The organism is Bradyrhizobium sp. Leo78 (assembly GCF_059512425.1).
Map to the genome: position 1 here is coordinate 1 of NZ_JCAMOT010000051.1, position 47,397 is coordinate 47,397.

43 protein-coding genes are annotated in these 47,397 nt (G+C 64.8%); 20 read left to right on the top strand and 23 right to left on the bottom strand.

From position 1 onward, the window contains the following. Positions 1 to 308: 308 nt before the first annotated feature. Complete coding sequence (locus AC5ZG1_RS37705; protein WP_496135930.1) at positions 309 to 1,754, bottom strand: helix-turn-helix domain-containing protein; 1,446 nt, start codon at positions 1,752 to 1,754, stop codon at positions 309 to 311. A gap of 201 nt (positions 1,755 to 1,955) precedes the next feature. Here AC5ZG1_RS37705 and AC5ZG1_RS37710 point away from each other — a divergent pair, with 201 nt between their 5' ends. The 3 genes from AC5ZG1_RS37710 (at position 1,956) to AC5ZG1_RS37720 (ending at position 4,597) form a co-directional block, all read left to right on the top strand. Continuing rightward, entirely contained in the window at positions 1,956 to 3,593 is a 1,638-nt protein-coding gene (locus tag AC5ZG1_RS37710) for an isocitrate lyase (RefSeq protein WP_028167479.1), read from the top strand. Positions 3,594 to 3,618: 25 nt separating this feature from the next. Then, positions 3,619 to 3,828 carry a DUF4170 domain-containing protein gene (locus AC5ZG1_RS37715; protein ID WP_028167478.1) on the top strand — a complete coding sequence of 70 codons (210 nt, stop codon included), beginning with the start codon at positions 3,619 to 3,621 and terminating at the stop codon, positions 3,826 to 3,828. Between the two features lie 211 nt (positions 3,829 to 4,039). Then, the gene (locus tag AC5ZG1_RS37720) at positions 4,040 to 4,597 is read left to right on the top strand and encodes a hypothetical protein (protein WP_028167477.1); all 558 of its coding nucleotides are present in this window, start codon (positions 4,040 to 4,042) and stop codon (positions 4,595 to 4,597) included. 5 nt (positions 4,598 to 4,602) lie between these two features. On the opposite strand, the gene AC5ZG1_RS37725 is transcribed toward AC5ZG1_RS37720, so the two are convergent. Continuing rightward, positions 4,603 to 5,490 (bottom strand): metallophosphoesterase family protein, encoded by an 888-nt coding sequence (locus tag AC5ZG1_RS37725; protein ID WP_208821660.1) that lies wholly within the window; start codon positions 5,488 to 5,490, stop codon positions 4,603 to 4,605. Positions 5,491 to 5,635: 145 nt separating this feature from the next. Here AC5ZG1_RS37725 and AC5ZG1_RS37730 point away from each other — a divergent pair, with 145 nt between their 5' ends. The 4 genes from AC5ZG1_RS37730 to AC5ZG1_RS37745 are packed head-to-tail and all read left to right on the top strand — an operon-like array spanning position 5,636 to position 8,853. After that, entirely contained in the window at positions 5,636 to 6,112 is a 477-nt protein-coding gene (locus AC5ZG1_RS37730; protein ID WP_035691794.1) for an NUDIX domain-containing protein, read from the top strand. A gap of 57 nt (positions 6,113 to 6,169) precedes the next feature. Then, the gene (locus AC5ZG1_RS37735) at positions 6,170 to 7,315 is read left to right on the top strand and encodes a hypothetical protein (RefSeq protein ID WP_456646222.1); all 1,146 of its coding nucleotides are present in this window, start codon (positions 6,170 to 6,172) and stop codon (positions 7,313 to 7,315) included. Between the two features lie 17 nt (positions 7,316 to 7,332). Further along, on the top strand, positions 7,333 to 8,292 hold the full coding sequence (locus AC5ZG1_RS37740; protein ID WP_496135931.1) for a glycosyltransferase family 2 protein: 960 nt from the start codon (positions 7,333 to 7,335) through the stop codon (positions 8,290 to 8,292). Between the two features lie 48 nt (positions 8,293 to 8,340). Then, complete coding sequence (locus tag AC5ZG1_RS37745; RefSeq protein WP_028167472.1) at positions 8,341 to 8,853, top strand: GNAT family N-acetyltransferase; 513 nt, start codon at positions 8,341 to 8,343, stop codon at positions 8,851 to 8,853. Between the two features lie 58 nt (positions 8,854 to 8,911). On the opposite strand, the gene AC5ZG1_RS37750 is transcribed toward AC5ZG1_RS37745, so the two are convergent. The 6 genes from AC5ZG1_RS37750 to AC5ZG1_RS37775 form a co-directional block, all read right to left on the bottom strand. Beyond that, the gene (locus tag AC5ZG1_RS37750; RefSeq protein WP_496135932.1) at positions 8,912 to 11,293 is read right to left on the bottom strand and encodes a TonB-dependent receptor; all 2,382 of its coding nucleotides are present in this window, start codon (positions 11,291 to 11,293) and stop codon (positions 8,912 to 8,914) included. Positions 11,294 to 11,395: 102 nt separating this feature from the next. After that, positions 11,396 to 11,764: a DUF2946 family protein gene (locus tag AC5ZG1_RS37755; RefSeq protein ID WP_496135933.1), complete on the bottom strand. Its 369-nt coding sequence runs from the start codon at positions 11,762 to 11,764 to the stop codon at positions 11,396 to 11,398. A gap of 322 nt (positions 11,765 to 12,086) precedes the next feature. Further along, a complete protein-coding gene (locus tag AC5ZG1_RS37760) occupies positions 12,087 to 14,150 on the bottom strand; it encodes a hypothetical protein (RefSeq protein WP_496135934.1) in 2,064 nt (687 codons plus the stop codon). A gap of 133 nt (positions 14,151 to 14,283) precedes the next feature. Next, positions 14,284 to 17,088 carry a DUF4159 domain-containing protein gene (locus AC5ZG1_RS37765; RefSeq protein WP_496135935.1) on the bottom strand — a complete coding sequence of 935 codons (2,805 nt, stop codon included), beginning with the start codon at positions 17,086 to 17,088 and terminating at the stop codon, positions 14,284 to 14,286. Next, positions 17,085 to 18,026, bottom strand: a complete 942-nt coding sequence (locus AC5ZG1_RS37770) for a DUF58 domain-containing protein (protein ID WP_028167467.1) — start codon at positions 18,024 to 18,026, stop codon at positions 17,085 to 17,087. Before AC5ZG1_RS37770 ends, AC5ZG1_RS37765 begins: the two co-directional genes overlap by 4 nt. Beyond that, positions 18,026 to 19,021, bottom strand: coding sequence for an AAA family ATPase (locus AC5ZG1_RS37775; RefSeq protein ID WP_028167466.1), 996 nt, complete (start codon positions 19,019 to 19,021; stop codon positions 18,026 to 18,028). Before AC5ZG1_RS37775 ends, AC5ZG1_RS37770 begins: the two co-directional genes overlap by 1 nt. Before the next feature lie 234 nt (positions 19,022 to 19,255). On the opposite strand from AC5ZG1_RS37775, the gene AC5ZG1_RS37780 reads away from it, so the two are divergent. The 4 genes from AC5ZG1_RS37780 to AC5ZG1_RS37795 are packed head-to-tail and all read left to right on the top strand — an operon-like array spanning position 19,256 to position 22,051. After that, positions 19,256 to 19,870, top strand: coding sequence for a DUF1285 domain-containing protein (locus AC5ZG1_RS37780; protein ID WP_496135936.1), 615 nt, complete (start codon positions 19,256 to 19,258; stop codon positions 19,868 to 19,870). Between the two features lie 8 nt (positions 19,871 to 19,878). After that, positions 19,879 to 20,538 carry a CoA pyrophosphatase gene (locus tag AC5ZG1_RS37785; protein ID WP_496135937.1) on the top strand — a complete coding sequence of 220 codons (660 nt, stop codon included), beginning with the start codon at positions 19,879 to 19,881 and terminating at the stop codon, positions 20,536 to 20,538. Further along, a complete protein-coding gene (locus tag AC5ZG1_RS37790; protein ID WP_028167463.1) occupies positions 20,535 to 20,798 on the top strand; it encodes a DUF6111 family protein in 264 nt (87 codons plus the stop codon). The genes AC5ZG1_RS37785 and AC5ZG1_RS37790 overlap by 4 nt, the downstream gene beginning before the upstream one ends. Next, the gene (locus AC5ZG1_RS37795) at positions 20,795 to 22,051 is read left to right on the top strand and encodes a CCA tRNA nucleotidyltransferase (protein ID WP_496135938.1); all 1,257 of its coding nucleotides are present in this window, start codon (positions 20,795 to 20,797) and stop codon (positions 22,049 to 22,051) included. Before AC5ZG1_RS37790 ends, AC5ZG1_RS37795 begins: the two co-directional genes overlap by 4 nt. Before the next feature lie 190 nt (positions 22,052 to 22,241). On the opposite strand, the gene AC5ZG1_RS37800 is transcribed toward AC5ZG1_RS37795, so the two are convergent. The 6 genes from AC5ZG1_RS37800 to AC5ZG1_RS37825 all read right to left on the bottom strand — a co-directional run bounded on the left by AC5ZG1_RS37800 (position 22,242) and on the right by AC5ZG1_RS37825 (position 25,753). Continuing rightward, on the bottom strand, positions 22,242 to 22,508 hold the full coding sequence (locus tag AC5ZG1_RS37800; RefSeq protein WP_130228185.1) for a YodC family protein: 267 nt from the start codon (positions 22,506 to 22,508) through the stop codon (positions 22,242 to 22,244). 129 nt (positions 22,509 to 22,637) lie between these two features. Further along, complete coding sequence (locus tag AC5ZG1_RS37805; RefSeq protein ID WP_496135939.1) at positions 22,638 to 23,399, bottom strand: HAD family hydrolase; 762 nt, start codon at positions 23,397 to 23,399, stop codon at positions 22,638 to 22,640. Then, positions 23,383 to 24,270 carry an oxygen-dependent coproporphyrinogen oxidase gene (gene hemF / locus AC5ZG1_RS37810; protein ID WP_496135940.1) on the bottom strand — a complete coding sequence of 296 codons (888 nt, stop codon included), beginning with the start codon at positions 24,268 to 24,270 and terminating at the stop codon, positions 23,383 to 23,385. The genes AC5ZG1_RS37805 and hemF overlap by 17 nt, the downstream gene beginning before the upstream one ends. Before the next feature lie 2 nt (positions 24,271 to 24,272). Next, entirely contained in the window at positions 24,273 to 24,638 is a 366-nt protein-coding gene (locus tag AC5ZG1_RS37815; protein WP_496135941.1) for a 6-pyruvoyl trahydropterin synthase family protein, read from the bottom strand. Positions 24,639 to 24,654: 16 nt separating this feature from the next. Next, entirely contained in the window at positions 24,655 to 25,287 is a 633-nt protein-coding gene (gene queE / locus AC5ZG1_RS37820) for a 7-carboxy-7-deazaguanine synthase (RefSeq protein ID WP_208821703.1), read from the bottom strand. A 10-nt stretch (positions 25,288 to 25,297) separates the two neighbouring features. After that, positions 25,298 to 25,753, bottom strand: coding sequence for a tRNA (cytidine(34)-2'-O)-methyltransferase (locus AC5ZG1_RS37825; protein WP_496135942.1), 456 nt, complete (start codon positions 25,751 to 25,753; stop codon positions 25,298 to 25,300). 276 nt (positions 25,754 to 26,029) lie between these two features. Here AC5ZG1_RS37825 and petA point away from each other — a divergent pair, with 276 nt between their 5' ends. From petA to AC5ZG1_RS37845, 4 genes are all read left to right on the top strand, one after another. Next, positions 26,030 to 26,560: a ubiquinol-cytochrome c reductase iron-sulfur subunit gene (gene petA / locus AC5ZG1_RS37830; protein WP_028167454.1), complete on the top strand. Its 531-nt coding sequence runs from the start codon at positions 26,030 to 26,032 to the stop codon at positions 26,558 to 26,560. 61 nt (positions 26,561 to 26,621) lie between these two features. Then, a complete protein-coding gene (locus AC5ZG1_RS37835; protein ID WP_496135943.1) occupies positions 26,622 to 28,694 on the top strand; it encodes a cytochrome c1 in 2,073 nt (690 codons plus the stop codon). Between the two features lie 125 nt (positions 28,695 to 28,819). Beyond that, the gene (locus tag AC5ZG1_RS37840) at positions 28,820 to 29,494 is read left to right on the top strand and encodes a dienelactone hydrolase family protein (protein WP_456646228.1); all 675 of its coding nucleotides are present in this window, start codon (positions 28,820 to 28,822) and stop codon (positions 29,492 to 29,494) included. A gap of 89 nt (positions 29,495 to 29,583) precedes the next feature. Continuing rightward, positions 29,584 to 30,483, top strand: a complete 900-nt coding sequence (locus AC5ZG1_RS37845) for an NAD-dependent epimerase/dehydratase family protein (protein ID WP_496135944.1) — start codon at positions 29,584 to 29,586, stop codon at positions 30,481 to 30,483. Between the two features lie 21 nt (positions 30,484 to 30,504). Here AC5ZG1_RS37845 and AC5ZG1_RS37850 read toward each other — a convergent pair whose 3' ends face one another. Next, positions 30,505 to 31,509 carry a VOC family protein gene (locus tag AC5ZG1_RS37850; protein WP_496135945.1) on the bottom strand — a complete coding sequence of 335 codons (1,005 nt, stop codon included), beginning with the start codon at positions 31,507 to 31,509 and terminating at the stop codon, positions 30,505 to 30,507. Positions 31,510 to 31,832: 323 nt separating this feature from the next. On the opposite strand from AC5ZG1_RS37850, the gene AC5ZG1_RS37855 reads away from it, so the two are divergent. Together AC5ZG1_RS37855 and AC5ZG1_RS37860 are read left to right on the top strand one after the other, a co-directional pair. After that, the gene (locus tag AC5ZG1_RS37855) at positions 31,833 to 33,998 is read left to right on the top strand and encodes an anthranilate synthase component I (protein ID WP_496135946.1); all 2,166 of its coding nucleotides are present in this window, start codon (positions 31,833 to 31,835) and stop codon (positions 33,996 to 33,998) included. A gap of 117 nt (positions 33,999 to 34,115) precedes the next feature. Beyond that, complete coding sequence (locus AC5ZG1_RS37860) at positions 34,116 to 34,655, top strand: adenine phosphoribosyltransferase (protein WP_028167448.1); 540 nt, start codon at positions 34,116 to 34,118, stop codon at positions 34,653 to 34,655. A 135-nt stretch (positions 34,656 to 34,790) separates the two neighbouring features. Here AC5ZG1_RS37860 and AC5ZG1_RS37865 read toward each other — a convergent pair whose 3' ends face one another. The 8 genes from AC5ZG1_RS37865 to AC5ZG1_RS37900 form a co-directional block, all read right to left on the bottom strand. Beyond that, positions 34,791 to 35,459, bottom strand: a complete 669-nt coding sequence (locus AC5ZG1_RS37865; RefSeq protein WP_130228194.1) for a P-loop NTPase family protein — start codon at positions 35,457 to 35,459, stop codon at positions 34,791 to 34,793. Between the two features lie 60 nt (positions 35,460 to 35,519). Further along, positions 35,520 to 36,269 (bottom strand): P-loop NTPase family protein, encoded by a 750-nt coding sequence (locus AC5ZG1_RS37870; RefSeq protein WP_130228195.1) that lies wholly within the window; start codon positions 36,267 to 36,269, stop codon positions 35,520 to 35,522. A 167-nt stretch (positions 36,270 to 36,436) separates the two neighbouring features. Then, complete coding sequence (locus tag AC5ZG1_RS37875) at positions 36,437 to 37,660, bottom strand: M48 family metallopeptidase (protein ID WP_496135947.1); 1,224 nt, start codon at positions 37,658 to 37,660, stop codon at positions 36,437 to 36,439. A 149-nt stretch (positions 37,661 to 37,809) separates the two neighbouring features. Continuing rightward, positions 37,810 to 38,370: a LemA family protein gene (locus AC5ZG1_RS37880; protein ID WP_028167444.1), complete on the bottom strand. Its 561-nt coding sequence runs from the start codon at positions 38,368 to 38,370 to the stop codon at positions 37,810 to 37,812. A 110-nt stretch (positions 38,371 to 38,480) separates the two neighbouring features. After that, positions 38,481 to 39,449 (bottom strand): small ribosomal subunit Rsm22 family protein, encoded by a 969-nt coding sequence (locus AC5ZG1_RS37885; RefSeq protein WP_496135952.1) that lies wholly within the window; start codon positions 39,447 to 39,449, stop codon positions 38,481 to 38,483. Positions 39,450 to 39,559: 110 nt separating this feature from the next. After that, complete coding sequence (gene smc, locus AC5ZG1_RS37890) at positions 39,560 to 43,021, bottom strand: chromosome segregation protein SMC (RefSeq protein WP_496135948.1); 3,462 nt, start codon at positions 43,019 to 43,021, stop codon at positions 39,560 to 39,562. Positions 43,022 to 43,223: 202 nt separating this feature from the next. Next, positions 43,224 to 43,880 (bottom strand): DsbA family protein, encoded by a 657-nt coding sequence (locus AC5ZG1_RS37895; RefSeq protein ID WP_130231715.1) that lies wholly within the window; start codon positions 43,878 to 43,880, stop codon positions 43,224 to 43,226. Positions 43,881 to 43,999: 119 nt separating this feature from the next. Continuing rightward, positions 44,000 to 44,479, bottom strand: a complete 480-nt coding sequence (locus AC5ZG1_RS37900) for a DUF721 domain-containing protein (RefSeq protein ID WP_028167440.1) — start codon at positions 44,477 to 44,479, stop codon at positions 44,000 to 44,002. Positions 44,480 to 44,608: 129 nt separating this feature from the next. Between AC5ZG1_RS37900 and mutY the strand changes: the two genes are divergently transcribed. The 3 genes from mutY (at position 44,609) to AC5ZG1_RS37915 (ending at position 46,885) form a co-directional block, all read left to right on the top strand. Beyond that, positions 44,609 to 45,709, top strand: a complete 1,101-nt coding sequence (mutY, locus tag AC5ZG1_RS37905; protein ID WP_496135949.1) for an A/G-specific adenine glycosylase — start codon at positions 44,609 to 44,611, stop codon at positions 45,707 to 45,709. Positions 45,710 to 45,770: 61 nt separating this feature from the next. Further along, positions 45,771 to 46,190 carry a PaaI family thioesterase gene (locus tag AC5ZG1_RS37910; protein ID WP_496135950.1) on the top strand — a complete coding sequence of 140 codons (420 nt, stop codon included), beginning with the start codon at positions 45,771 to 45,773 and terminating at the stop codon, positions 46,188 to 46,190. A 77-nt stretch (positions 46,191 to 46,267) separates the two neighbouring features. Further along, positions 46,268 to 46,885, top strand: coding sequence for a glutathione S-transferase family protein (locus AC5ZG1_RS37915; RefSeq protein ID WP_496135951.1), 618 nt, complete (start codon positions 46,268 to 46,270; stop codon positions 46,883 to 46,885). The last annotated feature ends 512 nt before the right edge of the window (positions 46,886 to 47,397 follow it).

Genomic DNA, 47,397 nt, shown 5'->3' on the forward strand with positions numbered 1-47,397 from the left:
TGTGGTCCTACCCCCGTGCTTTTTGTTGCACGGGACCCATGGGTGCAACCAGCACCCGGCTTTCCCTGCGCCCTCTGCTATCGAGGAGGGTGGAAAGTGAAGCAAAACTCGGACGCAACGCGCCGCGAGAACGCGAACTCGCATCCCTCACGCTGTTTGACATTCAAATCCGACCCTGACGGCGGAGGAGAGCGCGCGACACAACGTGAGACCTATAGGGTGGGCAAAGCGAAGCGTGCCCACCATCCCGAGCGCGGCGCTGGATGGTGGGCACGGCGCAGGGGCGCCTTTGCCCACCCTACGGCCTCTCACAACTCCCGCGCATTCGAAAAGGCGAACGAACTCACCCGCCGCGTGTTCTCGTCCAGGATCAGCGTGCGCGTGATCGGCGGCTCGGCGCGTTGGGCGCAGTTCTCGCGCTCGCAGAGGCGGCAGTTGACGCCGATCGGCGTGCCCTCGGCCTTTTCGAGGTCCATGCCGGCGGCGTAGACGAGGCGCGAGGCGTGGCGAATCTCGCAGCCAAGGCTGATGGCAAAGCGCGGCTGCGGCAGCGGATGCGGGGCGATCGGCCGGCGCACCATCTGCGCGATCGAGAAATAGCGCGTGCCGTCGGGGAGCTCGATCACCTGCTTGAGCAGGCGGTCCGGGGTGTCGAAAGTCGAATGCACGTTCCACAGCGGGCAGGTGCCGCCGAATTTCGAGAACGGAAACGTGCCGGAGGAGAAGCGCTTGGACACGTTGCCGGCATTGTCGACGCGCAGCATGAAGAACGGGACGCCGCGCGCGTTCGGCCGCTGCAGCGTGGTGAGGCGATGGCAGATCTGCTCGAAGCCGGCGTTGAAGCGCTGCGCCAGCACATGCACGTCGTAGCTCAGCGCCTCCGCGGCGCTAAGGAAGGGCTGGTAGGGCATCATCACGGCGGCGGCGAAATAGTTCGCGAGCGTGATGCGGTAGAGCCGCCGCGCCGCATCGTCGAGCGGCCCGCCGCGACCGGCGATGGAATCGATGCTTGCTCCGCATTCGGCGAGCCCGATCTGCAGCGCGAGCTGGAAGGTGCGGCTCGGCGTATCGACCAGCTCGGAGATCAGGAGCTGCCGGCGATGGCGGTCGAAGCGCCGCAGTGTCTCGCGCATCACGTCAACAGGCATGATCCGGGTCACGATCGAATGCTTTTCGCGCAGCCGCGCCGAGAGCGCGGCGAACAGCCCGTCGGCCGCCACGTTCAGCTCGTCGCGCAGATTTTCCGCCGCGGTCTCGAGCTCTGGGAAATAGTTGCGGTTGGCCTCGATCAGGTCGCGCACGCGCTCGATCGGGTTGGCCTCGAAGCGGGCGCCTTCGTCGCGGTCGGCCATCTGGGCGGCGACCAGGGTCTCGCCCCGGCGCGCCTCGGTATAGGCGGCATAGAGCCGCTGCAGCGCGTGGGTCACGCCGGGGCAGAGTTCGGCGAGGTCACGCAGTTCCTGCTTGGGAACGTCGATCTGGCGGAACAACGGATCGGAGAAAATCTCGTTGAGCTCGGCGAAGAAGCGATCCTCGTCGGCGGTCGCAAGATCGCGCAGGTCGAGGTCGTAGGTCTCCGCCAGGCGGAGCAGGATCTGGGCTGTCACCGGGCGCTGATTGCGCTCGATCAGGTTGATGTAGCTCGGGGAAATGCCAAGCCCCTCGGCGATCTGGGTCTGCGACAGCCCCAATTGCTGCCGGATCCGGCGGAATCGGGGGCCGACAAACAGCTTTTTTCCGGACTCGGCAGGCATGGCAGTGTTCCTGGCCTAAATTTTTACAAAACTTACAAAATGACATTCCACACAAAAACAGATGTTACATCACATCACCAATAGAATGCAAGGTATCTGTACTAATTCAAGCGCTTCGCGTTTAGCTCCTGACACGCATTTCGCAATGCACTGTCACGAATGTCGATCGAAGTACGAACGGCAAAGACAAGGATCACGGACATGAACTACCAGCCACGTGGGATCAGCGACCGGGCTATCCAGGGACCGGCTTCCTATCTGAGCGAGATTGAAGCCGCCGAAGCACTCCTCAAGACCAAGGACACGTGGAACGGTGTGACCGCCGAGGCCGTGGCGCGCATGCGGCTGCAGAACCGCTTCAAGACCGGCCTCGATATCGCCCGCTACACCGCGGCGCTGATGCGCGCCGACATGGCCGCCTATGACGGCGACCCCACCAAGTACACTCAGTCGCTGGGTTGCTGGCACGGCTTCATCGCCCAGCAGAAGCTGATTTCGGTGAAGAAGCATTTCGGCACGACCGATCGCCGTTATCTGTACCTGTCCGGCTGGATGATCGCCGCGCTCCGCTCCGAGTTCGGACCGCTGCCCGACCAGTCGATGCACGAGAAGACCTCGGTGCCGGCCCTGATCGAGGAGCTCTACACCTTCCTGCGTCAAGCGGACTCCCGCGAGCTGAACGATATCTTCCGCGCGCTCGACGCCGCCCGCAAGGAAGGCGACAAGGCCAAGGAAAAGGCGCTGATCGAGAAGATCGACAACTTCCAGACCCACGTCGTGCCCGTCATCGCTGACATCGATGCCGGCTTCGGCAACGCGGAAGCGACCTACCTGCTCGCCAAGAAGATGATCGAAGCGGGCGCCTGCGCCCTGCAGATCGAAAACCAGGTCTCGGACGAGAAGCAGTGCGGCCACCAGGACGGCAAGGTCACCGTGCCGCATGAGGTGTTCCTGGCGAAGATCCGCGCCTGCCGTCACGCGTTCCTTGAGCTCGGCGTCGAAGACGGCGTCGTCGTGACCCGCACCGACTCGCTCGGCGCCGGCCTCACGCAACAGATCGCCGTGAGCCATAAGCCCGGCGATATCGGCGACCAGTACAACAGCTTCCTGGATTGCGAGGAAGTGACGGCCGCCAACGCTCGGAACGGCGATGTCATCATCAACCAGAACGGCAAGATGATGCGTCCGAAGCGGCTGCCCAGCAATCTCTATCAGTTCCGCCCCGGCACCGGCGAAGACCGCTGCGTGCTGGACTGCATCACCTCGTTGCAGAACGGCGCCGATCTGCTGTGGATCGAGACGGAGAAGCCGCATATCGAGCAGATCGCCAAGATGGTCGATCGGATCCGCAAGGTGGTCCCGAACGCGAAGCTGGCCTACAACAACTCGCCGTCGTTCAACTGGACACTCAACTTCCGTTGGCAGGTCTACGATGCAATGAAGGAAGCCGGCAAGGACGTCAGCAAGTACAACCGTGCCGAGCTGATGAAGGCGGAATACGACGACACGCCGCTGGCAATCGAAGCCGACGAGCGCATCCGCACCTTCCAGGCCGATTCAGCCAAGCGTGCCGGCATCTTCCATCATCTGATCACGTTGCCGACCTATCACACGGCAGCTCTGTCGACGGACAACCTCGCAAGGGAGTATTTCGGCGAGCAGGGTATGCTTGGCTACGTGAAGAACGTTCAGCGCCAGGAGATCCGTCAGGGTATCGCCTGCGTCAAGCATCAGAACATGGCCGGCTCGGATATCGGCGACGATCACAAGGAATATTTCGCGGGTGAAGCCGCTCTGAAGGCGGGCGGCGTCCACAACACGATGAACCAGTTCGGCTAACGGTTGAATCGATCAGGAGACTATCATGACCACAGGCAGCAATTTCTGGGTGATCGGCGGTGAGTTCGGTTCGATGAACTTCCATAAGCTCGTCGAAGGCTCGGCCCAGGTCAAAGGTCCGTTCAAGACCCGCAAGGAAGCGGAGGACTGCTGGCGCGAAGTGTCGGAAGAGAACCGCCACAAGGCCGGCGTGCGCTTCTCCATCGTGGAAGAGCCCTCCCGCGTCCCCGCCTGAGGCTGCCGACGGTCAAGCGTAGAAGAAGACGTCCAAGGACGGACGGCCCCATCCGGATTTCCGGGTGGGGCTGTCTGATTTCGGGACGCCCCTTTGAGGCCCCTTGGGGATAAGTCGCGCGATAACCCCTTGGGAACCAACGGCCTTTGCGGACGTAACGGTTACTGATAGGTTAATAGGCGTAGAACCCGTCAGGACGAGGCCGCAAGGGATGTCGGACGCCCAGAATACCGGCAATGCCGCCAGCGAGATGCGGCCGACGCTGCGCGAAGCCTTGCGCAAGGCGCGGATCGAGGCTGCGGACCGCACCGGCGTCGTCGTCGAACTGCGCGATGCCGAGGTCGCGCGGCTGGAAATCTTGAACGAGGCGCTTGATCCCTTGTTTGCGCAGGTGCCGGAAAAGGTCGATCTGTTCGACCGCGGCATCAGCCAGGGCGAGACGCCGCGGCTGTGGATCGATGTCGTTGCCCATGTCGTGATGGGACGCGACAAGCGGGTCTACCGCTTCGTGCAGGACACCCGCTTCGGCCGCATCGTACTCGCCGAATCGCACGATGTGCCTGTCATCGTCGATGCCGTCACCGACTATGTTGCCCGCCGCATGATCGAGCGCGAGCATGCGATGGTGGCGACGGCGAAGGTGGCGGAGCCCGTGCCCGCCGAGAAGCCGCGGCGCCGCCGCGGGTTCGGGATGTTCCTGCTCGGCTTCATCCTCGGCGCGCTCGCGCTGTTCGGCCTCGCCCTGTTCGCGAGCCTGGGCAATCTCTAGCAGCGTCACACCAGCCGCGTGTCGCTCAGACGCCCGACGCGCAGGTCGTCGCCGATCCCGCGCACCACTTGCTCGCAGCGCCAGGCATTGCCGTCGCGCTCGATCGAAAACAGATTATACGCCGCCGCCGGATAGTGATGGCGCGGCAGCGCCGAAGCCGAGGGCACGCCGATCGCCGGGATCTTGCCGCTGGGGCCGTCGAACCACATCGTGGAATGGATGTGGTCATGGCCGTGCAGGATCAATTCCACGCCGTATCGCTTGATGAGATCGAGCAGCTTGTGCGAGTCGGTGAGCCGCTTGACGCGCGCATCCGAATGCAGGGGATGATGAACCAGCAGCACGCGGAAGGCACCTTCGGTCGACAACTCCGCCAGCATCCGCTCGAGCGCCGCGAGCTGCGCGTGGCCGAGCCATCCGGTCGCCATCAAGGGCGGCGTCGGCACCGCGGAGGATGTCCCGATCAGGGCCACCGGACCGCGCCGGCGCAGGAACGGAAACAATGCGGCGCCATCTGCGCCATCGCCGCGCAGATAGTCGGCGAAGGTCGTGGCGAAGCGATGCCGCGTCGCCCGCACATAGGCGTCGTGATTGCCGGGAACGACGGTCACGCGATCCGGCGGGCCGACGCTCTCGAGCCAGGCGCGCGCCGGCTTGAACTCCGTCTCCAGCGCCAGATTGACGAGATCGCCGGTAATCGCAATGTGATCCGGATGTTGCCCCTGCAAGTCCGCCACCAGCGCATCCAGCACCTCGCGCCGATGGTATTTGTGCCGGTTGCGGGTCCAGTTCAGATAGCCGAAGGCGCGCTTTCCTGCGAGGTCGCGCAGCCGCGCCACCGGCAGCGGCGGCAGATGCGGATCGGACAGATGCGCCAACCGAAACGCCGCCATCATTCCGTCCCTGTTGGCCTGTCCGTGATATACAGCCGCGGCATGGTTATTCCCTGATGGTCCGCATTCTATTGGCAAGCGGGCGGCTTCCGCGCAAGGATCAAACGTCGTTGTCGTTCCAGTCGAGGTTTTCGTGACGTTTCTGATGGATTTGCGCAAGCGCTACGAGCCGCAGCTCAGGCGGGTGTTCCATCTCTATTTTCGGCTGGCACGCGGCATGACGCTCGGCGTGCGTGCGGTCGTGCTTAACCACGAGAACAAGGTGTTCCTGGTCAAGCACAGCTATGTCAGCGGCTGGTATCTGCCGGGCGGAGGCGTCGAGGTCGGCGAGACGCTGATGGAAGCGCTGCGGCGTGAGCTCGAGGAGGAGGGGCGCATCGAGCTTGTGGGCGCCCCGGTGCTGCACGGTGTCTTCCTCAACAGCCACGTCTCCCGCCGCGACCATGTCGCGGTCTACGTCATCAGGCAGTACCGCCAGGACCGCCTGCCGGAGCCGAACCATGAGATCGTGGACACCGGTTTCTTCGATCCGGCGGCATTGCCCGCCGACACCACGCCCGGTACCCGCCTGCGGATCGCCGAAGTGCTCGATGGCGGGGCGCCGATCGCCACATGGCGCTAGCGACGGCTTGTGCTAGAAGACCCAACCTTGAAGATGGAACGCCGCGACAGGGGCCGGATGAAACAATTGAAAACCGCCTTCGGCGTCGTGTTGCTGCTGATCCTGATCAGCAACATCTGGACAATCTCGAAATGGAACGAAAGCCGCGGCGTCTACGATGACATCTGCTACCTCCGCCAGGCGCATCTGTTCCAGCGGTTCGGCGCCAGCGGCCTGGACACGAACGTCGTCAGGGATGACGACGGCTACACACTGCGTAAACTCCAGGAGATCCACTTCCCGGATCCGGGCGATCCCGCGCGCTGGCCGTGCCACACCTTGACGGCGGCGTTGAACAAGGTCGTGCTGCAATATCCGCCCGGCACCGGCTTTGTGCTCGCGCTGTTTCCGTCGGGCTTCCAGGTGACTCCGCTCTATGCCGCCGCGTCGATCGCGATTTTCGCCGTCGCGCTGCTTGCCCTGGCCCGCGCTGCCACGCGTTCCGCTGTCGTGCTCGCCGGCCTGTTCGGTATCGTGGCGCTCTATTTGATGATCAACCCGACCAAGGCAAGCTATTCCGTGGCGCCGACCATGATCGTCTGCGCGCTGACTGGATTCCTGACCGCGCGGCTGTTTGCGAGTAGCGGCGCACGTCGCATCCTGCTTGCCGCGTCGGTCGGCTTGTTGATCGGCCTTTCCGTCAATTTCCGTCTGCCGAACCTGTTTCTGTCGGCAGGCTATGCGGTGTTCTTCCTTATCGCCTTCCTGCGCGCACGGAACATGAACACCTTTTGGCAAGGTCTTTCGTTCGGCATCGCGTTCCTGATCGGCATGGCACCGACAATGATTGCGAATGCGATCAATGCGGGAAGCCCGTTCTCGACCACCTATGGCGGTGTCGACGCGGTGCCGCCGGCATTGGATGCGTCCGTCCTGCTGCAATATGTGCGGGATGCGCAATTCCCGCTGCTGCTGATTGCGATCGCCTGGGTAGTGGCGCTGTGGCGGTCAGGGGGGCGCGTGGCGACACGACAGATCGTCGCCGTGGTCGCGCTTAACCTCGTCATCAATCTGATCTTCTTCACGAGCCATCCCGTCTTCACGCCCTATTACGTGATCCCGATTGTCATGCTGTCATTGTGGACGTTGTTGTTCGCTACCCTGGATCATTGGGCGCCGAAGCTCGCGGATGATTTTCGCGTGCCGCAAAAAGCGGGTGCCTGATGGTGAGCGAGGACGTCATGGCTCGGTCAGCGACGGTGGCGATGGCGGCGTCCGCATTGCGCGTCGCGGTGCTTGTGCCGTGTTTCAACGAGGAAGCGGCGATCGGCACTGTGGTTTCCGATTTCCGCAATGCGCTGCCGGAGGCGCAGATCTTCGTCTATGACAACAACTCGCGCGACCGCACCGCCGAGATCGCGCGTGCCTCGGGTGCAGAGGTCCGCAGCGAGCGGCGCCAAGGCAAAGGACATGTGGTGCGGCGGATGTTCGCAGACGTCGATGCGGACATCTATGTTCTGGTCGATGGCGATGCCACCTATGACGCGCCGAGCGCCTCGCGCATGATCGAGATGCTGGTGAACGATCATCTCGACATGGTGGTCGGCGTCCGGATCGATCAATCCGCGGCCGCCTACAGAAGAGGCCACCGCACCGGCAACCGGATGTTGACCGGCTTCCTGTCCGCCGTGTTTGGCCACGCATTCCGCGACATCCTGTCCGGCTATCGGGTGTTCTCGCGCCGCTTCGTCAAGTCCTTTCCGGTGCTGTCGGACGGTTTCGAGATCGAGACCGAGCTCAGCGTCCATGCGCTGGAATTGGCATTGCCGGTCGGCGAGATCGAGACGCCCTATTATGCCCGGCCGGAGGGATCGGTCAGCAAGCTGAACACCTGGCGCGACGGGTTTCGGATTCTCGGAACCATCCTGAGGCTCTATCGTTCGGAGAAGCCACTGCGGTTTTTCACCGGCATCGGCGTGGTCCTCGCGCTGATCTCGATCGTGCTGGCGATCCCGATCGTCATCACGTTCATCGAAGAGGGCATCGTGCCACGGCTGCCGACGGCGGTGCTGTCGACCGGCCTCATGATCGTGGCGATGCTGTCGGTCTCATCAGGGCTGGTGCTTGACACGGTGACCCGCGGCCGCCGCGAGATGAAGCTGCTCGCCTATCTGTCCCAGCCGGGTATTAACAAGAAATGACGCGGGCGATGGACCGCGCCCGATCCAGGTGCTATCCCGCGCATCACCATGAGTGATTTGTCGCTGACCATCCTGCCGGAAACGCCGAACGACGCCCAGGCGATCGAGCGCCTGCACGAACGCACGTTCGGGCCCGGCCGTTTCGTGCTTAGCGCCTATCGGCTGCGCGAACATGTCGACCATCTGCTCGATCTGTCCTTCACCGCGCGCATCGGCACGCTCCTGGTCGGTTCGGTCAGGCAACTGCCCGTCATGATCGGCGACACGCCGGCGTTGATGCTGGGCCCATTGACCGTGGAGCCGCCGTTTCGTGACCGCGGCGTCGGCCGCGCGCTGCTCGACCGCGCGCTCTCCGATGCCAAGGCCAAAGGGCACCGCCTCGTGATCCTGGTCGGCGACGAGCCTTACTACAGCCGCGTCGGCTTCAAGGTGGTCCCGAAGGGCAGGGCGACCATGCCCGGTCCGGTCGACTACAACCGCCTGCTGGTGGCCGAACTGGTGGAGGGCGCCTTCGCCGACGTCTCCGGTCCGATCGGCCCCGATTGGAGCAAGGCACGGTAGAGGAAGTCACCGTGCTCTCCCTCTTCCGCAGCAAGCGAAAGAGGGAGAAGGAACCGGCTCAGAACTTCAGGTTCGCAAAGGCCCTGACGCCAATGCCGGGCAGCAGCACCTGGTCCTTGGTATAGGAGACGGAGTTGCGGATGTTCTCGTTGAGCAGGTTGTTGCCGACGAGGCCGACCGTCATCTCGCGTGCGCCGATCCAGGACTGGTCGAGCTTGGTGTTGTAGCTGACCTCCGCCTTCAGCAGGTTGTAGCCCGCCGTCGGCGTCTCCGCGATCGGAGCGACGTCGTTCTGTGCAAACGCGTGCAGCAGGTTGACGCGCATGAACCAGTTGTCGTCGCGCCAATAGACGCCGCCACCGAGGCGCATCGGCGGAATGCGTGGCACGTTGGTGCCGTCGCTGAATGTGGCGCGGACGATGTCGAACTGGTTCTCGATGCCCCAGATGCCGCTATAGAGCGGCCCGATATCGAGCTGGCTCTGGAACTCGCCGCCGCGGAAGGTGGCGTTGCGCTGGGAATAGACCGCCTGGTTCAATTCACCGTCGGGCGCGCCGCAGGAATTGAAGTCCCCGTCACACATCACGCCGGTGAGCCGGCGAAAGATGAAATTGTCGAAATGGGTGTAGTAGGCGGTTGCCTCGAAGCGGAACGGTCCGGTCGCCTTGCGCAGACCGATCTCGATCGATTTCGCGGTCTCGATCGTCAGGTTGGGATTGCCGATATCGAAGGTGGCGGTAGCGTCATGCGGTCCGCGCGAAAACAGTTCCGCGGGCTTTGGCGCGCGCTCGACATATTGTGCGGTGATGCTGCCGACGAGATCGTAGGGCAGGTTCTGGATCAACCCGATGCTGCCGCTCTTCGGCGTAAAGGATGGATTGCGGGCGATGTTGAACTGCGGATTGCCGTCAGGCAGGAAGTCGGGTGGGAAATTCGGCGTCGAGCCGTGCAACTCGACATGCTCGATACGGCCGGCGATCTGCGCTTTGGTCGTCTCGGAGAATTTGAACTCGTTGAAGACGTAGCCGGCGATACGGTTGTTGTTGTTCGGATTCCACAGGCCGTTGAATAGCGAACCGGGATCGTCCGCGCTCGGAGCGGTCAATTCCTGGTGGCCGCCCTGCAGGCCGAACGCGGTGGTCACGTCGGCAAAGCGCGCATTGAACGGCATCAACTGCACCTCGACGCGGGCCTCCTGCTCCTTGTTGGTGAAGGTCTGACGTACGCCGTCGCTGAAGGGATTGGCTGGATCCGCCAGCCCAAGCTCGTTGTGTCTGTAGTCGGTCGCGCCGGCCCAGAGACGGATTGCGTCGATGGCCGCGGCATCCGGCCGGTATTCGCCTTTCATGGTGATCTTGGTCTGATGTGCGTCGATCCGGGTCTGATGGTCGGCGCCGTCGATACCGGGGATGTGATAAAGTGTATCGTTTTGGGTGATTGCGGCGCCGATGAAGCCGCCATTGAAGATATAGGAGCCGCCGATCGAAGCACCATCCGCCTGCATGGCCGAGTTCGGTTGGCGGTAGTTCACCGGTCTCGAGTGGTCGAACAAGTAGGGATAGCTCGGGATGTCGTAATCGCCGGCCTTGCGACCAAAGGCGTCGGCGTGAAACGCGAAATTGCCTGCGCCGGTATCGAGCAGGATGCCGCCGTCGACGCCACGGTCGGCGGAGTTAACCGCTGTTCGCGTCTCGACGTTCACGCAAGGTGACGAAGGCGCGCCGGCCAGCGGCGCTTTCGCCGGCAGGCCGTAGCTTTGGAACGGCGGGGCCGCGCATGAGGGAAGGGCGTCCGGAATGCGGTTGTTGGCCGCGCTGACGATGCCTCCGATCGAAGTCGAGCCGTAACGCATCGCCGCCGGACCACGAATGACCTCGACCTGGTTCGTGGCGAGCGGATCAACCGGCACGTAATGATCCTCACCGAGATCCGAGGCGCCGCCGGCGTTATTGCCGTTCTCGATGATTCCAACGCGATTGACGTCGAGCCCTCGGATAATCGGCCGGCTCGAAGCGCCCGGCGCAAAGGTTGAGCCGGTGATGCCCGGTTTGGAAAACAGGAGGTCACCGAGCTGTGCGGTGCCCTCGCGGCGAATTTCCTCGTTCGGCACCACGGTGACCGTTGCGAACTGATCGGTCACGACCTGCAGCACCCCTTGCTGTGGCGCTGGCGGCGCGGCCGGCGCGGGCTGCGGTTGTTGGGCTACGCGCTCGCGATTGCGGCCGGGCGTGCTGCGCGCGGCGCGAATGGGGGCGCGCGCCGGAGCAACGGCCCGGTGGCGCCGCACGATCGGACTTGGTGCCGTCACGTTGATGTCAGGCAGTTGCGTTGCCGGCGCCGCTGCGGGTGCATCCTGAGCGATCGCGCCGCTGCCGAGCGCGCATAGTACCAGCCAGCTTGCTCCACCGATGTGGAAAGCTCGTTTTTTCTTGAATCCCATTTTCCTGATCCTGCTGTCGTCGGCCGCGCCGACGGACCCGATTGCGATGTGCTTCGCATCTCGCTTGAGCAGCGGGCGTGCGAAGGCGGTTCGGTCAATCGATCAGGAGAGGGGTGGCGCGCGCGACTGGAACGCTCGATGGGCGGTGCCGAGATGGGCGAAGCCGGCTTCGGTGGTGAGCTGGAGAAGTTCGATCGCCTGCGGCAGCAACAGCACCGGAGGCGTTGCGAACAGCATGCCGTGCGCCATCGTGATGACGGCGCAGATGGCGCAGCCGTCGGCGGGCTGCTGATGGTTATCCTGGTGCGGAGATTGTTGCTGGGGCGCGGACAGGCTCGCCGCATCCGTGACCACGAGGTCCGCGGCACGAAGAAAGTCGGTCTGCGATGTCGCGGTCTGGAGCGCGGGAGCGGCCTGCGCCGGATGGAAGTGGCCGAACGACAGCACAAACTGGACGGCGAGCGCGAACAACGCCAGCCGCGCGCCAAGTTTGACGTGTTTTCGAATCCACTTCACGAATCTATGCCCACCCCGGGGGGACGGCCTACCCTGACCGGCCCGATGTTACATTATAACATCGGAAGGAGATGGCAGTGTCAACCGCGGCTCGGGCGAGCGTCGCGCGATCAGTTGAGGCTGTGTGATTGTTGCAACGGCGCGGACGATGGACCCTCATGGCGAGGAGGCGCATAGCGCCGTCTCGAACATGAGGCCCTGATCTCACTCGGAGCCCATCCCTCGAGACGCCGCTTCGCGGCTCCTCGGGATGAGGGGAGACCGTGGCCGATTTCGCCTAGCGCCCCTCGCGGAGCCACGTCGCGGCGAAGGCGCCGAGCAGCAGCAACAGGCCGATCAGCCCTGCGAACATCGGCAGCACGCCGACGCCCTTGACGACGCTGGCGTCGCGCATCCTGACGCCCATCCAGCCCTCGCCGCGGAACACGCTCGACGCACGGACCGGCACGATGCGGGGCATGTCGAGGCTGCTGCCGTCGACCACGCGGCGGGCGTCGCCGCCTGTTGCCTGCGCCAGCGGCTTCAGCATCTCGGTCGTGGAGGTCACTTCCGAGAATTCCTTCGGGTTCGTCGGACCGACATTGACCAGCGCCTTCAGCGTGCCGTCGGTCGCCTGCCACAGGCCGAGCTCGTTGGCCGGCAGCGTCGCCTTCCATTCGCCCGGCTCGCCCTGGGTCAGCGTCATCTCGCGCGTGGCGCCGCTTGGCGAGGTCACGGTGACCGGCGGGACGCTGTCGCCCATGGTCTGGCGCACCACGGAGAGATCGCGGCCCTGGAGCTGCAGCCGCAACGCTTCCTCGTCCAGATCGGGCTGCTTCATCAGCCAGTGCGACATCCGCCTGAGCAGGTCGAGATGCGGACCGCCGCCCTCATAGCCGCGCGCCCACAGCCAGATGTGGTCGGAGAGCAGTAGCGCGACGCGGCCCTCGCCGAAGCGCGACAGCAGCAGCAGAGGCTTGCCGTCGGCGCCGGTCATCACAGGCTGGCCGATGGCGTTGCGCGTGTCGACGGTACGGAAGAAGCGGCTCCAATGCGGCGGCTCGCTGTTCGAGCCTTCCAGCCCGCGCGTCACCGGGTGGCGCTTTCCGGCGTCGGAGAGATGTGCATAGAACGGCTTCTCGGTGACGCCGACGGGTTCGGCCGGGAGTACCGAGTCGAGCGGCGTACGCCAGATGCTGGTGGTGGATGCATAGTCCGGACCGGCGGAGACCAGCACCGCGCCCCCCGCGCGGACGTAGCGCGCGATATTGTCGAAATAGGCGATCGGCAGCACGCCCTGGCGGGCATAGCGATCGAAGATGATGAGCTGGAACTCGTTGATCTTCTGCTGGAACAGTTCGCGGGTCGGAAACGCGATCAGCGACAATTCATTGATCGGCGTGCCGTCCTGCTTTTCCGGCGGACGCAAAATGGTGAAATGCACGAGGTCGACGCTGGCGTCGGACTTCAGCAGGTTACGCCAAGTGCGCTCGCCAGAATGCGGCTCACCCGAGACGAGCAGCACACGCAGCTTGTCGCGCACGCCGTCAATCGCAACCACCGCGCGGTTGTTGACCAGCGTCAGTTCATTGTCGAGCGGAGATGCCTCGATCTCGACGATATTGGGTCCGGCATGCTTGATGTCGATGTCGACATTGGCGGTCTGGCCGCTCTGCAGCGTACGCTCGTTGATCACCTCGCCGTCGCGGCGCACGGTGATCCTGGCGCTCTGGCCGGTCACGCCCTGGTCGTCGAGCCGGTAGGTTATGGTCTGGGTCTGGCCGACGATGCCGAAGCGCGGCGCGGCCGAAATTGCAATCCGTCGATCACGCTCGTCCTTGCGTCCGGTGATCAACGCGTGCACCGGCGCCTGGAAGCCGAGGCCGGCGGCATTGGCCGGGATGTCGTGCACACGGCCGTCGGTGATCAGGAAGGCACCGGCGACACGGTCGACCGGAACGTCCGACAATGCGGAGGACAATGCGCCGAACAGCTTGGTGCCGTCGGTCTCGCCGTCGGCCTGGCCGGCGTCGACGACGCGCACTTCCAGGCCCTTGATTTTCTTCAGGCTGTCGACCAAGGCCTCCTGCGCCTTCGCGGTCTCCTGGTTGCGCGTGCCGAAATTCTGGCTCGGGCTCTTGTCGATCACGACGGCGGCGACCGAGGATAAGGGCTCACGGTCCTCGCGGGTGAAGGAGGGGTTGGCAAGCGCGAGCAAAATCAGCGCCAGCGCCGCGACGCGTATCCATGCGCCGCGCGTGCGAGACAGCAGGAGAAGCGCCGCTATGACGACGATCGCCGCAAGCCCGATCCACAGCACGAGCGAGGGCACCAGCGGCGTGAAGGCAATGCCGTAATTCATAATGCGAACCTATCCGCATCGTCATGCCCGGGCTTGTCCCGGGCATCCACGTTCTTCGTGCCGAGCGGCGAGGCGTGGATGGCCGGGACAAGCCCGGCCATGACGGCGTGTGCGTGGTGAATGTCCCAGCGTATCATTGTCCCAGCCGCTCGATCAGGGCCGGCGCGTGCACCTGGTCGGCCTTGTAGTTGCCGGTCAGCGTATACATCACGATGTTGACGCCGGCGCGGAAGGCGAATTCGCGCTGGCGCGGCTCGCCGGGGGTGAGCGGCAACATCGCCTGGCCGTCGGGCCGGATCGCCCAGGCGCCGGCGAGATCGTTGGAGGTGATGATGATCGGCGAGACGCCGTCGCCGCCGCGGGCGGGGCGCTGTGCGGCCTCGTCATCGTCTTCGCGCGGCAATGTCTCGACCCAGGTCTGGCCCGAAGTGAAGCGGCCGGGGAAGTCGCGCAACAGGTAGAACGTCTTGGTCAGCACGTGCTCACGCGGCACCGGCTCGAGCTCGGGCACGTCGAGCGAGGACAGGATCTCGCGCAGCGCCTGCATGCCCGGCGTCTGCGAGCCGCCATTGTCGCCGGGCGGCGCCTCGACGGCGTCGCGGGTGTCGAACAGCACGGTGCCGCCCTGCTTCATATAGGCGTCGATCTTGTTGATTGCGTCCTGCGGAGGCTTTGGCGCGCCGGGCACGATCGGCCAGTAGATCAGCGGGAAGAAGGCGAGTTCGTCGCGCGCGGGGTCGACGCCGACGGGATCGCCGGCTTCCAGCGCGGTGCGTTGCGCCAGGAACAGTGTCAGCCCGGACATGCCGGCTTTCACGATGGAGTCGACGTCGGCATTGCCGGTGACGACATAAGCCAGCCGCGTCTGCGAAACCGCCTTCATGGCGAAGTCGTCGCTGTTCTCGGCGCGCGTGGCGGACGGAGCGATCGATGCCAGCAGGAAGGCGAGCGCCAGCGCCGCAGGTGCGGCGCGCCGCCGCCACAACGCGGCAAGGCCGGCGCCGAGCATGGCTACCACGATGGCATCGAGCAGGAACAGGCCGAGCGCCGATGACAGCAGGATGCCGCGGAGGTCGCGTGGCTCGGCATTGGTGTAGCTCGCCCGCCGCGCACGCAGGGCAGACGTGTCGAGCGGGGCGATGCGGTCGGCGGTCGCCAGCGTGTTGACGGCGATCGGGGCGTCAGCCGGGCCGTAGAGGCCGGGCGGGTGATCCGGTGTCGCGCGGTCGCGATAGTCGGCCAGCATTGGTTTGGCGGTCGACGGCGGCGGACCGAACGCGCCAAAGCCATCCAGCGTGCGGAGCGGCGCCACGGTCTCGGCCTTGGCTTCGCCAGCCACTCCAGCACCAGGCGTCGAGGTGTAGCCGGACATGTCGACCAGCCGCCGCAGCATCTCGACGAAAGTGCCGGACATCGGCAGGTCCGACCAGCGTGAGTCCGCGCCGACGTGGAACAGGCTGACCACGCCCTTGCCGCGATGCTCGCCGGTGACGAGCGGCGTGCCGTCTTCCAGCGACGCCCAGCTCTTGGTGGCGAGCACGGCATCCGGCTCGGCCAGCACCTGCCGGCTCACGGTAACGTCCTTCGGCACTGGAAGACCGGCGAACGGGCCCTCGGCTGTGAACGAGGCCAGACGCTGCGGCTTCTCCCAGGTCAGGCTGCCGCCGAGGACGCGGCCACCGCGGCGCAGCTTCACCGGCACCAGATCGTCATCGGCTTGCGCCAGCCGTGGGCCGGCGAAACGCACCAGCACGCCGCCCTGGTCGATCCAGGCATTCAGCCGCTCGCGGATATCCGGCGACAGCGTGCCGACATCGGCCATCACGATCATCGGCAGCCGCTGGTCGAGGAATTGGGCGATCGCCTGCTGAGGCGCGCCGCGGTCGCCAAGACGCACATCGGCGAATGGCGACAATGCGCGGGAAAGGTAGAAGGTTGAGGCGAGCAGCGGCTGCGCGGTGTCGTTGGTCGCGCCGGAGACGATGCCGACCGCACGGCGCCGCCACCTCTTGTCGAGGAGCTGCACCGCGCCGGCGGAGCGCTCGCCTGATATCTCCAGCCGGGCGATGTCGTTGCGCAGTTCGACCGGGAGATCGAACGATGCCTCGGTCTCGCGATCCTGCGGGGCGAAGGCGTAGCGCGCCTCGCCGATCGGCGAGCCCTTGGCATCCAGCGCGCGAACCGTCCCGGAAGTGATGCCGGTCTCGGTGCGCAGGACCTTCACGGTCATCTTGGCCGCGGCGTTCTCGGCGGCAACGAGCGCCTGCGCGGACGGCGCACCGCCCTCGTAGATCGTCAGCGTGCGGTTTTCGACCAGCTTGCCGAGCCCTTCGGTGAATTCTGTGCCGCGCCCGGTGTCGACGCCGTCGGACAGCCAGGCGATCTCGGCATCGCCAGTGGCTTTCAGGAACCGATCGATGACCGGCAGCGTGTCGACGCGATCGATCGAATAGGGCTTTGGCGCGAGCTGCCGCAGCGCGACGCGCGCGGTGCCGGCCGGCATCAGCGTGATGTCGCGCGCGGGCTCCGACAGCGGCACCAGCGCTACGCCGCGGCGGTCATTGTCCGCACTGGCGATCAGTTCGTCGGCGGCCCTGATCCGGGCGTCCCAGCTCGAGGCCGAGCTCCAGCCGTCGTCGAGCAGGATCACGAGCGGCGCCTTGGAGGATGCAAGCCCGGTCTGCGGATTCCAGATCGGCCCGGCCGCGGCGAAGATGACGAGCGCGGCGGCGAGGAGGCGCAGCAGCGTCAGCCACCATGGCGTGCGCGAGGGCGTTTCTTCCCTGGGCTGGATGTCGAACAGCAATCTGGTCGGCGGAAATTCGATACGCCGCGGCCGTGGCGGCATCACGCGGAGCAGCCACCAAAGGGCCGGCAGGCTCAGGAGGCCGAGCAGCAGCATCGGTTCGGCAAAGGACAGCGGCAGGCCTGCGATCATGCACCGAGCCCCACTTTGACGGTGGACCGTACGCTGGCCTTGCTCACCGTCATGCCGTTATGCAGGAACAATAGCAGCTCCGCCGCGGAACGGCTGGTGGTATGGGTCGAGAACAACCAGTCGAGCCGGTTGGTCTCGGCGCGGATCTCGTCACGATGCAGCGCGACGCGCGCGACATAGTCGCTGGCCCAGCTCTCGGCGCGGCCCGCGGTAATCGCAGTGCCCGCTTCGGGTTCGACGAATTCAACGCGGCCGGAATAGGGGAAGGTTTCCTCGGCGGGATCGACGACCTGGATCACCGTGCCGTGCGCGCCCGAGGCCGACAGCCCGGCGAGCGTGGTTCGGATTTCCGAAATGGGCGACCAGAAGTCCGACAGCACCACGATCTCGGAAAGTGCCGACGGCACGAAGGACGGCGGCAGGCTGGCGCGGGTCGCATCGTCATGCAGCATCGCCTGCGCCATCTTGTCGATGACCGTGCGGCTCGCGGTCGGGTTCATCAGGCCGGGAATGCCGACGCGTTCGCCGCCGGCGACCAATAACTCGGCCAGCGCAAAGGCGACGATCAGGCCGCGCTCGAGCTTGGAATCGCGCGCCTGCTTGGACGCGAACGCCATCGACGGCGAGCGGTCGGGCCAGATCCAGACAGTGTGCGCCGCCTCCCACTCCTGCTCGCGGACGTAGAGATGATCGTCGCGCGCCGAGCGCCGCCAGTCGACATTCTGCGACGGCTCGCCGGAGACGAAGCGGCGATATTGCCAGAAGCTCTCGCCGGCGCCTGCGCGGCGGCGGCCGTGCAAGCCATGGATGACGTTGTTGGCAATGCGGCGGGCCTCGAGCACCAGGCGCGGCAGCGACGCGGCGAGCGATCGGCTTTCGCCATCGGCACGTCGGACTGCGAGGATCTCCTCGTCCAGGCGCTTGTTCTCTGCGGCCATTAAGCAATCCGCGTCTTCAATTGCTTGATCACGTCAGGAATGGTGCGGCCTTCGGCGCGCGCAGTGAACGTCAGCGCCATGCGGTGCTTGAGCACGGGTTCGGCGAGATCGAGCACGTCGTCGATCGAGGGCGCGAGCCGCCCGTCGAGCAGGGCGCGGGCGCGGACGGCGAGCATCAAGGCCTGGCTGGCGCGCGGGCCCGGTCCCCAGGCGATCAGCTTCTCGCCTTCCGGGTTGGGCCGCGCGGCGCGCACCAGCGACAGGATGGCGTCGACGACGGAATCGCCGACCGGCAGCCTTCGCACCAGTCGTTGCGCGCTGAGCAGCAGTTCCGCGTTCATCGCAGCCTTCGCCAGCGTTTCTTCCGCGCCGGTGGTTTCGAACAGGATGCGACGTTCGGCCTCACGGTCGGGGTAGTCGACATCGATCTCCATCAGGAAACGGTCGAGTTGCGCTTCGGGCAGCGGATAGGTGCCTTCCTGTTCCAGCGGGTTCTGCGTCGCCAGCACATGGAATGGCTTGGGAAGGTCATGGCGGGCGCCCGCAACCGTGATGTGCTGCTCCTGCATGGCTTGCAGCAGCGCCGATTGGGTGCGCGGGCTGGCGCGGTTGATCTCATCCGCCATCAGAAGCTGCGCGAATACCGGACCCGCGATAAAGCGGAACGAGCGCTTGCCCGTGTTGCTCTCGTCCAGCACCTCCGCGCCGAGGATATCCGACGGCATCAGGTCCGGGGTGAACTGGATGCGCTTCGTGTCGAGGCCGAGCGTGATGCCGAGCGTCTCCACGAGCTTGGTCTTGGCAAGGCCGGGAACCCCGATCAGCAGCGCATGTCCGCCGGAAAGGATCGTCACCAAGGTATTCTCGATCACCCGGTCCTGGCCGAAAATAACCGTGGAAATCGCCTCTTTCGCCGTACGGATCTGGCCGGCAACCTGCTCGGCCGAGCGGACGATCACGTCTTCCAGTTTTTCGACACTGTCTGCACCAGCCATTCCGTGCTCCTATCGACGGCGCAACCTTCACATCGTCACGCCATGGGCCCCAAGCTAAGCATAAGCGAAGGCCATGTATTCGTTGAATTAAACTATCCCCACCTTAGCGGCTTTTCAGGGTATGAACGCCATCACGATGTGGCGAGAACGGCATACCTACGCACATCTGAAAGATGTACGTAAGAAACGTGCACCAATCGTGCCAGATTGAAGCTCTCAACCTTAAGGCAAACCATGGCGAACGAAGGGCAAACAAGCCGTCAGGGCCTCGAAGGATTGACCGCCGCGGCCACTAATGCCGCGAAAACAAATCCGGCCGGCGGCAAGGGCCTTCCACCCGTGCATTTATGGAATCCGCCGTTCTGCGGCGATCTCGATATACGAATCGGCGGCGACGGCACATGGTACTATATGGGAACACCGATCGGCCGGCCGGCGCTGGTGCGGCTGTTCTCCACCATCCTGAAACGCGAAGACGGCAAGCATTTCCTGGTGACGCCGGTGGAGAAGGTCGGCATCCGCGTCGACGATGCGCCCTTCCTTGCGGTCGAGATGCAAAAGGATGGGGACGCGCGCGGGCGGCTGCTCAGGTTCCGCACCAATGTCGACGACTGGGTCGATTGCGACGCCGCGCACGGCCTTCGTTTCGAGCCGGGCAATGACGGCGGGCTCATGCCCTATCTGCATGTCCGCGCCGATCTCTGGGCCAAGGTCACCCGTCCGCTCTACTACGATCTGGTTGACATGGGGGAAGAGCGGATGGTCGATGGTCATCCGATGTTCGGAATCGAGTCCGGCGGCGCATTCTTCGCGATGGCGGATGCGAAAGAGGTGAGGGACGCGCTTTGAACGAGCCGATGCTGAAGACGGAGCCGGCGACGATCAGCTCGGCGGAGTTTTTCGCGCGCAGCCATGCGCGGCTGAATTTCGACGTCCCGCCCGGCCTGGTCGATCCGAATATCATTCCGAGGACCGGCGACTCCGGCAATGACCGCATGCTCGAGATCGTCGCGCACGAACAGCCGGTGCGGCCCGCCGCGGTGCTGATCCCGGTGGTCGACCGCGATGAGCCGACGGTGCTGCTGACGCAGCGCTCGGAGCATTTGAGCAGCCATGCCGGCCAGATCTCATTCCCCGGCGGCAAGATCGACGCGACGGATGCCTCTCCGCTCGATGCCGCGCTGCGCGAGGCCAATGAGGAAGTCGGGCTCACGCGCGACTTCATCGAGCCGCTCGGCTATCTCGATCTCTACGGCACGGCATTTGGTTTTCGTATCCTGCCGACGGTGGCGCGGGTGAAGCCCGGCTTCAGGCTCAAGATCAACGAGGGTGAAGTCGTCGACGCGTTCGAGGTCCCGCTTTCGTTCCTGATGAACCCGGCGAACCATCAGCGCCACAGCAAGGAATTCCGCGGCATCGAGCGCTCCTATTATGCGATGCCCTTTGCCGAACGTTACATCTGGGGCGCGACCGCCGGGATCCTGCGCGTATTGTACGAACGGATCTACCTGCCATGATCCGTCCGGTATTGACCGAGATCGGAATCTTCCTCATCCCTTTCGCAGTCTATGCCGTGTTCCTCATTGCAACGCGCTCCGGCGTCTTGGCGAAATCTTCCTGGCCTTTGCCTTTGATTGCGAAGCTGGTGCTGGGTGCGCTGCTGCTGGTCGTGGTCAGTTTCGTGCTGCTCGCCCATTTCTCTGGTGCGCCGCCGAATTCGACCTATGTCCCCGCTCATATCGAGAATGGCAAGCTCGTGCCCGGAGTTGAGAAATGACGCATGCACGCGCGCTGGAGCAGGCGCCTTGGCTGAGATCGGGACCCACAGCACGCGTGCTCGCGTTGCTTAACGCAGACGGTGAGGAAGCGCGTGTGGTCGGCGGCGCGGTGCGCAACGCGCTGCTGCACAGGCCGATCGGCGACATCGATCTCGCGACCACGGCAGTCCCTGAGGAGGTGATGCGCCGCGCCAAGGCCGCAGGAATCAAGAGCGTGCCGACCGGCATCGAGCATGGCACGGTGACGCTGGTCGTCGACAAGCATCCGTTCGAGGTCACGACCCTGCGCGAGGATACCGAAACCTATGGCCGCAAGGCCAAGGTCGCATTCGGCCGCGACTGGGCGCGCGATGCCGAGCGGCGCGACTTCACCATCAACGGCCTTTCGGTCGATGCAGCCGGCGTGGTGCACGACCATGTCGGCGGGCTCGACGATATCGCCGCTCGCCGCGTGCGCTTCATCGGCGATCCCGGTCAGCGCATCGCCGAGGACTACTTGCGCATCCTGCGCTTCTTTCGCATGCATGCGGCCTACGGCGCCGGCGATCCCGATCGCGCCGGCTATCTTGCCTGCATCGCCGGCCGTGCCGGCCTGGCACAGCTTTCGGCGGAGCGCGTGCGCATGGAAGTGCTCAAGCTCGTGGTCGCCGACGGCGCGGTGACCGCGGTCACCGCGATGGCCGATGGCGGCCTGCTGCAGATGATCCTGGGCAGCGTCGGCTATACCGGGCCGTTCGCAGTCATGATCGCGGCCGAGCGCGAGCTCGGGCTCGAGGCGAGCGCGGTGCGCCGGCTCGGTGCGCTGGCGCTTGCCATCACCGAGGACGCAAGGCGCGTTGCCTCCAAGCTGCGGCTCACCAATGCCGAGGCGAAGGCGCTGGAAGCGATGGCGGATCGTTGGTGGCAGCTCGCCGGCATCGACGAGGCGGCGGCACGCCGCTGGCTCTACCGTCTCGGTGAGGCGGCCTATCTCGACCGGATGATGCTGGCCTGGGCGCGGATGAGCGATGGCCACGACATTGCTCGTTGGCGCGAACTGGCGCGCCTGCCGCAGCGCTGGCAGGCGCCGAAATTTCCGCTGAAGGCGGCCGATTTCATCGCGCGCGGGATTGCCGAGGGACCGGCGCTCGGCCATGTGCTGGCTGAGGCCGAGCAGGCGTGGCTCGCCGCGGAATTTCCGCTCGACCACGCGGCGCTCGCGGCGATCGCCGACGAGACGGTCGCCCGTTTCACCCACGACCACCGATTGTGATGCCGCCGCGATCACGGGCGGTATCGTGATGATCTCATTGGTGCTGAAGTAATGCCGTAGCCCGGGTGGAGCGCAGCGTAACCCGGGGACGGTCTTCAGCATCGATGGAGCTGTCCCGGGTTGCGCTACGCTCCATCCGGGCTACGAAGCTCCTTACTGCGACTGAGCGCCAAGCTCCGACGGCAGTAGCTTAAGCGACCTTGCCCTTGCGGTGATCGTCTTCGTCCTCATCGTCGTCTTCTTCCTCGTCGTCGTCTTCTTCGTCTTCCTCGTCGTCGTCCTCTTCCTCGTCATCGGGATTGGCGGCTTCGAGGACGGCAACGGGAAGCGTTTCCCGAAACAGATCGCCGTCGATACCCATCCAAACACACTCGACAGAGTCCTCGTTCACTTCCGCCACCGTAATCGGGTGCCCGCCCGATTTCAGCATCACCACATCGCCTGGTTTCAGTTCCATGGTCCACCCATCCTTCGCGTTGATCGACGCGCCGGCACGTTACAGAGCTGTCATGACAGTCCGATCACGAAGGAACGTCCCCACAGGATTTTGACGGGGATTGATCTGCGCGGCGAAGCGCGGGCGCCGTTACCGGTCTGCGCCGGGAAGCAGTTCCGTCAGGGAGCGGATGATGCGATTCGGCCTGACGGTCGATCCCGTGGGAAGACCATCCCCGTGCACGTCGATCCAGATCGCGTAAATGCCGAGCCGTTGCGGTGCGACGACCTCCCATTCCAGATTGTCGCCGATCATCCAGGTGTCCGCTGCGCTGACGCCGAGCGCATCCATGGCGTGCAGATAAGCGCGCTCTTCCGGCTTGCCGAAGCCGTGCTCGCCTTCGATCTGGATGTGATCGAAGCGGTGCGTCAGTGCGAAGCGCTCGATCTTGGCGCGTTGCATCAGCGCAGCGCCGTTGGTGACAAGCGCGAGCTTGATGCCGAGCGACCGCAGCCCGTCTATGGCGTCGTGCGCGCCGGGAAAGACAAAGATGCTTTCCTCGCGAAACGTCGTGAAGCGGTCGGCGATCCGGACCGCGAGGTCGTCTGAAAGGGGCGGGTGGCCGCTTGCGCGAAGCGTGGCGAAGCCGCCCCTGACCGTTTCGCGGCGCGCTTCCTCGAGTTTCAGGCGCCAGATCGGCTCCGCCGTGGACCAGAATTTCCGGGCGAAAGCGAGGATCGCGGCGGCAACGATCGGCGGATCCAGTGGCGCCAACTCATCGGCGAATTCGGCCGCGATCGTGTTCCAGGCGATCTCGGGCCGGGCATAGGCCGACAGGATGGTGTCGTCCATGTCGATCAGCATGGCGCGGGGGAGTTTGGTCACGATGGCGATCTCACGGCCATTTGGCATGCGGCGGCATCGACGACAGGATCGAGTCGACATTGCCGCCGGTCTTCAGGCCGAAAATCGTGCCGCGGTCGTAGAGCAGATTGAACTCGACATAGCGGCCGCGCCGGACCAGTTGCTCCTCGCGATCGTCGGCGGTCCATGCCGTCGCAAAATTGCTCCTGACCAGTTCGGGATAGATCTTCAGGAACGCGCGACCGACATCCTGGGTGAAGGCGAGGTCGGCGTCCCAGTCGCCGCTATCGTGCCAATCGTAGAAGATGCCGCCGATGCCGCGCGCCTCCTTGCGGTGCGGCAGGTAGAAATAGTCGTCGCACCATTTCTTGTATTTTTCATACGGCGCGATCCGCGCATGCGCATCGCAGGCCGACTGCATCGCGGCATGGAAGGCGAGCGCATCCGGATCGTCCTGCGTGCGCCGCCGGTCCAGCACCGGCGTGAGGTCGGCGCCGCCGCCGAACCACGCCTTGGTGGTGACGACGAAGCGGGTGTTCATATGCACCGCCGGCACGTTCGGATTGTGCAGATGCGCGATCAGCGAGATGCCCGAGGCCCAGAAGCGCGGATCATCCGCCGCACCCGGGATCTGGGCGCGGAATTCGGGAGCGAACTCGCCATGCACGGTCGAACAGTGCACGCCGACCTTCTCGAACAAGCGCCCACGCATCATCGCCATCACGCCGCCGCCGCCGGGCTTGCCGGTGTGGTCGGTGCGTTCCCACGGCGTGCGCACGAAGCGCCCGGCTTCGCCTGGATAGAGCCAAGCAGGCGCGTCATCCTCCAGCCGCTCAAACGCCGCGCAGATATTGTCGCGCAGTATTTCAAACCAGGTTTTCGCGCGCGCCTTGCGCTGTTCGATGGCGGATTTGTCCATGCTCAAGCTTCCGGTCCGAAATAGGTGCAGCTCTCGTTGCAACTGTCGCGGTGCACGCTGACGCGGGTGACCTTGCCCGCATGCTGCACCCGTTCGAAGATGAATCGCGACAGGTTTTCAAGGGTGGGCAGTCCAAGCGCCTCGATATTGTTGAGGAACTTGTGGTCGAGCGTCTTCTGCACCTCGGCGATGCGGCGTTCGAGGAGGCCGAGGTCAAGCACCATCCCGGTCGCTGGGTCCGGTGTCCCGCGCACCGTCACTTCCGCACGAAACGAATGGCCATGGATCTCCTGGCTGCTCGCGCCAAGGGTCGTTCCGGAGAGCGCATGCGCCGCCTCGAAGCGGAACGATTTCGTCAATTCCCACATCCTGAAAGTCCAACTCCTATCTGATGCCCAGCGTCTTGTGCGTCTGCACGCTCAGCCGCCATTGCGGGTGTTGCAAGCAATACTCGACCGCGCGCGCGGTGTTTTGAATCGCATCAGGCCCATCCATCGGCTGCAGCGAGAAGCGCTCGAAATCCAGATCGACGAAGCGCTCCGGCGCGGCATCCTGCTGCGGATAGACCAGCTTCAACTCATTCCCCTTCCGCACCACGAGTTCCGCGCCGGCCTTCGGGCTGACGCAGACCCAGTCCAGCCCGTCCGGCGGTGTGATCGTGCCATTGGTCTCGACGCCGATGGCAAAGCCGCGCGCATGCAGCGCATCGATCAACTCGGCGTCGACCTGCAGCAGCGGCTCGCCACCGGTCAGCACAACATAGCGGCCGACGTTATCGCCCGTCCATTGCGCGGCGATGATGTCGGCAAGTGCTGCGGCACTCGCATAGCGGCCGCCGAGTGTGCCGTCGGTGCCGACAAAATCGGTGTCGCAGAATTGGCAGGTTGCGCTGGCGCGGTCCTGCTCGCGGCCGCTCCAGAGGTTGCAGCCGGCAAAGCGGCAGAACACCGACGCACGGCCGGCATGCGCGCCTTCGCCCTGCAGGGTCAGAAAAATCTCCTTGACCGCGTAGCTCACGGAATCTCCTTCAGCTCAGGCTGCGGGTCTGCCGCAAGGCCTCGCCGATCGCCATCGCCGCTGACATCGCGACATTGAGCGAGCGCATGGGCGGCTTGATCGGGATCACCAGCCGTGCATCGGCCGCTGCCGCCACCGCGTCGGTCACCCCAGCGGATTCGCGCCCGAAGATGAGTATATCGGAAGCGGCATAGCGAAAATCGAGGTAGGAACCGGCGACCTTGGTCGTGAACAGGATCAGCCGATAGCCGGCCTCGCGGCGCCATTCCTCGAATTTCGTCCAGGAATCATGGCGCATCAAACGGACGTGGTCGAGATAGTCCATTCCCGCCCGGCGGAAATGCCGGTCGGAGGTCGGGAAGCCTGCCGGTTCGATGATATGGGCCGCCACATCCAGGCAGGCGCACAGCCGCAGGATGGTGCCGGTGTTCTGTGGGATATCGGGCTGGAAGAGCGCGATCTGCATGGCCGTGGCGCTGGGTTAGCTACCGACGAAATGTCTCAAGAAAACAACGTTCGTCGCTCATTTAGTGCATTGCACGCCTGCGAGCCGATAGCGGGCTTGCGCTCGTCCGGCAAGGGTGCCAATAGAACGATTCTGGACTGCTATTCCGCCAGTAGGGAGGAGGGATAGTGGTTTTCTGCCGCCGCGGGGGGCCGCGGGCGCCGGCAGACCTCCCGGTTGCAATGGGCGCCACCGGGGCGGTTCCACCGGCTGCAGACAAGGAAAGGGCTTGGAATCGTGACGACAGCGTCTTCGGCGGACCATCCGACACGCCGTGATTTCCTTTATGTTGCAACGGGTGCTGCTGCTGCGGTGGGTGTAGCGGCGACGGTTTGGCCGCTCATCGACCAGATGAATCCGGACGCGGCGACCATCGCCGCCGGTGCGCCGATCGAGGTCGATCTGACGCCGATCGCCGAGGGGCAGGACATCAAGGTGTTCTGGCGCGGCAAGCCGATCTATATCAGCCACCGCACCAAGAAGCAGATCGACGAGGCGCGCAGCGTTCCGCTCTCGAGCCTGCCCGACCCGCAGACCGATGAGGCCCGGGTCAAGTCCGGCCATGACCAATGGCTGGTCGTGATCGGCATCTGCACCCATCTCGGCTGTATCCCGATCGCCCATGAGGGCAATTACGACGGATTTTTCTGCCCCTGCCATGGCTCGCAATACGACACCTCCGGTCGTATCCGCCAGGGGCCTGCGCCCGCCAATCTGGCGGTGCCGCCGTATCAGTTCGTTTCCGACACCAAAATCCAGATCGGCTAAGTCTCGGCCCAGCCCGAGGCTTCGACCGATCGCGTCGTCTTTACTTCTCAGGATCGCATCAATGAGCGGACCATCCGATTTTCAGCCGACCAATCCCGCCTTGAGGTGGATCGAGCGGCGACTGCCGATCTTCGGCCTCATGCACTCCTCCTTCGTGGCCTATCCTACGCCGCGCAACCTCAACTATTGGTGGACCTTCGGCGCCATTCTCTCGATGATGCTGGCGGTGCAGATCCTGACCGGCGTGATCCTGGCGATGCACTATACGCCGCATGCCGATCTTGCCTTCCGCTCGGTCGAGCTGATCGTGCGTGACGTCAACTACGGCTGGCTACTCCGCAACATGCACGCCTGCGGCGCGTCGATGTTCTTCTTCGCCGTCTACATCCACATGTTCCGCGGCCTTTACTACGGGTCGTACAAGGAGCCGCGCGAGGTGCTGTGGATCCTCGGCGTCATTATCTATCTCTTGATGATGGCGACCGGCTTCATGGGTTACGTGCTGCCGTGGGGCCAGATGAGCTTCTGGGGCGCCACCGTCATCACCAACCTGTTCTCCGCCGTGCCCTATTTCGGCGAGAGCATCGTGACGCTGTTGTGGGGCGGCTACGCCGTCGGCAACCCGACGCTGAACCGCTTCTTCTCGCTGCACTATCTGTTGCCCTTCGTGATCGCCGGCGTCGTCGTGCTGCACGTCTGGGCGCTGCATGTGGCGGGTCAGAACAACCCGGCCGGCGTTGAGGCCAAGACCGAGAAGGACACGGTCGCCTTCACGCCCTACGCGACGATCAAGGACCTGTTCGGGGTCTCCTGCTTCCTGATCTTCTATTCCTGGTTCATCTTCTACATGCCGAACTATCTCGGCGATGCCGAGAACTACGTTCCGGCGAATCCCGGCGTGACGCCGGCGCATATCGTGCCGGAATGGTATTACCTGCCGTTCTACGCCATCCTGCGTTCGATCCCGAACAAGCTTGCGGGTGTGATCGCGATGTTCTCGGCGATCATTATCCTCTGCTTCCTGCCCTGGCTCGACAGTGCCAAGACCAGGTCGTCGAAGTACCGTCCGCTGGCCAAGCAGTTCTTCTGGATGTTCGTCGTCGTCTGCGTCCTGCTCGGCTATCTCGGCGCGCAGCCGCCGGAAGGCATCTATGTGATCGCCGGCCGCATCCTGACGGTCTGCTACTTCGCCTACTTCCTGATCGTGCTGCCGCTGCTCTCGCGGATCGAGACGCCGAGGCCGGTACCGAACTCGATCGCCGACGACGTGCTGGCGAAGACGGGCAGCAAGGCCGCGCCGATGGTCTCGACCGTGATCGCAATCATGGTTGCGGGCGGGCTCTTGGTCGGCGGTGCGCAAAGCGCCAAGGCCGAGGGGGGCGAGGTGGCACCGCCGGCGCAGAAGTGGTCGTTCTCGGGCCCTTTTGGCAAGTTTGACCGCGGCGCGGTGCAGCGCGGGTTGCAGGTGTACAAGGAGGTCTGCGCGACCTGCCACAGCCTGTCCTTCGTCGCGTTCCGCAACCTCGCCGATCCCGGCGGCCCCGGCTATTCGACGGCCCAGGCCGCCGCGTTCGCCTCCGAATACAAGATCAAGGACGGCCCGAACGACCAGGGCGAGATGTTCGAGCGTCCGGGCCGGCCGGCCGACTACTTCCCGTCGCCGTTCCCGAACGAGCAGGCGGCCCGTGCGGCCAACGGTGGTGCGGCTCCGCCGGACCTGTCGCTGATCACCAAGGCCCGTTCCTACAAGCGCGGCTTCCCCCTGTTCCTGATCGACTTCTTCACCCAATATCAGGAGCAGGGTCCGGATTACGTTGATGCGATCCTGCAGGGTTTTGAGGAGAATCCGCCGGCCGGCGTGACCATCCCCGAGGGCTCCTACTACAACAAGTACTTCCCGGGCCACGCCATCAAGATGCCGAAGCCGCTGAGCGACGGTCAGGTCGCCTACACCGACGGTTCGCCCACCACGGTCGCGCAATATGCCCACGACGTCACGACCTTCTTGATGTGGACCGCGGAGCCACATATGGAAGCGCGCAAGCGGCTCGGGCTTCAGGTGTTCGTGTTCCTGATCCTGTTCTCGATCCTGATGTACTTCACCAAGAAGAAGGTCTGGGCCAACGCCCACTGATCGCGCTTTCGGCAACGTGATTTGAAAAAGCCCCCGCGGGGGCTTTTTTGCTGCCGCGATTGCGTCACGCGCGGTGAGCCGCCACAATGGCCGCCAATCTCCCCCTAAACATTCCGGAGGAATTCATGGGCACCACCATCACTTTCAAACGTCCGGACGGCAAGGACGCCAACGGTTACCTCGCCAACGCGGCGCGCGGCGATGCACCGGGCGTGGTCGTGATCCAGGAATGGTGGGGCCTGCAGGACCAGATCAAGGGCATGTGCGACCGTTTCGCGCGCGCCGGCTTCGACGCGCTGGCGCCTGATCTCTATAAGGGTACGGTGGTGCCGTATCACGACACCGATGCCGCGGGTCGCGAGATGAACTCGCTCGACTTCATGGACGCCACCACGCAGACCGTGCGCGGCGCCGCGCAATACCTGGCGCGGAACGGCGCCAAGGTCGGCCTCACCGGCTTCTGCCTCGGCGGCGCGGTGACCATCATCGGCGCCACCAAGATTCCGGAACTGACTGCCGGTGTCGTGTTCTACGGCATCCCGCCGGAGCAGGCGGCAAAGCCGGCCGACGTGAAGATCCCGCTGCAGGCGCATTTCGCCAACAAGGACGATTGGTGCACGCCGCAACTGGTCGACGCCTTCGAGAAGGCCATGAAGGCCGCCGGCAAGTCGCTCGAGCTATTCCGTTATGACGCCGAGCACGCCTTCGTCAACGAGCAGCGCATGTCGGTCCATGACCGCCAGGCCGCCGAACTCGCCTGGGGAAGGGCAACGGAGTTCTTCAAGAAACATCTGGGCTGATCTTGCCCGTCCGCTTGTCGGAAAAGAGGGCGGAGCGATGAGGCGGCGAGGCCCTCACCGACCGCGAACTTCTCGCTGGAGAGGCCGGGATGAAAGTCTTTTGCACGGGCGCATCGGGCTATATCGGCGGATCGGTTGCGGCTCATCTTGTCGCCGCCGGACATCATGTGACCGGACTGGTTCGCTCCCTGGAAAAAGCCGATGCGGTTCGCATCCACGGCATCCAGCCGCTGTTCGGAACGCTGGATGACAAGGAATGTCTGGTGCAAGCGGCGCAAGCCGCTGACATCGTTATCAATGCGGCCAGTGCCGATCACAAGCGTGCCGTCGTTGCCCTGACCGGCGCTCTGGCTGGAACGGGCAAGCTGTTTATACATACCTCCGGATCGAGCATTGTCGGCACGCGTGCCAAGGGCCACCGATCCGACGAGATCTTCGACGAAGATACGCCGATCACCCCGTCGCCAGCCCGCGCAGCACGGGTTGCGCTCAACGAATACATTCTCTCTCACCGCGAGAAGGGTAGCCATCCGGTCATCATCTGTCCGAGCCTGATCTACGGTCTCGGTCATGGCGCCGAACCGCACAGCATGCAGGTCCCCCTGCTCATCTCCCTTGCCAGAAAGCGTGGTTGTGCGGCCTATGCCGGGCCCGGCGAGAACGTCTGGTCAAACGTCCACATCGACGACCTGGTGACGCTCTACGCACTCGCCATCGAGAAGGCCCCGGCCGGGGCTTTCTATTTCGCCGAGAACGGCGAGAACTCGATGCGCGAAATCTGCGAGGCCATCAATACCATGCTGGGGTTTGATCGGCCGCCGTCGGCGATGTCGATGGAAGAGGCTGCCTCCGAATGGGGGGAGGGCGTCGCCGAGGACACGATGGGCTCGAACAGCCGGGTGCGAGGCGTGCGTGCGCGGCGGCAACTCGACTGGGAGCCGAAGGCCCGCGATCTGCTCGAAGAGATCGAACAGGGGTGTTATCGGTAACCGGAATCCGAGAGACGATTGTCAGACCGTTCCTTTGCGGATCCCGTCCCACCACGGGCAGGTGCCCGACATCAGCTTGTAATTGCCCTGCATCACCTGCACCGGCGCGCGGCGGCCTTGGGCGGCGGCGTGCATCCGCATCTCGCGGGCGAGCTCGCGGTCCCTAGCCGGCAGCCAGACGCGCTCATGACCCCACAGGCTCGGACCGTCCTGCATCTCGTAAGGCTGCCACGTCGCCGGATCGATCTCGCGGCCGCCCCAGCCGCATTCGATCATGAAGGATGACGGCGTCCTCGCGTAGAACGAGGTCATGAAGTCGTTGGTGTGGCGGCCGAGCGAGGTGCCGATGCGATCGGGCTGGCTCAGCGCCACGTCGTAAGCTTGCCCAACATCGTCGAGCGAGAACATCTCGACCATCAGATGATGCATGCCACTCTTCCCGGTCTCGATCAGCGCCAGACTATGATGGCGCGGGTTGACGTGGAAGAAATAGGCGCGAAACGGCTTCAGGATGTAGTCGGAAAGCCCGAAGCCGAGCACGTCGACATAGAACGCCAGCATCGGATCGATGCGCTCGACCGTCAGCACGGCGTGCCCGAGCCCGAGCGGTCCGGTGCGGAAGCCCGATATCGCGCGGCCCGGCTTGAACGGCGCGGCATCGACCTCGGCGCCATAAAACGCTTCCAGCCGGTTGCCTTCGGGATCGTGGAAGGAGATCAGGCCGCGCACATGCCTGGCATCGGCGAGCGCTTGCGGCTCGGCGGTCACCGCGACGCCGGCTTGCTCGAGCCGGGCGGCGAGCTCATCCAGTGCCGCCGCATCCGCCACCTCCCAGCCGAAGAAGCGCGATCCTTCCGGAGCGGCGCGATCGATCACGATGCGTTGTTTGCGATCGTCCATCCGGAAGGCGAGCAGGGAGTTGCCGCGCTCGACCGCCTGCAGGCCGACGAGCGCGGTGCCGAATTCCCGCCAGTCGTCGAGCTCGGCCGCGCCGAACCCGGCATATCCGAGACCCAATAGCCCCATATGCGCCTCCCTTGTTGTCCATCGGGGGTTGGCCTGCCCTTCTTGGGAATCGAACTTACGCGAATTCGCAGGCCTTCAAACCCCAAAGATGGGTTTTTGAGCAGGCCGCCGGCAGTGCCCATCCCTTGACATCGCTCCCGCCGGGTGGTGTTTAGCGGGTTATGAGCACCGTTGCCCGCCCATCCTGTCTTTGGTGGCCCACCTCCTCATAGGTGGCCGGTGCGATTTCATTTAAAATATCGTCGAAGGTCGCCATCGCAGTGCGACGGTCCCTTCGGTTGTCCTGTGTGGTGCTCCCTCGTTAAGTCTCGTAAGAGGAACACATGAACAGGACAGTCTTCTCCCTGCCGGCGAAAAGCGAGTACCGCACCAGTGGCGGGCTTGCGGTCACCCGTGTGGTCGAACAGTTCACCGGCAATGCCGGCCGCCTCGATGACCTCATTGATCTGCTCGACCGCCGCCGCGGCGTCGTGCTGTCCTCGGGCACAACCGTGCCCGGGCGCTACGAGAGTTTCGATCTCGGCTTCTCCGACCCGCCGCTGGCACTGGAGACGTCAGGCACGAACTTCTCGCTAGCAGCGCTGAACAAGCGTGGCGAGGTGCTGATCGCCTTCCTCGGCGACGTCCTGCGTGAGCCCTGCATCGTCATCACCCAAAAGAGCGCGGCGCGCCTCGCCGGCCATATCATCCGCGGCGAAGCCCCAATCGAAGAAGACCAGCGCACCCGGCGCGCCAGCGTGATGTCGCTGGTGCGCGACCTCATGGCGGCCTTCTCGTCCAATGCGGATCCGCTGCTCGGCCTGTTCGGCGCCTTCGCCTACGACCTCGTGTTCCAGATCGAGGACCTCGTGCAGAAACGGCCGCGCGAGGCCGACCAGCGCGACATCGTGCTGTACGTGCCCGATCGGCTGCTCGCCTATGACCGCGCCACCGGCCGCGGCGTGGTGCTGACTTACGATTTCGCCTGGAACGGCAAGTCGACCGAGGGCCTGCCGCGCGAGACCGCCGAGAGCCGTTACGTCAAGACGGATCGGCAAGGTTTTGCGGATCACGCGCCCGGCGAGTATCAGGCGACCGTGGAGGTCGCGCGCGCGGCGTTCGCCCGCGGCGATCTGTTCGAGGCGGTGCCCGGCCAGCTCTTCGCCGAGCCCTGCGAGCGTTCCCCGGCGGAAGTGTTTCAGCGGCTGTGCCGCATCAACCCGTCGCCCTATGGCGCGCTGATGAATCTGGGCGAGGGCGAATTCCTGGTGTCGGCTTCGCCGGAAATGTTCGTCCGCTCCGACGGCCGGCGCGTGGAGACCTGTCCGATCTCGGGCACAATCGCCCGCGGCAGCGATGCGATCGGCGATGCCGAGCAGATCCGCCAGCTCCTGAACTCGGAGAAAGACGAGTTCGAGCTCAACATGTGCACCGATGTCGACCGCAACGACAAGGCGCGCATATGCGTGCCCGGCACCATCAAGGTGCTGGCGCGCCGCCAGATCGAGACCTACTCAAAACTGTTCCATACGGTCGATCACGTCGAGGGCATGCTGCGTCCGGGCTTCGACGCGCTCGATGCCTTCCTCACCCATGCCTGGGCGGTGACCGTGACCGGCGCGCCGAAATTGTGGGCGATGCAGTTCGTGGAAGACCACGAGCGCTCGCCGCGGCGCTGGTATGCCGGCGCGATCGGCTGCGTGAATTTCGACGGCAGCATCAATACCGGGCTCACCATCCGCACCATCCGCATGAAGGATGGGCTGGCGGAGGTTCGCGTCGGCGCCACCTGTCTGTTCGATTCGGACCCGGCGGCCGAAGACCGCGAATGCCAGGTGAAGGCCGCAGCCCTGTTCCAGGCGTTGCGTGGCGATCCGCCGAAGCGGCTCTCCAGCATTGCCCCCGATGCCACCGGCTCCGGCAAGAAGGTGCTTCTGATCGACCACGACGACAGCTTCGTGCATATGCTGGCGGATTATTTCCGCCAGGTCGGCGCCGCCGTCACCGTGGTCCGGCACATCCATGCCCAGGAGATGCTGAAGCAGAAGAGCTGGGACCTGCTGGTGCTCTCGCCCGGTCCGGGGCGGCCGGAGGATTTCGGGATCGGAAAGACCATCGGCACCGCGATCGAGAAGAAGCTGCCGATCTTCGGCGTGTGCCTGGGCGTGCAGGCGATCGGCGAATATTTCGGCGGCCAGCTTGGCCAGCTCGGCCAGCCCGCCCATGGCCGCCCCTCGCGCATCCAGGTGCGGGGCGGCCGGTTAATGCAAAATTTGCCGAACGAGATCGTGATTGGCCGCTACCATTCGCTTTATGTCGAGCGCCAGAGCGTGCCTGATGTATTGTCGGTGACGGCGACCACGGAGGACGGCATCGCGATGGCGATCGAGCACAAGACCTTGCCGGTCGGCGGCGTGCAGTTCCATCCGGAATCGCTGATGTCGCTCGGCGGCGAGGTGGGCCTGCGCATCGTGGAAAACGCGTTCCGGCTGGATGCGGAGGCGAATTGAGGGGACCGGTCATTGCGAGCGAAGCGAAGCAATCCATATCTCCACCTGCGGAGACATGGATTGCTTCGTCGCTATCGCTCCTCGCAATGACGGTGGAGACACGAAAGCGAGACAGCAATGACATTTGACCTCGACCTGAAGGCCGCCGTTCGTACCATTCCGGACTATCCGAAGCCCGGCATCCTGTTCCGCGATATCACCACGCTGCTTGCGGACGCCCGCGCGTTCCGACGGGCGGTGGATGAATTGGTGCATCCATGGGCTGGCTCGAAGATCGACAAGGTCGCCGGCATCGAGGCCCGCGGCTTCATCCTCGGCGGCGCGGTGGCGCACCAGGTCTCCGCCGGCTTCGTGCCGATCCGCAAGAAGGGCAAGCTGCCGCACACCACAGTGCGGATCGCCTATTCGCTGGAGTACGGCCTGGACGAAATGGAGATGCATGCCGATGCCGTGCATCCCGGCGAGCGCGTGATCCTGGTCGATGATCTCATCGCCACCGGCGGCACCGCGGAGGGTGCGGTTAAGCTCCTGCGCCAGATCGGTGCCAACGTCGTCGCCGCCTGCTTCATCGTCGACCTGCCCGAACTCGGCGGCGCCGCCAAGCTGCGCGCGATGGATGTCCCGGTGCGGACGCTGATGGCTTTCGAAGGGCATTGACGCTGCCCTCGCGTAGAGGCCGTAGGGTGGGCAAAGCGAAGCGTGCCCACCATCGCGAGCGCGGTGCTGGATGGTGGGCACGGCGCCAGTGCGCCTTCGCCCACCCTACGGCACTGTAGCCCTACGGCTACGAAGCTACGACCGCTGCAGCATCACGCTTAGTTCGAGATCGCGGAAGATCGTGTAATTGCGCCGGATCCACTGATGCAACTCGGTGGACGAGTCCTTCTCGTGCCGGAGATAGCCGGTGAAGGAGAAGTTCAGCCGGTCGATATAGGTCTTCAGGAACACCGGCAGCGCGCTGAAGCGGAGCACCCGGCCTTGGCCCATGGCCGCGGGCAGTTCGCCGCGCACCACGAATTCGTTGTCAATGGTCATCAGCGCCCGCGGCGGGATCTGCTGGCGCAGCATCTCGTAGCTGCGTGCGGAGGCACGGTCGGTATCGGCGACGAACAGGATGACCGGCGCGACGTGGCGGCGCAGCGCTTCCTTCATGAAGCCGATTTCGTCGATCATCTTGAAGAATTCGTCGAAGGCGTGGTAGCCGAGGTCGATCACCTTCGCCAGCCCGTCATTGACGATCAGCCGGTCCATCAGCTGCATCTTGCCGTAGGTGTCGATGACATCTGCCGTCTCGGTGGTCCTGGGCAGGTAATCGAGCAGCGACGGCTCCTTCAGGTTGATGTCGAAGGACATCACATCGCCGTTCTTCAGCAGCAGAAATTCGCTCAAGAGCCGCGCGACCAGGGTCTTGCCGACCTGGGGGCGGGGCGAGCAAATGATGTAGACGGGCGTAGCTGACATCGCCTGCTATATCAGGCGATTTTCCTGCCTAATCCAGCCCCGCATCCCCCGGAGGCGCGACTATTTTTCGCCGCCGCGCGTCACCGACTTGGCACCGACCAGATCGGTCAGCTTGATGCGGTCGAACTCGCTCCAGACATTGGCGAGCCAGTGCCGGACATAGCCGCGGAGCACGAACGAATAGTTCGCGGCTTCGTCGTGCGGGCCCTTGTTGGCGACGAATTTGAGGAACGGGACGGAAGCGACCTCGACCTGCTCATAGGCCATCTCGTTCAGCTTCGGGATGGTCAGGTCGGTGGCATCCTTGATGCGGTGGAAATAGGAATTGTAGGTCGACTGGTCCCACTGGAAGAACTGGGTGTCGTTGATGAAGTTCTTCACCAGGAAGTATTTCGCGCCGTTCATGAAATTGGCGGTCTCGGCGATCTCGTCCAGCGAGGCGATCGAGGGACCGAGGATATGGAACACCGCGAAGGTGATCTGGCCGGACCGGGCCGCATCCAGGAAGCCGATGTCGCGGAGCGAGGCCAGCGCCGGCGATAGCAGGCCGGCGCGGACGTCGATCACGGTGACCATGGAGCCGGCGTTAAGCGTGTCGAAGATCTTCATCTGGTCCGCGGTCGTCGTCATGTCGACGATCTCAGTGATCTCAGGATGGAAGCGCTTCAGCGTTCCCCGCGGCGATTCGGTGTCGAAGGCCCGAGTCCCGACGTTGTTCGCGTTGAAATAATCCAGAAGCGTCCGAGATACGGTCGTCTTGCCGACCCCGCCCTTGTCCGCGCCCACTACAATCACGACTGGCTTTGCCATGGAAATCCCTTAAGACACGCCCCCGACCGCGAGGGCGCGATCGGCAAGTCCCCATTCCTGCTTTGGGCGCGAACATGGCAGAAACAAGGGAGAATTCAATTCCTTGAATGCCAAGTGACGCGTTTGGTAGGAATTTTCTTAATGAGTTGAAGGGCGTTAGGCCACAATCAAAAATGTCGGCCCCAAGGCCCCTGAAGCGGACCCTGACCAGGCTGTTGCTGCGACTGGCCGGCCGGCTCGGCTCCGTCGTCCCAGGGGCCGCGCGAAGGGCCGCGCGGAGCGGGAGGCGGAAGTTCGCCTTGTGCCGACGGTTCCTGTGCACCTTCTTCGGGACTAGCTGCGGGATCGTCCGGGAGGGCGATCGGCCCGGGATCATGGCCGCCGGCGAACTTCACCAATGCGTCCACCCGCGATTGTACCGAGGGATGGGTCGCAAACAGGTCGGCGAAGCCCTCCCGCGGATTGTCCACGCATAGTTCCATCACAGCCGAAGTCGCACCCGGCAATTCGCCGCGATTTTCGATCTTGCGCAGGGCCGAGATCATCGCATCGGGGTTCTTGGTCAGTTCCACCGACCCGGCATCCGCCAGATACTCGCGCGATCGCGACAGCGCCAGCTTGACGACCTGCGACAACAGCCACGCCGCCACGATCAGGACGATGGCGATGATGATCACGATGATCGCGCCGCCGCCCGAGCCCTTGCGATCGGACGAAGATGAGGAGGAGGATGATGACGACGACGACGACGAAGAGGAGGACGACCAGCCGCCGCTGGAATTCCAGGACAGGTTGGTGAACATCCGGAAGAACAGTTCGCCGAAGAAGCCGACCGCGCCGGCGATGATGACCGCGATCACCATCAACTGCACGTCGCCGTTGCGGATGTGGGTGAGTTCGTGGCCGAGCACGGCCTCGATCTCCTGGTCGTTCAACGCCTGCAACAGCCCCGTGGTGACCGTGACGGAATATTGGCGCCGGTTCAGCCCGCTCGCGAAGGCGTTCAGCGCAGGGCTGTTCATGATCTTCAGCTTCGGCATCGGGATGCCACGGGAGATGCAGAGATTTTCCAGGAGATTATAGAGCCGCGGCTCTTGCTGCCGCGTCACGCTCTCGCCGCCGGTGACGGCGTCGATCATGTTCTGGTGGAAGAAATACGCGATCACGATCCACAGCGCCGCGCCGATCGTGGCATAAGGGGAAGCCGAGATCAGGTCGTGCAGCGCCCGCGTCAGGTAATCGTCGACTGAGCGGCCGCCGTCGATCATGACCTCCGCGACCAGCGCGCCGGCATAGACCAGCACGTAGATCAGGACGAACAGCCCGGCGAGCAGAAGCATCGAACGAAACTTGTTCGACGCGATATGGGTGTAGAGACCGTAGGCGGCCATGATGGACGTCCGCTAACCACTGTCATTCCGGGGCGCGCGAAGCGCGAGCCCGGAATCCATCGTGCCGCGGGCGATGCGGTGAAATGGATTCCGGGCCTGCGCCTTGCGGCGCATCCCGGAATGACCGAGAAGATGCAGCGCCATCTCGCTCAGAACTTCACGCTCGGTGCGGTCTCGACTTCGGCGCGGCTGGCGCCGAGGTCGAAGAAATCCTTGCGGGTGAAGCCGAACATCCCGGCGAACAAAGCGGCCGGCATCTGCTGGATGCCGGTGTTGTATTCCTGGACCGCGTTGTTGAAGAAGCGGCGGCTGGCCGCGATCTTGTTCTCGAGGTCGGAGAGCTCGCTTGCGAGCTGCTGGAAATTGGCGTTGGCCTTCAGGTCCGGATAGGCTTCCGACAGCGCGATCAGGCGGCCGAGGGCGCCGCTTAGCTGGTTCTCGGCGGCGGAGACCTGCGCCGGTCCCTGCGCTGAGATCGCGGAGTTGCGCGCCTTGATCACATCATCCAGCGTGCCGCGCTCGTGCGACGCATAGCCCTTCACGGTCTCGACCAGGTTCGGCACCAGGTCGTGGCGCTGCTTGAGCTGGACGTCGATGTCGGCAAAGGCCTGGTTGACGCGCTGGCTCAGCGCCACCAAACGGTTGTAGGCGGCAAACGCAAACAGCACGAGGACGACGATGACGCCGAGAACGATCCAGCCGGTCGACATAAAAAAACTCCTGATGGGATCAACCCGCGAAACCTAGACGAAAATCGGCGCGCGCGTCGACCTGCCCCCAGCGGCAGGCATGTGTTGGTCGGATCGGGCAGGGAATTAGTTCAAGCGTTCGGCACGGCATCGCCCCATCGCCAGCGCCGGGCGTGGGCATAGTCGGCCTTGGCGCGGCGGGGGATCTTTGCAAACGAGAGGCCGGTCGGTGTGCAGAGCTTTGCAGTCACTTCCGCTTTGCCGACGACGGGTTGCGCCAGTACGCGGGACGGGCGGTTCGCGCTGGGTGTCCGCGTCAGCGCGACATAGGCAAACCGCTCGTCCTCGAACGGCACCTCCGCGCCCTTCACCTGCATGTGCGCGCGCGAGCGGGAGAGCCGCTGGCTGAAATGGCACCAGTCTGGCGCCTGAAGCGGGCATTGTTCGTCGTGCGGGCAGGGCGCTGCGACATGTGCGCCGGCCGCGATCAGTTCCGCCCGCAGCGCGATGATCCGCGCATAGCCCGCGGGCGTGCCGGGTTCGACGATCACAAGCGCCTCGCCCGCCTTTTCCCACATCAGGCGTGCGAGCGCGGCTCGCTCGGTCTCATCGATCTCGCCGACCATGTAGCTTGCGACGACAATATCCGCCCGTTCGGCGTCGGCGAGCAGCTTCCGCGCCGGCCCCAACTCATAGCGCGCGCCGCGCAGCCGCGTGCCGGCGAGCTCAAGCGCCAGTGCGCGCAAGCTGGCGTTGGCATCGAGCAGGGCGAAGCGTTGCAGCGACGAGAAGGCTTGCGCCGCCGCCCAGCTCGCCGTAGCCGGCCCGGCGCCGATATCGAGCAGCGACGTCGGCGCGAAATCCGGCCTGATTTCGACGAGCGCATTCAGGCTGGCGGCGACGGCCGCGTAGGTCGCGGGCATCCGCGCCAGCGCATAGGCGAGCGCATCGGTCTCTGATTTGATCGTGCCCGAGCCGCCGCCGTCGCGGTAGGTCCGCGAGATCGCGGCGGCGCGACTTGCTGCCTCATTGCGCGAAACCCCCTGCAGCCTCGCGTCGAGTGCCGCTTTCAGTTCGGCTGGAAGGTCGGGCGAGATCATTGTTGCCGTCATTGTTCTCCGTCATTCCGGGATGGTCCGCAGGACCAGACCCGGAATCTCGAGATTCCGGGTTCGGCGCGATGCGCCGCCCCGGAATGACAGCCGCAACCTCACGCCACGTGCTGATCCAGGATGCCGACTGCGCCTTCGAGGTCGACCGAGACCAGTTGCGACACGCCGCGCTCGGCCATGGTGACGCCGAACAGCCGGTTCATGCGCGCCATGGTGATCGGGTTGTGCGTGATGACGATGAAGCGCGTCTCGGTCGAGGCCGTCATCTCGTGCAACAGGTTGCAGCAGCGCTCCACGTTGTGGTCGTCGAGCGGCGCGTCGACCTCGTCCAGCACGCAGATCGGCGAAGGGTTGGTCAGGAACACCGCGAAGATCAGCGCCAGCGCGGTCAGCGCCTGCTCGCCGCCCGAGAGCAGCGACAGCGACTGCGGCTTCTTGCCAGGGGGCTTTGCGATGATCTCGAGACCGGCCTCGAGCGGATCGTCGCTCTCGATCAGGTGCAGCGCGGCCTCGCCGCCGCCGAACAGCTCGACGAACAAGCGCTTGAAGTGGCTGTTGACGGTCTCGAACGAGGTGAGAAGCCGCTCGCGTGCTTCGCGATTGAGGCTCTGGATGCCCTGGCGCAGGCGCTTGATCGCTTCGACCAAGTCGTCGCGCTCGGTGGTGAGCCCGGTGTGCTGGGTCTCCACCTCGCGCAGCTCTTCCTCGGCGCGCAGATTGACGGCGCCGAGGCGTTCGCGGTCGCGGCGCATCTTTTCGAGCTCTTCCTCGATCTGGCCGACCGGCGGCAGTTCGGCGCCCGGCTCGATCTCGGCGAGGCTGGCCAACGCCTGCGGCTCAACCTCGAGCATGTCATGGACCTCGCGCTCGATATCGGCGAGCCGACGCCGAGTTCCTTCCATCCGCTCCTCGGCGCGGGCGGTCGCCTCGCGGGCGCTCGACAGCGCTTCCAGCGAGGCCTTGGCGGTGCGGTCGGTCTCCGCCATCGCGGTCTCGGCAGCGGCGAGCGCGTCGGCGGCGCCGCGGCGATCGTTCTCGGCGTACTCGATCTCGCTGATCAGCGCGCTGCGCTTCTCCGCAAACACCTCCGGCGCATTGACGAGCTCCTCGCGCTCTGCGGTCAGCTCGGTGATGCGGGCCTCAATCGTTCCGATCTGCGAGGCGCCGCTTGCTTTGCGGTTCTGCCACTCATTGCGCTCGGCGAGGATCGCCTGCACGCGGCGGTCGGCGAGCTCGGCTTCACGAGCCAGCGCCTGCGCTTCGGCGCGCACCTGGGCGGCCACGCGGCGCCGGTTCTCGATCTCGCTGCGGACCGCGCCGAGTTGGCTTTCAGCCTCGATGCTCGGCGGCAATTCGGCGAGCGCCGCATCGGCGTTCTCGTGCGCGGCCTCGGCTTCGGCACGGTCGGCGGCGAGGCGGTTGTGCGCTTCCGTCAGCGCGGATTTGCGCGCGGCGTGGCGGTTGATCTCGCGCTCGGCTGCGGCATGGCGCTCGCGCGCGGCATCGGCTTCGCGGCGCGCGGCACGCACCGCCTCGCGCGCGGCGGTCTCGGCGGCGGAGGCGGCGCGCAATTCGGCTTCCGCATTCTCCAGCGCCTGCCGCTTGGTGATCACCTCGTTGCGCGCCTGCTCGAGTTCATGCTCGATGTCGACGAGGCGGGCACGCTCGGCGAGGCGCCGCGCCGCGCCGGTCGGCGCGTGAGCGGCGGTGACAAAACCGTCCCAGCGCCAGACGTCGCCCTCGAGCGACACCAGCCGCTGGCCGGTCTTCAGTTGCGACACCAGCTCCGCGCCGCGCTCCTTTGCCACGACGCCGATCTGGGCGAGGCGGCGCGCCAGTTCCGGCGGTGCCTGCACATGATTGGCAAGGCAATCGACGCCTTCGGGCAGCGCCGGGTCCTCGCTAGCGGGGACATTGGTCCAGCGCATCGGTGCCGAGGGATCGACGGGAGCATCGAGATCGTCGCCGAGCGCGGCGCCGATCGCCTTCTCATAACCCTTGGCGACCGTGATGCCGTCGATGATCGGCGGCCACAGATTCTTGGTCTCGCCATTGAGGATCTTGGAGATGGTGCGCGCCTCGGTCTCGAGCCGCTGCACGCGCTTCTCTGCTTCGGTCAGCGGGCTGCGCGAAGCTTCGAGCGTCTGCCGCGCGACCACGTGACCGGTTTCGCTCGCCTGCACGGTGGCTTCGGCCTCGGCCAGCGTCTGCTGCGCGGTCTCGACCGCGGCCGCGAGCACATCGATGTCGCCCAGCGAGCCGGTCTCCTGCGCGAGGCGCTCCTGCTCGGCCTGGACGCTTGCGATCTCATGGTCGAGCCGGGCGAGCCGGTCGCGATGGGTGCGCACGCCAGCTTCGAGCTGGTTGCGCTTGGCAGTGAGGTCGGCGAGCTCTGTGGTCAGCTCGGCGAACCGGCGCTCGGTTTCGGCAAGCATGGCTTCCGCTTCCGCGACGCGCTCGTCGACGCCGGAGCGCTGCTCTACCCGAGACTTGATCTCTTCCTTCAGCTCGGCGTCCTCGGTGTCGAGCCGCTGCAGCGCGACGTCGGCGTCTGCCGTCTGTTGTTGCTCGCGCGCGATGTCGGCAACGAACTGCGCCAGGCGCCGGTCGAGTTCGGAAACGCGTTCCTTGGCACGCTCCTCCTCGCGATCGAGCAACTCGCGCGCATTGTTGAGCCGCTGCAGGCCTGCGGCGGCGCGGGCTTCCGCCTCGCGCAGCGCCGGCAGTTCGGCCGCGCGGATTGCCTGGATGCGCGCGGATTCCGCCTGCTCGCGGGTGCGCTCGGCCGCCTCGCGAACGGCGAGATCATGCGTCTGCGCGGCATCGTTGACGTCAGCGTGAGCCTCGATCCAGCGCAGGTGGAACAGCATCGCCTCGGACTTGCGGACCTTCGCGGCGACCTCGCGGTAGCGGATCGCCTGCCGCGCCTGCTTCTTCAGCCCGTCCATCTGGCCGGTGAGCTGGCCGATCACGTCCTCGACGCGGGTGAGGTTGGTCTCGGCTGCCTTCAACCGCAGTTCCGCTTCATGGCGGCGGGCATGCAGGCCGGCGACGCCGGCGGCATCTTCGAGGATGCGGCGGCGCTGTTCCGGCTTGGCCTGGATGATCTCGCCGACCTTGCCTTGGTGCACCAGTGCCGGCGACCGCGCGCCAGTCGCGGCATCGGCGAACAGGAGCTGCACGTCGCGCGCGCGCACGTCACGTCCGTTGATGCGATAGGCGGAACCCGCATCGCGCTCGATGCGGCGGGAGATTTCCAGGAGCTGGCTGTCATTGACCGCGGCCGGCGCCGTGCGATCGGAATTGTCGATCGTCATCACGACTTCGGCGTGGTTGCGCGCCGGGCGATTGCCGGAACCGGCGAAGATCACCGCGTCCATGTCGGCGGCGCGCAGTGACTTGTGCGAGGTTTCGCCCATCGCCCACCGCAGCGCTTCCACCAGGTTGGACTTGCCGCAGCCGTTCGGTCCGACCACGCCGGTCAGGCCCGGCTCGATCATGAAGTCGGTGGGTTCAACGAACGATTTGAAACCGTGGAGGCGTAGGCGCGTGAGCTTCATGAACACAAATCTCTGTTGGCCGGGCGCGAATCTCCCAGCCGTGACAGTACCATGAAAGGCAATGTCGGTAATGCAGGCGGACCGCTCGCTGCGGCTGTGGCCGCGACAATGGCGAGGCCGGAGCGCACCGGCAACCGCCGCCTCGGGCTTTTCCCAAGGCTTTTGCTTGGTTTATCCGATGTTGCGAATAGCTGTGGACGAATCAGCTTTTCAACAATGAATTGATGCGCTTGCTGAATTCATCGAACGAGGTCTCGCCCTTCAGCATCTCGCCGTTGATGAAGAAGGTCGGGGTCGAATTCACCTTCAGCACGTCGTTGGCGTATTTCTGGTCAGCGGCGATCTTGTCGAGCAGCGCCTGGTCCTTCAGGCAATCCTCGACCTGCTGCTGGCTGAGGCCCGCCTGCTTGCCGATTCGCGTCAGCGTCTCCGTGGTGTTCTTCATCACCCAGTCGTTCTGCTGGCGGAACAACAGGTCGATGACTGCGAAATATTTTGGCGCGTCATCCTTGGCGATGCAGCGCGCCAGCATCGAACCGGCGGCCGCCTTGATGTCGAGCGGGAATTCGCGGAACACGTAGCGGATCTTGCCGGTGTCGATGAATTCCGACTTGATCTTCGGGAATACCGTGTCGTTGAAGTTCGCGCAGTGCGGGCAGGTCATCGAGGCGTATTCAGTGATTGTCACCGGGGCGTTCTGCGGGCCGAGCGCCATGTCCGGTAGTGATTGCGGCTTGGCGACATCGGCGGCGGTCTGCGCCATCGCCTCCGAAATCAGGCGCAGCGGCGAGAGACCGATCAGGGCGGCAAGACCAGTCAGTGACAGAGCGGCGGTAAAGGCGCGGCGCGTGATGATCAAGGTCGGCTCCCGGATTGGCGCATGCACGCCTAAAAGAGGTCTAAAAAAGCGAGCTTTCGCTAGCTTGAAATGGTGATTGTGGCAATGCTGCGCTCCAAGGCCCGCCACGCAAAAAAGTCTCAATTTCGCTTGATCGAGGCCCCCAATCGCGCCAGTGCGGCACGCAGCGCCTCGTCCTCCACGGCGGACAGGGTCTTTTCGACCGCCGCCACCGCCTTGGGGTCCGGCGGCCGCGGCCGCACCGGGCGCTCCCGCCGGGACAGAGGCGCCTGCCGCAGCGCCAGCCGGCCGACCGCGTGCCAGCCGAAGAAGCGGTTGACCCGCTCCAGAATGCGGTCGGAGGAATGCTGGATCTCCAGCGCCATCGGCCCCTCGACCCGGAGCACCAATGTTGCCGGCTCCTGCGGCTGCCCCTCCACCGGCCGCGGCCATTGCATCTTCATCGGCTCCGAATACCGCGCGATCTCGGTCCCCGCGATCTCCGCCCACCGCGTTACCAGCTCGCGCGCGGCGAATCCCTGCTTGGCATAGGCGTCGGAGAAGACGTCGTTGAGCAGGATAGAGAGCGGCTTTGCGCTGATCGGGCCGGGTTTTGACATGGGTCCTTATAGCACTTTGGGATTGACCCCAGGAACCACCCCGATTCCGGTACGAAGAAAGGCGTGGATGGCCGGGCCAAGCCCGGGCATGACGTGGAGAGATTCGGGCGCCAACATTAAAGTCATCGCATGAGGTCTCGCGCAGCCACCACGACAAAATCACGACAACCGCCTGACGCGGTCGCCGCACGTCCCGCCCTGCTGCTGGCCTGGTATGACCGGCATCGCCGCCGGCTGCCGTGGCGCGCGCCTGCCGGTGAGCGGGCCGATCCGTACCGGGTGTGGCTGTCGGAGATCATGTTGCAGCAGACGACGGTCAAGGCGGTCGGGCCGTACTTCGAGAAATTCGTCTCGCGCTGGCCGGATGTCGGTTCGCTGGCGCGCGCCTCGCTGGACGATGTGCTGCGGATGTGGGCCGGGCTCGGCTACTATTCCCGGGCGCGCAACCTGCACGCCTGCGCGGTGGCGGTGCTGCGCGATCATGGCGGCATCTTTCCCGATGATGAGGAGGGGCTTCGCACGCTACCGGGGATCGGGCCGTACACGGCCGCCGCAATCGCTGCGATCGCCTTCGACCGCCGCACCATGCCGGTCGACGGCAATATCGAGCGCGTGGTATCGCGGCTGTTCGCGGTCGAGGAGGCGTTGCCGCAGGCCAAGCCGCTGATCCAGCAATTGGCGAGCACGCTGCTCGGTCCTTCTCGCGCCGGCGACAGTGCACAAGCGCTGATGGATCTGGGCTCCTCGATCTGCACGCCGAAGAAGCCGGCCTGCGCGCTGTGCCCGCTCAACGACGATTGCGCAGCGCGCGCCCGCGGCGACCAGGAGAGCATTCCGCGCAAGACACCGAAGAAGAGTGGCGCGCTGCGCTCGGGCGCGGCCTTTGTCGTCCTCCGCGGCGATGAGCTCCTGGTCCGCACCCGCCCCGAGAAAGGCCTGCTCGGCGGCATGACGGAAGTGCCGACCTCCGACTGGCTGGCCGGGCAGGACGATGCGGCTGCACTCGAGCAGGCGCCATCTCTGAAGGGCGTGACGCGCTGGCACCGCAAGGCCGGCGTCGTCACCCACGTCTTCACGCATTTTCCACTCGAGCTTGCGGTCTATACCGCAACCGTTCCGCCGCGCACGCGCGCGCCGGAGGGGATGCGCTGGGTGCCGGTCGCCACCCTCGCGGACGAAGCGTTCCCGAACGTGATGCGCAAGGTGGTCGCGCATGGGCTCGGCACGTGAGGTTGCTGACAGCATGCTGGCAGTAGCCTTGCGTTAGGGAGGAGCACCAACGGAGGCTCCCATGATCGCGACCGCGCTTGACCGTCTTGCCACGCCGCCCTGCTCGAAGCTGCTTGGCTGGCACCTGCTCGATGCGCGCCCGGACGAAGGCTGGATCCGGATCGGCTTCGAGGGCAAGCCGGAGTTCTGCAACCCGGCCGGCTTTATCCAGGGTGGCATGCTGTCGGCGATGCTCGACGACACCATGGGCCCGGCGGTGTTCGTCATGACCGACGGCAAGCTCTACACCGCAACCATCACGATGACGGTGAATTTCCTGGCGCCGGCGAAGCTGGGACCGATCATCGGCGAGGCCAGGGTCACCCAGCTCGGCAAGACCGTCGCCTTCGTGGAGGGCAGGCTGTTGGCGGAAGACGGCGTCGTGCTCGCGACGGCATCGACCAGCGCACGCCTGGTGGAGACGGCAAAGGCCGTTCGCTGAGGCAGCCAGTCGGCGCGGGGATGGACGGGGCAAGAGCGCGCCGTTAACTTCGTGTCCCTCTGAATGAGGGATGAAACATGCTCAAGCTCTATTACACCCCCGGCACCTGCGCGCTCGCCTCGCACATCGCGCTTGAAGAGGCCGGCGCGCCCTATACGATCGAACGGATCGACTTCAAGACCAACCAGCAGAACAGCCCGGACTATCTCAAGGTCAACCCGAAGGGACGGGTGCCGGCGCTGGTCACCCATCATGGCGTCCTCACCGAGACACCCGCGCTGCTCGCTTTTATCGCGCAGAGTTTTCCGCAGGCGAAACTGGCGCCGCTCGATGACGCCTTTGCGTTCGCGCAAGTGCAGGCGTTCAACAGCTATCTCTGCTCGACGCTGCATGTCGCGCATGCCCACAAGATGCGCGGTTATCGCTGGGCTGCGGACGAATCCTCCTTTGCCGACATGAAACGCATGATCCCGAAAACGGTCGGCGCCAGTTTCGCGCTGGTCGAACGCGACATGCTGAAAGGCCCGTGGGTAATGGGCGAAGCCTTCACGATCTGCGACATCTATCTCTTCACGATGGCGCAGTGGCTGGAGGGCGACGGCGTCGATCTGGCGGCATTGCCGAAAGTGGTCGATCACCGAAGCCGCATGGCCGCGCGGCCCGCGGTGAAGAAGGTGCTGGACGCGGAGGCGTGAGCGGTTTGTAAGAGTGGCGAGGCTTTGTCGTAGGATGGGTAGAGCGCAGCGAAACCCATCGCGACGGAGCAAGCCGCGCGAATGATGGGTTTCGCTCCGCTCCACCCATCCTACGATTCCAGTGAACCTCGCACCGGTGTCGTCCCCGCGAAGGCGGGGACCCATAACCACAGGGAGTTGTTGTGGGGCGAGCAAGCGGTTGCAGCGGAGCACAATACAAAGGCCTGCGGTTATGTGTCCCGGCTTCCCGGCTACGCCAAGGGGCTTCGCCGCGGCGCGCAAGCCCGGGACGACGGGGGTGAGTGCTGATTCAAATGTCAAACAGCAGTGAGGATGTGAGGTCGCGTTCTCGCGGCGCGTTGCGTCCGAGCTTTGCGCTACTTTCCGTCCTCCTCGATGGCAGAGGGCGCAGGGAAAGCCGGGTGCCGGTTGCAGCCATGGGTCCCGTGCAACAAAAAGCACGGGGGTAGGACCACAGGTTCAACCGAAGCATTCCGGCTTTCCCTGCGCGA

Excerpts from the sequence above, each read along its gene's own strand:
- AC5ZG1_RS37910 (WP_496135950.1), top strand. The coding sequence starts at position 45,771 with ATGATCGCGACCGCGCTTGACCGTCTTGCCACGCCGCCCTGCTCGAAG.
- AC5ZG1_RS37850 (WP_496135945.1), bottom strand. The coding sequence starts at position 31,509 with ATGGGGCTATTGGGTCTCGGATATGCCGGGTTCGGCGCGGCCGAGCTC.
- AC5ZG1_RS37840 (WP_456646228.1), top strand. The coding sequence starts at position 28,820 with ATGGGCACCACCATCACTTTCAAACGTCCGGACGGCAAGGACGCCAAC.
- AC5ZG1_RS37835 (WP_496135943.1), top strand. The coding sequence starts at position 26,622 with ATGAGCGGACCATCCGATTTTCAGCCGACCAATCCCGCCTTGAGGTGG.
- AC5ZG1_RS37705 (WP_496135930.1), bottom strand. The coding sequence starts at position 1,754 with ATGCCTGCCGAGTCCGGAAAAAAGCTGTTTGTCGGCCCCCGATTCCGC.
- AC5ZG1_RS37870 (WP_130228195.1), bottom strand. The coding sequence starts at position 36,269 with ATGGCAAAGCCAGTCGTGATTGTAGTGGGCGCGGACAAGGGCGGGGTC.
- AC5ZG1_RS37770 (WP_028167467.1), bottom strand. The coding sequence starts at position 18,026 with ATGGCCGCAGAGAACAAGCGCCTGGACGAGGAGATCCTCGCAGTCCGA.
- AC5ZG1_RS37865 (WP_130228194.1), bottom strand. The coding sequence starts at position 35,459 with ATGTCAGCTACGCCCGTCTACATCATTTGCTCGCCCCGCCCCCAGGTC.
- AC5ZG1_RS37900 (WP_028167440.1), bottom strand. The coding sequence starts at position 44,479 with ATGTCAAAACCCGGCCCGATCAGCGCAAAGCCGCTCTCTATCCTGCTC.
- AC5ZG1_RS37780 (WP_496135936.1), top strand. The coding sequence starts at position 19,256 with ATGGCGAACGAAGGGCAAACAAGCCGTCAGGGCCTCGAAGGATTGACC.
- AC5ZG1_RS37745 (WP_028167472.1), top strand. The coding sequence starts at position 8,341 with ATGAGTGATTTGTCGCTGACCATCCTGCCGGAAACGCCGAACGACGCC.
- AC5ZG1_RS37795 (WP_496135938.1), top strand. The coding sequence starts at position 20,795 with ATGACGCATGCACGCGCGCTGGAGCAGGCGCCTTGGCTGAGATCGGGA.
- AC5ZG1_RS37860 (WP_028167448.1), top strand. The coding sequence starts at position 34,116 with ATGACATTTGACCTCGACCTGAAGGCCGCCGTTCGTACCATTCCGGAC.
- AC5ZG1_RS37790 (WP_028167463.1), top strand. The coding sequence starts at position 20,535 with ATGATCCGTCCGGTATTGACCGAGATCGGAATCTTCCTCATCCCTTTC.
- AC5ZG1_RS37875 (WP_496135947.1), bottom strand. The coding sequence starts at position 37,660 with ATGGCCGCCTACGGTCTCTACACCCATATCGCGTCGAACAAGTTTCGT.
- AC5ZG1_RS37725 (WP_208821660.1), bottom strand. The coding sequence starts at position 5,490 with ATGGCGGCGTTTCGGTTGGCGCATCTGTCCGATCCGCATCTGCCGCCG.
- smc (WP_496135948.1), bottom strand. The coding sequence starts at position 43,021 with ATGAAGCTCACGCGCCTACGCCTCCACGGTTTCAAATCGTTCGTTGAA.
- AC5ZG1_RS37735 (WP_456646222.1), top strand. The coding sequence starts at position 6,170 with ATGAAACAATTGAAAACCGCCTTCGGCGTCGTGTTGCTGCTGATCCTG.
- mutY (WP_496135949.1), top strand. The coding sequence starts at position 44,609 with ATGAGGTCTCGCGCAGCCACCACGACAAAATCACGACAACCGCCTGAC.
- AC5ZG1_RS37880 (WP_028167444.1), bottom strand. The coding sequence starts at position 38,370 with ATGTCGACCGGCTGGATCGTTCTCGGCGTCATCGTCGTCCTCGTGCTG.
- AC5ZG1_RS37885 (WP_496135952.1), bottom strand. The coding sequence starts at position 39,449 with ATGATCTCGCCCGACCTTCCAGCCGAACTGAAAGCGGCACTCGACGCG.
- AC5ZG1_RS37715 (WP_028167478.1), top strand. The coding sequence starts at position 3,619 with ATGACCACAGGCAGCAATTTCTGGGTGATCGGCGGTGAGTTCGGTTCG.
- AC5ZG1_RS37720 (WP_028167477.1), top strand. The coding sequence starts at position 4,040 with ATGTCGGACGCCCAGAATACCGGCAATGCCGCCAGCGAGATGCGGCCG.
- AC5ZG1_RS37730 (WP_035691794.1), top strand. The coding sequence starts at position 5,636 with ATGGATTTGCGCAAGCGCTACGAGCCGCAGCTCAGGCGGGTGTTCCAT.
- AC5ZG1_RS37825 (WP_496135942.1), bottom strand. The coding sequence starts at position 25,753 with ATGCAGATCGCGCTCTTCCAGCCCGATATCCCACAGAACACCGGCACC.
- AC5ZG1_RS37760 (WP_496135934.1), bottom strand. The coding sequence starts at position 14,150 with ATGAATTACGGCATTGCCTTCACGCCGCTGGTGCCCTCGCTCGTGCTG.
- AC5ZG1_RS37710 (WP_028167479.1), top strand. The coding sequence starts at position 1,956 with ATGAACTACCAGCCACGTGGGATCAGCGACCGGGCTATCCAGGGACCG.
- AC5ZG1_RS37775 (WP_028167466.1), bottom strand. The coding sequence starts at position 19,021 with ATGGCTGGTGCAGACAGTGTCGAAAAACTGGAAGACGTGATCGTCCGC.
- AC5ZG1_RS37915 (WP_496135951.1), top strand. The coding sequence starts at position 46,268 with ATGCTCAAGCTCTATTACACCCCCGGCACCTGCGCGCTCGCCTCGCAC.
- AC5ZG1_RS37800 (WP_130228185.1), bottom strand. The coding sequence starts at position 22,508 with ATGGAACTGAAACCAGGCGATGTGGTGATGCTGAAATCGGGCGGGCAC.
- AC5ZG1_RS37750 (WP_496135932.1), bottom strand. The coding sequence starts at position 11,293 with ATGGGATTCAAGAAAAAACGAGCTTTCCACATCGGTGGAGCAAGCTGG.
- AC5ZG1_RS37815 (WP_496135941.1), bottom strand. The coding sequence starts at position 24,638 with ATGTGGGAATTGACGAAATCGTTCCGCTTCGAGGCGGCGCATGCGCTC.
- AC5ZG1_RS37785 (WP_496135937.1), top strand. The coding sequence starts at position 19,879 with ATGCTGAAGACGGAGCCGGCGACGATCAGCTCGGCGGAGTTTTTCGCG.
- hemF (WP_496135940.1), bottom strand. The coding sequence starts at position 24,270 with ATGGACAAATCCGCCATCGAACAGCGCAAGGCGCGCGCGAAAACCTGG.
- AC5ZG1_RS37765 (WP_496135935.1), bottom strand. The coding sequence starts at position 17,088 with ATGATCGCAGGCCTGCCGCTGTCCTTTGCCGAACCGATGCTGCTGCTC.
- AC5ZG1_RS37845 (WP_496135944.1), top strand. The coding sequence starts at position 29,584 with ATGAAAGTCTTTTGCACGGGCGCATCGGGCTATATCGGCGGATCGGTT.
- AC5ZG1_RS37855 (WP_496135946.1), top strand. The coding sequence starts at position 31,833 with ATGAACAGGACAGTCTTCTCCCTGCCGGCGAAAAGCGAGTACCGCACC.
- AC5ZG1_RS37805 (WP_496135939.1), bottom strand. The coding sequence starts at position 23,399 with ATGCCAAATGGCCGTGAGATCGCCATCGTGACCAAACTCCCCCGCGCC.
- AC5ZG1_RS37740 (WP_496135931.1), top strand. The coding sequence starts at position 7,333 with ATGGCTCGGTCAGCGACGGTGGCGATGGCGGCGTCCGCATTGCGCGTC.